The organism is Pauljensenia sp. UMB9872 (assembly GCF_030212665.1).
Classification (GTDB): Bacteria; Actinomycetota; Actinomycetes; order Actinomycetales; family Actinomycetaceae; genus Pauljensenia; species Pauljensenia turicensis_B.
Map to the genome: position 1 here is coordinate 57,672 of NZ_JASOER010000007.1, position 45,694 is coordinate 103,365.

The 45,694-nt window shown below is 57.1% G+C and carries 42 protein-coding genes, 2 tRNA genes and 1 pseudogene; 14 read left to right on the forward strand and 31 right to left on the reverse strand.

Annotated features, from left to right (window positions below; all coding sequences use genetic code 11):
• Window positions 1-26 precede the first annotated feature (26 nt).
• Entirely contained in the window at window positions 27-1,049 is a 1,023-nt protein-coding gene (locus tag QP109_RS04115) for a tetratricopeptide repeat-containing protein (RefSeq protein ID WP_285023455.1), read from the reverse strand.
• A 470-nt stretch (window positions 1,050-1,519) separates the two neighbouring features.
• Here QP109_RS04115 and rpsT point away from each other — a divergent pair, with 470 nt between their 5' ends.
• The gene (gene rpsT / locus QP109_RS04120) at window positions 1,520-1,783 is read left to right on the forward strand and encodes a 30S ribosomal protein S20 (RefSeq protein ID WP_006681291.1); all 264 of its coding nucleotides are present in this window, start codon (window positions 1,520-1,522) and stop codon (window positions 1,781-1,783) included.
• 123 nt (window positions 1,784-1,906) lie between these two features.
• Here the strand turns inward: rpsT and holA are convergent, their stop codons facing one another.
• The 3 genes from holA to QP109_RS04135 all read right to left on the reverse strand — a co-directional run bounded on the left by holA (window position 1,907) and on the right by QP109_RS04135 (window position 5,235).
• Window positions 1,907-2,893 carry a DNA polymerase III subunit delta gene (holA, locus tag QP109_RS04125; RefSeq protein WP_101627425.1) on the reverse strand — a complete coding sequence of 329 codons (987 nt, stop codon included), beginning with the start codon at window positions 2,891-2,893 and terminating at the stop codon, window positions 1,907-1,909.
• Window positions 2,894-2,896: 3 nt separating this feature from the next.
• The gene (locus QP109_RS04130; RefSeq protein WP_285023459.1) at window positions 2,897-3,967 is read right to left on the reverse strand and encodes a ComEC/Rec2 family competence protein; all 1,071 of its coding nucleotides are present in this window, start codon (window positions 3,965-3,967) and stop codon (window positions 2,897-2,899) included.
• Window positions 3,968-4,488: 521 nt separating this feature from the next.
• A complete protein-coding gene (locus QP109_RS04135; RefSeq protein WP_285023461.1) occupies window positions 4,489-5,235 on the reverse strand; it encodes a helix-hairpin-helix domain-containing protein in 747 nt (248 codons plus the stop codon).
• 454 nt (window positions 5,236-5,689) lie between these two features.
• Here QP109_RS04135 and proC point away from each other — a divergent pair, with 454 nt between their 5' ends.
• The 4 genes from proC (at window position 5,690) to QP109_RS04160 (ending at window position 12,991) form a co-directional block, all read left to right on the forward strand.
• On the forward strand, window positions 5,690-6,499 hold the full coding sequence (gene proC / locus QP109_RS04145; RefSeq protein WP_285023463.1) for a pyrroline-5-carboxylate reductase: 810 nt from the start codon (window positions 5,690-5,692) through the stop codon (window positions 6,497-6,499).
• Between the two features lie 67 nt (window positions 6,500-6,566).
• Window positions 6,567-7,913 (forward strand): Na+/H+ antiporter family protein, encoded by a 1,347-nt coding sequence (locus tag QP109_RS04150; protein WP_285023465.1) that lies wholly within the window; start codon window positions 6,567-6,569, stop codon window positions 7,911-7,913.
• A gap of 212 nt (window positions 7,914-8,125) precedes the next feature.
• Window positions 8,126-10,849: a valine--tRNA ligase gene (gene valS / locus QP109_RS04155; protein WP_285023521.1), complete on the forward strand. Its 2,724-nt coding sequence runs from the start codon at window positions 8,126-8,128 to the stop codon at window positions 10,847-10,849.
• A 258-nt stretch (window positions 10,850-11,107) separates the two neighbouring features.
• Window positions 11,108-12,991 carry an AMP-dependent synthetase/ligase gene (locus QP109_RS04160; protein ID WP_285023467.1) on the forward strand — a complete coding sequence of 628 codons (1,884 nt, stop codon included), beginning with the start codon at window positions 11,108-11,110 and terminating at the stop codon, window positions 12,989-12,991.
• 90 nt (window positions 12,992-13,081) lie between these two features.
• On the opposite strand, the gene QP109_RS04165 is transcribed toward QP109_RS04160, so the two are convergent.
• The 6 genes from QP109_RS04165 to clpX all read right to left on the reverse strand — a co-directional run bounded on the left by QP109_RS04165 (window position 13,082) and on the right by clpX (window position 18,424).
• Window positions 13,082-14,290, reverse strand: a complete 1,209-nt coding sequence (locus QP109_RS04165) for an ABC transporter permease (RefSeq protein WP_270772675.1) — start codon at window positions 14,288-14,290, stop codon at window positions 13,082-13,084.
• Complete coding sequence (locus tag QP109_RS04170; RefSeq protein WP_270772673.1) at window positions 14,280-14,978, reverse strand: ABC transporter ATP-binding protein; 699 nt, start codon at window positions 14,976-14,978, stop codon at window positions 14,280-14,282. Before QP109_RS04170 ends, QP109_RS04165 begins: the two co-directional genes overlap by 11 nt.
• Window positions 14,975-16,048 carry a peptidoglycan-binding protein gene (locus tag QP109_RS04175; RefSeq protein WP_285023471.1) on the reverse strand — a complete coding sequence of 358 codons (1,074 nt, stop codon included), beginning with the start codon at window positions 16,046-16,048 and terminating at the stop codon, window positions 14,975-14,977. The genes QP109_RS04170 and QP109_RS04175 overlap by 4 nt, the downstream gene beginning before the upstream one ends.
• Entirely contained in the window at window positions 16,045-16,521 is a 477-nt protein-coding gene (locus QP109_RS04180; RefSeq protein WP_270772670.1) for a hypothetical protein, read from the reverse strand. The genes QP109_RS04175 and QP109_RS04180 overlap by 4 nt, the downstream gene beginning before the upstream one ends.
• Window positions 16,522-16,791: 270 nt before the next feature.
• Window positions 16,792-17,151 carry a chorismate mutase gene (locus QP109_RS04185; protein ID WP_285023473.1) on the reverse strand — a complete coding sequence of 120 codons (360 nt, stop codon included), beginning with the start codon at window positions 17,149-17,151 and terminating at the stop codon, window positions 16,792-16,794.
• A gap of 16 nt (window positions 17,152-17,167) precedes the next feature.
• The gene (gene clpX / locus QP109_RS04190; RefSeq protein WP_285023475.1) at window positions 17,168-18,424 is read right to left on the reverse strand and encodes an ATP-dependent Clp protease ATP-binding subunit ClpX; all 1,257 of its coding nucleotides are present in this window, start codon (window positions 18,422-18,424) and stop codon (window positions 17,168-17,170) included.
• Between the two features lie 222 nt (window positions 18,425-18,646).
• Here clpX and QP109_RS04195 point away from each other — a divergent pair, with 222 nt between their 5' ends.
• The gene (locus QP109_RS04195; RefSeq protein WP_285023477.1) at window positions 18,647-19,279 is read left to right on the forward strand and encodes a hypothetical protein; all 633 of its coding nucleotides are present in this window, start codon (window positions 18,647-18,649) and stop codon (window positions 19,277-19,279) included.
• Between the two features lie 332 nt (window positions 19,280-19,611).
• Here the strand turns inward: QP109_RS04195 and QP109_RS04200 are convergent, their stop codons facing one another.
• The 4 genes from QP109_RS04200 to QP109_RS04215 form a co-directional block, all read right to left on the reverse strand.
• Window positions 19,612-20,256 carry an ATP-dependent Clp protease proteolytic subunit gene (locus QP109_RS04200; RefSeq protein ID WP_285023479.1) on the reverse strand — a complete coding sequence of 215 codons (645 nt, stop codon included), beginning with the start codon at window positions 20,254-20,256 and terminating at the stop codon, window positions 19,612-19,614.
• The gene (locus tag QP109_RS04205) at window positions 20,256-20,861 is read right to left on the reverse strand and encodes an ATP-dependent Clp protease proteolytic subunit (RefSeq protein ID WP_040318567.1); all 606 of its coding nucleotides are present in this window, start codon (window positions 20,859-20,861) and stop codon (window positions 20,256-20,258) included. The genes QP109_RS04200 and QP109_RS04205 overlap by 1 nt, the downstream gene beginning before the upstream one ends.
• A gap of 222 nt (window positions 20,862-21,083) precedes the next feature.
• Window positions 21,084-22,397, reverse strand: coding sequence for a trigger factor (tig, locus tag QP109_RS04210; protein ID WP_195225285.1), 1,314 nt, complete (start codon window positions 22,395-22,397; stop codon window positions 21,084-21,086).
• A gap of 463 nt (window positions 22,398-22,860) precedes the next feature.
• On the reverse strand, window positions 22,861-23,256 hold the full coding sequence (locus QP109_RS04215) for an MFS transporter (RefSeq protein ID WP_285023482.1): 396 nt from the start codon (window positions 23,254-23,256) through the stop codon (window positions 22,861-22,863).
• A 349-nt stretch (window positions 23,257-23,605) separates the two neighbouring features.
• Here QP109_RS04215 and QP109_RS04220 point away from each other — a divergent pair, with 349 nt between their 5' ends.
• Window positions 23,606-25,309, forward strand: a complete 1,704-nt coding sequence (locus tag QP109_RS04220) for a hypothetical protein (RefSeq protein WP_285023484.1) — start codon at window positions 23,606-23,608, stop codon at window positions 25,307-25,309.
• A 4-nt stretch (window positions 25,310-25,313) separates the two neighbouring features.
• Window positions 25,314-25,514, forward strand: coding sequence for a hypothetical protein (locus QP109_RS04225; protein WP_285023486.1), 201 nt, complete (start codon window positions 25,314-25,316; stop codon window positions 25,512-25,514).
• Window positions 25,515-25,621: 107 nt separating this feature from the next.
• Here the strand turns inward: QP109_RS04225 and QP109_RS04230 are convergent, their stop codons facing one another.
• The 13 genes from QP109_RS04230 to QP109_RS04290 form a co-directional block, all read right to left on the reverse strand.
• Entirely contained in the window at window positions 25,622-26,092 is a 471-nt protein-coding gene (locus QP109_RS04230; RefSeq protein ID WP_285023488.1) for a recombinase zinc beta ribbon domain-containing protein, read from the reverse strand.
• 36 nt (window positions 26,093-26,128) lie between these two features.
• Entirely contained in the window at window positions 26,129-26,350 is a 222-nt protein-coding gene (locus QP109_RS04235; RefSeq protein WP_285023490.1) for an IS3 family transposase, read from the reverse strand.
• A gap of 42 nt (window positions 26,351-26,392) precedes the next feature.
• Window positions 26,393-27,019: an IS3 family transposase gene (locus QP109_RS04240; RefSeq protein WP_350224312.1), complete on the reverse strand. Its 627-nt coding sequence runs from the start codon at window positions 27,017-27,019 to the stop codon at window positions 26,393-26,395.
• A gap of 169 nt (window positions 27,020-27,188) precedes the next feature.
• Window positions 27,189-27,332: a hypothetical protein gene (locus QP109_RS04245; RefSeq protein WP_285023492.1), complete on the reverse strand. Its 144-nt coding sequence runs from the start codon at window positions 27,330-27,332 to the stop codon at window positions 27,189-27,191.
• 346 nt (window positions 27,333-27,678) lie between these two features.
• Window positions 27,679-28,149 carry a hypothetical protein gene (locus tag QP109_RS04250; protein ID WP_285023494.1) on the reverse strand — a complete coding sequence of 157 codons (471 nt, stop codon included), beginning with the start codon at window positions 28,147-28,149 and terminating at the stop codon, window positions 27,679-27,681.
• Window positions 28,150-28,159: 10 nt separating this feature from the next.
• Window positions 28,160-29,662 carry a YcaO-like family protein gene (locus QP109_RS04255; RefSeq protein ID WP_285023497.1) on the reverse strand — a complete coding sequence of 501 codons (1,503 nt, stop codon included), beginning with the start codon at window positions 29,660-29,662 and terminating at the stop codon, window positions 28,160-28,162.
• Entirely contained in the window at window positions 29,662-30,411 is a 750-nt protein-coding gene (locus QP109_RS04260) for an ABC transporter permease (RefSeq protein ID WP_285023499.1), read from the reverse strand. The genes QP109_RS04255 and QP109_RS04260 overlap by 1 nt, the downstream gene beginning before the upstream one ends.
• Complete coding sequence (locus tag QP109_RS04265; RefSeq protein WP_285023502.1) at window positions 30,408-31,289, reverse strand: ABC transporter ATP-binding protein; 882 nt, start codon at window positions 31,287-31,289, stop codon at window positions 30,408-30,410. Before QP109_RS04265 ends, QP109_RS04260 begins: the two co-directional genes overlap by 4 nt.
• The gene (locus tag QP109_RS04270) at window positions 31,267-32,292 is read right to left on the reverse strand and encodes a hypothetical protein (protein ID WP_285023504.1); all 1,026 of its coding nucleotides are present in this window, start codon (window positions 32,290-32,292) and stop codon (window positions 31,267-31,269) included. The genes QP109_RS04265 and QP109_RS04270 overlap by 23 nt, the downstream gene beginning before the upstream one ends.
• A 3-nt stretch (window positions 32,293-32,295) precedes the next feature.
• The gene (locus tag QP109_RS04275) at window positions 32,296-32,991 is read right to left on the reverse strand and encodes a CPBP family intramembrane glutamic endopeptidase (RefSeq protein ID WP_285023506.1); all 696 of its coding nucleotides are present in this window, start codon (window positions 32,989-32,991) and stop codon (window positions 32,296-32,298) included.
• Complete coding sequence (locus QP109_RS04280) at window positions 32,988-33,614, reverse strand: SagB/ThcOx family dehydrogenase (protein ID WP_285023507.1); 627 nt, start codon at window positions 33,612-33,614, stop codon at window positions 32,988-32,990. The genes QP109_RS04275 and QP109_RS04280 overlap by 4 nt, the downstream gene beginning before the upstream one ends.
• 319 nt (window positions 33,615-33,933) lie before the next feature.
• Window positions 33,934-34,749: a nitroreductase family protein gene (locus tag QP109_RS04285; protein WP_285023509.1), complete on the reverse strand. Its 816-nt coding sequence runs from the start codon at window positions 34,747-34,749 to the stop codon at window positions 33,934-33,936.
• A 13-nt stretch (window positions 34,750-34,762) separates the two neighbouring features.
• A complete protein-coding gene (locus QP109_RS04290) occupies window positions 34,763-35,656 on the reverse strand; it encodes a TOMM precursor leader peptide-binding protein (protein ID WP_285023510.1) in 894 nt (297 codons plus the stop codon).
• Between the two features lie 1,382 nt (window positions 35,657-37,038).
• On the opposite strand from QP109_RS04290, the pseudogene QP109_RS04295 reads away from it, so the two are divergent.
• The 5 genes and pseudogenes from QP109_RS04295 to QP109_RS04315 all read left to right on the forward strand — a co-directional run bounded on the left by QP109_RS04295 (window position 37,039) and on the right by QP109_RS04315 (window position 43,114).
• A pseudogene (locus tag QP109_RS04295) lies at window positions 37,039-38,155 on the forward strand (IS1249 family transposase).
• A 301-nt stretch (window positions 38,156-38,456) separates the two neighbouring features.
• Window positions 38,457-40,121 (forward strand): L-lactate permease, encoded by a 1,665-nt coding sequence (locus tag QP109_RS04300; RefSeq protein WP_285023511.1) that lies wholly within the window; start codon window positions 38,457-38,459, stop codon window positions 40,119-40,121.
• Window positions 40,122-40,136: 15 nt separating this feature from the next.
• The gene (locus tag QP109_RS04305) at window positions 40,137-40,925 is read left to right on the forward strand and encodes a (Fe-S)-binding protein (protein ID WP_285023512.1); all 789 of its coding nucleotides are present in this window, start codon (window positions 40,137-40,139) and stop codon (window positions 40,923-40,925) included.
• Window positions 40,926-42,491, forward strand: coding sequence for a LutB/LldF family L-lactate oxidation iron-sulfur protein (locus QP109_RS04310; protein ID WP_285023513.1), 1,566 nt, complete (start codon window positions 40,926-40,928; stop codon window positions 42,489-42,491).
• The gene (locus QP109_RS04315) at window positions 42,488-43,114 is read left to right on the forward strand and encodes a LutC/YkgG family protein (protein WP_285023514.1); all 627 of its coding nucleotides are present in this window, start codon (window positions 42,488-42,490) and stop codon (window positions 43,112-43,114) included. Before QP109_RS04310 ends, QP109_RS04315 begins: the two co-directional genes overlap by 4 nt.
• 134 nt (window positions 43,115-43,248) lie before the next feature.
• On the opposite strand, the gene QP109_RS04320 is transcribed toward QP109_RS04315, so the two are convergent.
• The 4 genes from QP109_RS04320 to QP109_RS04335 form a co-directional block, all read right to left on the reverse strand.
• On the reverse strand, window positions 43,249-43,461 hold the full coding sequence (locus QP109_RS04320) for a helix-turn-helix transcriptional regulator (RefSeq protein ID WP_285023516.1): 213 nt from the start codon (window positions 43,459-43,461) through the stop codon (window positions 43,249-43,251).
• The gene (locus QP109_RS04325; RefSeq protein ID WP_165778169.1) at window positions 43,458-43,622 is read right to left on the reverse strand and encodes a hypothetical protein; all 165 of its coding nucleotides are present in this window, start codon (window positions 43,620-43,622) and stop codon (window positions 43,458-43,460) included. The genes QP109_RS04320 and QP109_RS04325 overlap by 4 nt, the downstream gene beginning before the upstream one ends.
• 321 nt (window positions 43,623-43,943) lie before the next feature.
• Window positions 43,944-44,843: a tyrosine-type recombinase/integrase gene (locus QP109_RS04330; RefSeq protein ID WP_285023517.1), complete on the reverse strand. Its 900-nt coding sequence runs from the start codon at window positions 44,841-44,843 to the stop codon at window positions 43,944-43,946.
• 431 nt (window positions 44,844-45,274) lie between these two features.
• A tRNA-Gly gene (locus QP109_RS04335) sits at window positions 45,275-45,345 on the reverse strand.
• 130 nt (window positions 45,346-45,475) lie between these two features.
• On the opposite strand from QP109_RS04335, the gene QP109_RS04340 reads away from it, so the two are divergent.
• Window positions 45,476-45,549, forward strand: a tRNA-Pro gene (locus QP109_RS04340).
• Window positions 45,550-45,694: the final 145 nt, after the last annotated feature.

The window sequence follows — 45,694 nt, forward strand, 5'->3', positions numbered from 1 at the left end:
CCCTATAAAAGAACTGCGCTGCATCCCTACTCTTCACCTTCCATCGCTCCGATCTGACGATAGCTTTCACTAATCTGGCGGAAGCTTTCGATCTCTTCTCCTTCCAATTCTTCGGGGGGATCATTGACGAGCATCTCTGAAAGTTCGATAACCGCCTGCGAATCATCCATATCAATCGACGCAGCAAGAAGAACACAATGAATCTCAAGTGTCAGCGGATTATGCGCCCCAAGGACCTCTAGGCAGTCAGCGAACGTCTGCTTCCACTCTTTCATCGCCTGTTTTCTGCGCCCCAGCAAGAATTTTGTTCGAGCAATTTCCCCGCGTAGGCGAAGAGTTCTTCCGTCTTGAAGCCCCCACTTCTTCTTTGAGATCCCATGCAGGCTTCGATAAATTTTTAGTGCAGAGTCGTACTTATCAGCCAGCACCAAGGCTTCAGCCAAGTTGTCTTGCGCACTCATCGCCAGCGAGTCGTCTTCGGCCAAGCACGTACCCATATCGCGCACAACGCGCCGATAAATTGAAACGGCCTTTGTAAAGTCGCCCCTAGCTTTAGCGGGCATCGCGGAATTTGTTCGCACCGCCCACGCGAGCTCGCTGTGGTTCCCCAGGACATGCTCAACATCGCGAATCAGAATCCGGTAGTTCTTATCGATATTGTGGTATTTTCCCAGCGTCGCCTGCCAGTAAAGCTCAGAATTACGGGCAACCAACACATCCTCATCCAACGGTCCCAGGTTGTTCAGTCCGATTTCGGTAGCGATACGTGCCAGGCGAAGACAGTCGGTTGCTTGGTCATTGAGCGCATACCAATCAACAAGTGCGCGAGCAATCGTCAATCGCTCACGCACATCAACTGATTCGTCCTTGACCAGCTCCTCAATCTTTGCGATCACCTCGCCCGAGTCTGATCGGAGAGCCTCTTCCATACGCTCGCGCACACGCATGTGCGAAAAACCCGTGCCACTCCCACCCCAGTCAGGGGCATGCGAATCGGCGGGATTCCCTGCCTCGTCGATAGGAGTGGCAGACGTGAACTGAAGTGCCATGATCGCGTTCCTCCTTGTACGCATTGGTAATTGATGCACCCACTGTCTGCCTTCGATGAAAAGTGCGCCATCTTCCCAGTGGCAAATTGTGGATAACTCAGGGGATATGCACTGTGTGGATAACTTCGCACCGTCGTACGAGCACTTCACGAAAGTCCGACTCACGATCGAAGAAGTCCCATTCTTCGTATGCTTCGTCTACCACTCGCGACAGTGGCATTGACGAGGTTGAGATTTCTGAGGCTTTGAAGCACACGCATAAGCGCGTTTAGTGAGCGCATTCACGCCCACTTTCCGCTAAGAAAATAGCGCTCAGCGTATCGCGCTGGTAACGTTGTTAGTCGGACTCCCGGCCTGGTCGGGCAGGGGGTCTGGTCCGAGCCGTTTGCGGATGTCCCCACGTCCCAGTCCCGGTTCTGACACAGCCCTCACCGACCCTGTAATCACTTCAAGCAAGGAGTTTTCCGACTGTGGCGAACATTAAGTCTCAGATCAAGCGGATCCGCACCAACGAGAAGCGTCGTCTTCGTAACCAGTCTGTGAAGTCCGAGCTCAAGACGCTCGTTCGCAAGACCCGCGAAGCCGTTGAGGCAGGAGACAAGGAACTCGCAATCGAGTCCCTCAAGACTGCTTCCCGCAAGCTGGATAAGGCCGTTTCCAAGGGCGTTATCCACAAGAACCAGGCTGCTAACCGCAAGTCCAAGCTCGCAAAGCGAGTTTCTTCGCTCGGCTGATCGCTAATTCTTCACCTTTGGGGTCGCATCCACGTGAGATGCGACCCCAAAGTGTTTTATACGGCGTGTTCATCAGGCAACGGACGGACGTGCTGGGTAACCCGTTCACCCGCGAGCTTTAGTTTAACGCCTTCGATGCAACCGGCAGATCGTCGTAATGGCCTTTTCAACTGCGTAGCGCGGGTCGCGGGACAAGCCTTTTGTTTCACTGTCTGCAAGTCCAACCGCTTGGATAGCACCTGCGAGCGAACGATCGTTCCACCCCCGCAACTGGCTACGCACGATATTCACCTGCCACGGTTGCATTCCCACGTTGACTCCGCGTCCGCTTGATGAGGCAGATACTTTCGCCATCTGTCGGATCTTGATTGCCAGGGCGGCGACAAGCTGTTGAGGTTCAACACCCGTAGCGAACGCGTGCCGTACAAGGGTGAGGGCTCGCGATGTTTCACCAGCGATGGCCGCATCGGCTACTTCGAATCCGCTGGCTTCAATGCGTCCCGCGTGGTAGCGACGCACGTCCTCTAGCGTGATTGTGCCTTCGCAGTCAGAGAGAAGCTGGGCAACTGCGGCCGCCATTTCGCGCAGGTCGGAGCCAAGCGCGTCAACGATCGCTTGCATCGCATCACGATCCATCTGACGGTGAGCACGGCGAACATCAGAGCGGATCAGCTCAAGCTTGTCCCGGTCAGATTTAATGATTTCGGCGGGGATAACGGGGAATTTAGCTTTTGCGATAGCGTCGGTGACCTTTTTTCCCTTCGCGTTTCCGCCGGGGTGAACCAGAAGAAGCCACACATCGAAGGCAGGGGCCGCAATATAGGTCAAGAGGTCGTTGGCAAGAGCGTCACTCATCGTTTCAAGGTCACGAATGATCACCAGTCGACTTTCACCAAACAGTGATGGCGAGGCAATCATGTCCAGTTGACCCGCCTGATAGGTGGCAGCGTTCAGGTCTGTGCGTTCAAGGTTTGGATCTGCCGAACGCGCCTGCGAGCGCAGAGAATCAAGAGCGCGATCGATCAGCAGCCCTTCTTTGCCCTTAATCAGGACAATAGGAGCCAATTCAATAGCAACCGGAGCTGACGGTTTAGTTCCCCGACTACCCATTGATTACCTCTCTTTCTTCGCACGCCCTATAAGTCTGACACGTTCCATGTACACATGCGTTTGCACTCTACGTAGTAGGGGGATAACGAGCGCACGCTTCCAGTAGAGCACCAGTGTCGCGCTCACAATGCTAGCGACGATCACATCACGCGACGAAAGCTGATGACTAGCCCCTGGAAGGTGTGCAAAGAAGAAAGCAACGTTCGTAATCCACCGCGTGAAGAACGCTGATCCTTGCGCACACGCGTGAGCGAGCCAAGGAGAAACTCCAAGCAGGCAGGTTGCCGCGATCGCCAGCAATGTCGCCGGCGCAACCGCTACCGACGCCATAACATTCGCCGGTATGCCGTATACCGGGACGCGTGGGTTGGCAAGAAGCAGGATGGGGAAAGTCATCACATAGCAACTAACTGGGATTGCCAAGTAGTCAATCGCGAAGCCAATTGTTTTGCCGATGAGTGTGTCCGAACGGATTTTTCTGCGCCGATAATCGAGGAGGCGCCGAGCGATCACAACAATTCCAAAGGTCGCCGCTACGGAGAGTGAAAAACCGAAGTTACTTGCGACCCACGGGTTGAACAGGATTGATCCGATGGTGACTGCGCTTAACGTCGTCACCCCCTGCTTTCCCCTACCGCTAAACTCTGCCCCAATCCCCAACGCCGAGGTGAGTACCGCTCGCATTACTGCAGGCGTTGCCCCAACTATTGCAACCACAATGGTCAGAACTGCTGCGATTCCGAACAGACGAAAACGTGTGCGGCCTCGTAGGACGAAGGCGACAACTCCCATGATGATCGCCAAATGCGAGCCGGAGACTGCAGTTAAATGCGACAGTGAGGTCCGGCGAAAAGCTTCCTTCAGTTCTTTCGTCATAGCAGAGTCATTACCGATTGCCATTCCCGGAACCAAAGCTTGCGCTTGAGGTTCCAAGTCAGCAACCAAATCGACGAGGCCGGTGCGAATTCTTCGCACCGTAGCTCGCCACCCTTGTGGCCTAGCAACACATTTCAGTTTCGAGGTGTGAATGATTCCTGCCCAAGGAAGATGCGCGCTGAACTCAGTGTCGATCACTCCCCTAGTTTCAACTGTGTCCCCACGATAGAGAGAGGGCCAGTGGCTTCCTGTTAGTCGCACTTTGATAGGGCTAGTTGGTCGCATCGATTGTTTGCCTGCGTGTGTCACGCGAAGGGAAACGATCTGCGAATTTGACGAAAACTGCCCTGAGACTTCAGATGGATCATCTTCTAGTTCGCCACGTATCGTGATCAGCGATCCAGTTTGAGCCGCTTGGAAGACCTCGGTGCGCCGTGCACTGTTGTGAGCGACCGCTCCCACACACACGGCCACAACAGTGGCAAAACTAACCAGTGCTAGCAGGGCTCGCAAGGAACCAAATGGGATTAGGTTGTGACGCCCTTGACGTGGCTGAACCGCATTCAACGATGCCAGCATCCACACGCACCCCAGGCTTGTCGCGCCAGCAACGCCAGTTATGGCCGCGCTGCTGTCCGTTTTCGTTCCGAAGAGGGCACCGCACCAGACTGCCACCGCCACGGGGGCAAGACGCCAATCATGCATTGGAGGTGGCGGTTTCATTGACACGCCCCAGAACGGATCTTCTCTAGTAGTGCTGGTCCTATCCCCGGCACCGCATCAACGTCATCCACCGATTGGAACGGACCAGATTGGTCTCGGAACTCTTTGATTCGCCGGGCAAGTGCCGGACCAACGCCATCTAACTGCTCGAGAGCACCAACATCGGCCGTATTCAGGTCAATACATGAGCTCCCAGTTGTTGATGCGGTCGGCGACGAGGAATCAGAAGGTGTGTGTGCGACCTCACCCAGCCGAGGAATCACAATATGTTCCCCGTCCACCAGTGGGCGCGCTAAATTTACTTGTTCAACATCGGCATCTTCTGCCACTCCGCCCGCTTCTTCGAGTGCGTCAGCAACCCGTTTGCCCATTTCTAGGGTCACTAGAGACGGGGAATTGACCGCTCCCGTCACATAAACGGTGACCTGTTCTATGCTCTGTTGAGGTGCCGGAAGCGACGTGGATTGGCCGGCGGATGACGCTACCTGAATCGACTGTGCAGACTCAGTGCTGGCGTAGTCTCCACTGTCATTCATCTGTTTCGCCGACGATGCCGTGGTTGTTTTCCACACGCCGATCCCCGCAACAAGAAGAACAACGACTCCCAGTAGCATCATCGATTGAACCGACGGGAGCAGACGCACCTTCCACTCGGGACGCGGCTCATCGAGCGGATCCTCATCTTCAGGCTCAAATACTGCCTCGGTCAGACGAGCGACATTCAGACGATTCGTGACATTCATGCGCACACACTAAGAAGCAATACCTCCTCACGCACCTACGTAATGAGAAAACTGTGGATAACTCATCCGGCTATCAACAGGTTGGCGTGAGTCACGCCAACCGGCCTCGTTCCCCCTTGAGGATGAAAGGCAGAACGTCGAGTTCAGGCATTCCCCGAAGCCCCTTTGGCATTGGACGAAGTTCTGACACATCGTGGTACCGGACAAGCAGGTGTCACGGTTCTCAATGAATCAGGTCGCCCAACTCCGGTTGCGCCGACATCCATGTGGGCACCGCTTGCGTCATGGGACCGGCACGCGCTGACTTTGAGAAGGGCCCCAAATCGGACAGGCGCGCACGCTACGCCCTATCCCAACTAGGCTAAGGGATTAAGGAACACAGCAGTGGCGAGCAATTCGCTTTATCCACTGCGGGATGCTTCTTCATCAAGCAGAGCCTGAAAGAGGAATCGACATGCGCATCGGATTTATTGGAGCCGGTTCAATGGTCGCCGCAATTGCACGCGGTGCGGTTGCGGCCGGAATGAACGGAGCTGATTTCCTTTTCACTGACGCGAATGGTGTCCATGCTCCGGCGCTTGCCCGCGAAGTTGGTGGGCAGGTTGCTTCATCCAATGGGTCGCTCGCTCATCAGGTTGACCTGCTTGTCCTTGGGGTGAAACCTCATATTCAGACTGAAGTGATCGAACAGATCGCTCATATCGTTCGCGAGCGTCCAGATATGGCCGTTGTTTCTTTGGCTGCCGGTCGCACCCTTGATTCAATGCTCCGCGATTTCGGCGCAGCGGTTCCCTTGATCCGCGTGATGCCGAATGTCAACGCACAGGTTGGCCAGTCAATGAGCGCAATCTGCTCTCAGGATGCAACCGAGGCTCAGCTTGGAGCAACCGAACGCCTGCTCGGCGCTGTCGGGCGTACCGTGCGAATCAGCGAGAAAGAATTCCCTGCGTTCATGGCGTTGGCAAGTTGCTCGCCCGCGTGGGTTTTCCAGATTATTGAGACGCTTGCCCGAGCCGGCGTGAAACATGGACTGACGAAGTCTTCTGCCACCTTAATTGCCGCCCAGGCTGTTGCTGGCTCAGCGGATCTGCTTCTTGCAAGCCAAGAACGCGGTGTGAATGCTGCCCAGCTTATTGATTCGGTCTGTTCCCCTAGTGGCACCACGATTGCAGGTCTGCTGGCCGCTGAAAACGCCGGTCTGTCCCCCGCACTTGTTACAGCTGTCGACGCTGCTATTGCACGCGATCAGGAAGTGTCTTCCTGATCTTTGTCTGTCCTGCGCGTAATCACTTCCAGTTGCGCGAACCCGACCAAGAAAATCCCATCTCCCAATGAATGCTGTTGTCATTTCAGTCATCATCATGCTCGCGCTTTCGATTGCGCGCGTGCATGTCGTTATCTCCCTGTTCATTGCTGCTCTGGTTGCGGGTCTGACCGCACATATGGGCATTGAAGGCACGATGGTTGCCTTCCAGGATGGCCTCGCTGGTGGCGCGAAGATCGCGCTTTCCTATGCTTTGCTTGGTGCCTTCGCCATGGCGGTTGCGCATTCCGGCCTGCCTCAATTGCTTGCCGACTGGCTTGTTTCGAAGATGAAGAGCGCTGACCCTTCTCGAGGTGAACGCGTTCGTTCCGTGACGAAATGGAGCATCGTTGCGGGTGTTGTTGCCATGGGCATCATGAGTCAGAACCTGATCCCGATTCACATTGCGTTTATCCCGCTTCTGATCCCGCCAATTCTTGGCGTGATGAACACGTTGAAGATGGATCGTCGTCTTGTTGCATCGGCGATCACGTTCGGTATTATCACCACCTACATGTTCCTGCCGATTGGTTTCGGTCGTATTTACCTGCATGACATTCTGTTTGCGAACATTGAAAAAGCTGGGATGAACCTCACTGGTGTGAACCCGGTTGTCGCAATGGGTATCCCCGCTCTTTCGATGCTTGTTGGTTTGATCATCGCGTTCTTCTCCTATGGGAAGTCACGTGAGTACAAGCCCACTACTAGCGAATACACGCGCAAGATCGAAACAATTGAGCCTCGTAAGGTGTGGGCTGCGCTGTTTGCAATCATCGTCTGCTTTGTTATTCAGACCGGGTTGACGCTGGTTGATTCTGCTGCTGACCCATTGCTTGTGGGGGCGCTTGTTGGCCTCTGCATTCTGCTGTTTATGCGCGTTGTTCCGTGGCAGAAAGCTGATGACGTTTTCTCTGGTGGCATGAAGATGATGTCCCTGATTGGTCTAATCATGATCACCGCTCAGGGATACGCTTCAGTGCTGAACGAATCCGGCGCAATCGAACCGTTGGTCCAGCAGACTGCTGATCTTTTCGCCGGTTCCAAGGTCATCGCGGCGTTCGCGATGTTGCTTGTTGGTTTGATCATCACGATGGGCATTGGTTCGTCGTTCTCGACCCTGCCGATTATTTCTGCGATCTACGTTCCGCTCTGTGCGACGCTCGGTTTTTCCCCTGTTGCGACGGTCGCTTTGATCGGTACCGCGGGCGCTTTGGGTGATGCTGGTTCGCCTGCCTCTGACTCAACCCTTGGCCCCACAACCGGTCTGAATGTTGATGGTCAGCACGATCACATGCGTGACACTGTGATCCCGACGTTCCTGCACTTCAACATTCCGTTGCTCATCGGCGGTTGGATCGCTGCTGTTGTTCTCTGATTGAGGATTTCTCACTCGCGTGGCTGGCTACGAAGGAGACTTCGTAGCCAGCCTTTTTGTGTTTCATTGACGAGGTTCCTACCCGGGCCTCGTTGATTGATCGCCAGGGGGTGGAAAGGTCGCGAATACCCGATGTGCACGTTTGGTTTTCCCCTTGAAATCCCACTACTCTAGTGGGGTACATGTCCACGACTCGGATGGAGAATATTGATATGGGCGAGCGTCTTTCGACCCCGACTTCTGTTGTAGCCCCGACGGTTCCTGACCGTGTTGGCGCTGAAGGTTTGGAACACAAGTGGGGTGAGAGCTGGGAGAACGCAGGTACCTACGATTTCGATCGTACGGCAACGCGCGAGCAGGTGTACTCGATTGACACTCCGCCGCCCACGGTTTCGGGTTCTCTTCACGTTGGACACGTGTTCTCCTACACCCACACTGACGTTATTGCGCGTTACCAGCGCATGATGGGTAAGTCCGTTTTCTACCCGATGGGGTGGGATGACAACGGTCTGCCGACTGAGCGTCGCGTGCAGAACTACTTTGGTGTTCGCGTTGATCCGACGCTCCCCTACGATCCTGACTTTGTTCCCCCACATGAGGGTGGCGAAGGTAAGTCGATCAAGGCTCGTGATCAAAAGCCGATTTCGCGTAAGAATTTCGTTGAGCTCTGCGAACGTCTGACGGTTGAAGATGAGGCTCAGTTCGAGGCGCTGTGGCGCTACCTTGGTCTGTCCGTGGATTGGAAGCAGCATTACCAGACGATCGGTAAGCGCGCCCGCAAGGTTGCTCAGGCTGCGTTCCTGCGCAACTTGGCTCGCGGTGAGGCCTATCAGAGCGAGGCTCCCGGTCTTTGGGACATTACGTTCCAGACCGCTGTTGCTCAGGCTGAGCTTGAGTCGCGTGAGTACCCGGGCTTCTACCACCGTCTGGCGTTCCACCTGACGGATGCTGATGCTGCCGCGAAGGCTGTCGCTGCCGGTGCTCCCGTGGAGAACGGCGTGGACGTCTGCATCGAGACGACGCGTCCGGAGTTGCTCGGCGCGTGTGTTGCCCTTATTGCTCACCCGGATGATGAGCGTTACAAGCCGTTGTTCGGCACGACCGTTGCCTCCCCCATCTTCGGTGTTGAGGTTCCTGTTCTTCCTCATCCGCAGGCCGAGATGGATAAGGGTGCTGGTATCGCCATGTGCTGTACCTTCGGTGACACCACGGATATCGACTGGTGGCGTGACCTCGACCTTCCTCTGCGCGCGATCCTGCGCAAGGATGGCCGTATCATCGCTGAAACGCCCAAGTGGATCACGTCCGCTGAAGGTATCGCAGCATTCGAGGCAATCGCCGGTAAGACGACGTTCTCCGCACGCGAGACCCTGGTTGCGATGCTCGCTAAGTCCGGCGAGATGCACGGTGAGCCGACGAAGACGATGCGTCAGACGAACTTCTTCGAGAAGGGTGATAAGCCACTCGAAATCGTGACCTCGCGCCAGTGGTACATCCGTAACGGGGGCAAGCCGTGGACGAACCCGGCGTCGGGTAAGGATCTGAACGAAGAGCTGGTTGGTCGAGGTCGCGAGCTGGCATTCCACCCCGATTTCATGCGTGTACGCTACGAAAACTGGGTGACTGGCCTGAACAATGATTGGTTGGTTTCCCGCCAGCGTTTCTTCGGTGTTCCGTTCCCGCTGTGGTACAAGGTGAACGAGGCCGGCGAGGTCGATTACAACCAGATCATTACGCCGGCCGAAGACGAACTGCCCGTCGATCCTTCGTCTGATGTTCCGGCTGGATACACGGAAGCCCAGCGTGACGTTGCCGGCGGTTTCGTGGGAGAACTGGACATCATGGACACGTGGGCAACGTCCTCACTGTCCCCGCAGCTGGCATGTGGTTGGCTCGAGGACGAGGATCTGTTCAGCCGTACGTACCCGATGGATCTGCGCCCTCAGGGTCAGGACATCATTCGTACCTGGCTGTTTTCGACCGTTGTTCGCGCAAACCTCGAGTTCGCTGAACTTCCGTGGAAGCACGCTGGTATCTCGGGCTGGATCCTTGATCCTGACCATAAAAAGATGTCAAAATCCAAGGGCAACGTGGTCACCCCGATGGGTCTGCTTGAAAAGTACGGTTCGGACGCGGTTCGCTACTGGGCGACGTCCGCTCGACTGGGCTTGGATGCGATCTTCGATGAAGCGCAGATGAAGATCGGTCGTCGTCTGGCAATCAAGGTTCTGAACGCTTCGAAGTTTGCTCTGACCATGGGTGGTGAGGGCGCGGCGATTGATCTGGATCCGGCGCTGGTGACGGTGCCACTGGATCGTTCGGTGCTAGCGACACTCGCCTCCGTCATCGACGAGGCCTCGGCTGCCCTAGCGTCCTACGAGCACTCTCGCGCGCTCGAGGTCACGGAGTCGTTCTTCTGGACGTTCTGCGACGACTACCTGGAGCTGGTCAAAGAGCGCGCTTACAACCGTGATGGCGCGTGGGACGAGGCCTCGGCCGCGTCCGCCCGCGCGGCTCTGGCGATCGTTATCGACAACGTCGTGCGTCTGCTCGCCCCCTATCTGCCGTACGTGACGGAAGAGGTGTGGAGCTGGTACCGCGAGGGTAGCGTGCACACCGCTCCGTGGCCGGTCGTAGCTGACCTGGCTGGCATCGAGGGCGATCCCTCGGTGCTCGAGGCCGCGTCCTCCGCTCTGATCGCCCTGCGTCGCGTGAAGTCTGAGGCGAAGGTGTCGCCACGTACGCCGTTCCTGGCGGTGACGGTGCGTGCCCCGCAGGCTCAGGTCGAGGCTCTGGAGTCCGTGAAGAGTGACCTGGAAGCCGCGTCAAAGGCCGTGGACGCCCTGACCGTGACCGCCTCCGATGACGCTGAGGCCACCGAGGCCGTCGTCGAGTCCTTCGAGCTGGGCGAGGCTCCTGCCAAGCGCAAGGGCTGAGCGTTAGGCTGCTGGGGGTTGCCCGTGGGAAACCACGGGCGACCCCTCGTTTTACGCAGCATTGAAAGACAGGGCTAATGCCCGAAAGACACAGGTCTCAACATCACAAATCCACGACTCCACCACCCAAGGCAAAGACACGCACCCCTAAAGACGGTCCCCCTCCCCCACTCTACGGGCGCGTAGGATAGGGAAAACAGTAGTAGCGTCGCTGGCTCCGTCCCGCAACGCACACCGCCCAGCGACCAGGGAGCAGATATGAGAGCCGAAGAAACCCCTGCCTCGTCCAACGACGACAAGACGACGCAGGCGCAGACGACCACCAAGGCCCTCGAGTGGCACGCCCCCGTCCTGGTGCGCATCGACGATCACACGACGATCCCCCACCTGCTGAAAGAGCGCGTGCAGCGTGGCGCCACCCGCCCCCTCATCCTGCGCAAGATCGGTATCGGCGACACGTGGCGTTCCATCACGGCGCGCGACTTCTACGATGAGGTGCACGCGCTCGCCGCCGGCCTCATCACGCGGGGCCTCGAACCCGGCGACCGCGTCGCGATTATGAGCTGCACCCGCTACGAGTGGACGCTCCTCGACTTCGCGTGCTGGGCAGCCGGCCTCGTCCCCGTGCCCATCTACGAGACCAGCTCCATCGACCAGGTCGCCCACGTCCTCGTCGACGCGGACGTCAACCTCATCATCACCGAAACCGTGTCCATGGCAGAGATCGTGCGCGCGGCAGCAGAGCGAGAAAACCGGGACAACACCCACGTGCTCTCCCTGGACTCCGAGGCCATCGAGACCCTCATCGCGGAGGGCTCGGCCACCCCGCGCGAGCGCGTCCTCGCCCGCTCAGAGGCCCTCACCAAGGACGACATCGCAACCATCGTTTACACGTCGGGCACGACGGGCACGCCCAAGGGCACAGTCCTGTCCCATGAGAACTTCACGAACCTATGCCTGAACGCCCACTCGTGGATGCCGGAGATCGCCGCCGGCAAAGACTCGCGCCTACTCCTCTTCCTACCGTTGGCCCACGTGTTCGCCCGCTTCCTGCAGGTCTTCCAGATCAGTGGCAACGGCGTGCTTGGCCACGCCTCCAACATCAAGAACCTGCTAAACGACCTGGCATCTTTCAAGCCGAGCTATCTCCTCGTCGTCCCGCGCGTCTTGGAAAAGATCTACAACTCGGCGGACACGAAGGCTTCCGGCCCCAAGCGCAAGATCTTCCGCTGGGCCGCCAAGATCGCGATCGCCTACTCGCGTGCCCTCGACACCGAGGAAGGCCCCAGCGCCTCCCTCAAAGCCCAGCACGCGATGGCGGATAAGCTCGTCTACCAGCAGATCATCCGCCTGGTGGGCGGCAACGCAGACTACATCGTCTCGGGCGGCGCGCCCCTGGCCACTTGGCTCGCCCACTTCTATCGCGGCGTCGGCATCCCCGTTCTGGAGGGCTACGGCCTGACAGAGACGGTCGGCCCGGTCTCGGTCAACACGCCTCGTCTGTCCAAGATCGGCACCGTGGGCCCGGCCCTGCCACCCATGTCCTTCAAGATCAGCGACGAGGGCGAGATCCTACTCAAGGGCTCAAGCGTCTTCCAGTGCTACCACAACGACCCCGAGGCGACAGCCGCCTGCTTCACCGAAGACGGCTGGTTCCGCACGGGCGACCTGGGGTCCCTAGACCGCGACGGCTACGTGTCCATCACGGGCCGCGCGAAAGAGATCATCGTGACAGCGGGCGGCAAGAACGTCGCCCCGGCTGCCCTCGAAAACCCGATGCGCTCCCACCCGCTCATCTCCCAGGTCCTGGTGGTGGGCGACCAGAGGCCCTTCATTGCCGCGCTCATCACGTTGGACGCGGAGATGCTGCCCGATTGGCTCGCCACGCACTCGCTGCCCCCGATGAGCGTGGCGGAGGCAGCCACGAACGTCGAGGTCCTGGCCTCCCTGGAGAAGGCAGTAGCCTCGGCGAATAAGCACGTCTCGCGCGCCGAATCGATCCGCAAGATCAAGGTCCTCACGACCGACTTCACGGAGGCAAACGGCCTGCTCACGCCCTCGCTCAAGGTCAAGCGCCTGGAGGCCACGCGCCGTCTTGCCTCCGTCATCGACGAGATCTACGGCGGTCCCATGCAGGACTGACGCGCCTATGAACAAGGCCGTGGCCGGCTCGCGCTTCCCCGCTCGGTGTCGGGGTTTGCGAGCCGGCCACGGCTTTCTTGTGTGGGCGTCCTACTGCGAGGCGAGCGCCGCTGTGGGTGGCGTGCGGGCCGCTCGGATCGCGGGGTAGAGCCCGGCGACGGCGCCGATAAGGAGAGTGGAGCCGAGGCCTGCGGCGATCACCCACCAGTGCAGGGTGGGCGGCCAACCGTACGCGTAACACATGCCCCAGGTGACGCCGGCGCCGATGAGGCATCCGGCGAGTCCTCCGAGGAAGGACAGTAGCAGGGCTTCGGCCAGGAACTGCACGGTGATGTGCCCCCTCCTGGCGCCAAGCGAGCGGCGCAGGCCAATCTCCTTGCGACGTTCCAGGACGGAAATGATCATCGTGTTGGCCACACCGATGCCACCGACGAGCAGGGCGATCGAGCCGACGCCGGCGAGCAGGGTCGTGAGCGTCTGGTCGGCCGCGTTTTGGGCTGCCAGTGCATCGGAGGGGCGTGAGACCTTCAGGCCGGTGGCGCCCTGCGGGGCGAGCGTGGGTCCGAGGAGCTCGCGGACATTCTCCACCTGCTCCTCTAAGGAGCGCTCATAGATCGTCGTGGGGGTCTTACCCGCGTCGAAGTACGTACCCGCGGCGGCAACACCGATGAGGGCGGCGTTATCAAGTTCCTCGGCCAGGGGTGCTGGATCCATGATGCCCAAGACGGTGAACGACATGCCACCCAACCACACCTGGGTGCCCGGCTCGACGACGCCGAGCAACTGCGCGGCTTTCGAGCCCAGGACGACGCCCGGGTACTTCGCGGTGGCATCGTTGAGCCATGTCCCCTTCTTCATGGTCCCGGATACGACCTTCAGGAGGTTCGTGTCGGCCGCCATCGTGATGATGCCGCCGGTCGCATTCGGGTCGGACAGGCGCGAACGGTACACGGAGACGCCGCTTAGCGTCGACGTCGAGGCCGCGTCGGTGACGCCCGGGATCATGAGAGTGCGGCCCACGGCGTCCTCGGGCAGGATGAGGTCCGTTCCCGACAGATCCGCGCCACTGCGCGCCGTCAACATGTTGGTGCCCAGTGCTCGTAGCTGTTCTTGCAAGCGGGCCTGCGAGGATGCGGAGACGCCGACGACGCCGACCATGGCCGCGATGCCGATCGCGATGCCCAGGGCCGAGAGCACGGCGCGCATGGGGCGAGCACGCAGGCCCGTCAGGCCTAGGCGCGCGACGTCCGAAAAGCGCAGGGCGGAACGGCCGGTTCCTGAGTTCTTCTCACTCATCAAGGCCACCTCCCGGGTGTGCAGAGTCGGAGACGATCTCACCATCGCGGATGGCGATCTGCCTGGGCAGCGAGGCCGCCAGGTCGTTGTCGTGGGTGATCACAATGATGGTAGTGCCGGCTTCGTTGAGCTCGCGCAGGAGGGCGACGATGGACGCGCCCGAGCGCGAGTCGAGGTTGCCGGTGGGCTCGTCGGCCAGCAGTAGGGCCGGGTGCCCGATGATGGCACGAGCGATCGCGACGCGCTGGCGTTCACCGCCCGACATCTGGTGGGGCTTGTGATCCATGCGGTGTCCGAGGCCCACGCGGGTCAGAGCCTCACGTGCAGCCTCGCGGCGCTTGGCACGGGGCACGCCCCGGTAGAGCAGTCCGTCTGCAACGTTGTCGAGGGCGCAGACGCCGGCCGTCAGGTGGAACTGCTGGAACACGAAACCGATCAGCGACGATCGCACTCCCGACAGCTCCGTGTCACGCAGGGAGGACACGTCCGTGCCGTTGATGCACACGCTACCCGAGGTGGGTCGGTCGAGCGTTCCGATGAGGTTGAGCAGAGTGGATTTTCCAGAGCCGGACGGCCCGACGATGGCGACGAACTCTCCCTCGTCGACAGCCAGGGATACTCCGTTACAGGCGTGCACGGGCGGGCTGCCGAAGGACCGGTGCACGTCGGTCAGTTGCAGGATGTGGCTCATCGGTTGGGCACCACCACGCGCTGGCCTTCGGCGATCTCGTCGCCGCTCACTTCGACGCGGTCTCCCGCGAACAGGCCGACGGTGACAGGGACCCGACGAATCTTGCCCGACTCATCCACGACCTCGACGCCGAACTGGTCGGCACTTAGGGCCACGAGCGCACTGAGGGGCACGGACAGCACGTCTGTGCGAGTCTCGGAGGTCAAGCCCAGGGAGACCGAGGCCTCCTGGAGCCCTTCGAGGGCGGAGGTGTCATCAGGGGTGACGGTGATCGGAATGATTCGTTCCTTGGTCGTCTCTTCGGCTTCCTCCTCGCCGGCTTTTTCGCGCGGGGGTTCGACCGAGGTAATCGTCCCGGTCGTCGTGGTGGCGGAGCCGGGCAGGCGCACGGTCACTGAGTTTCCGACGACGCCGAGGGCCTGGTCGGAGAGCTTCAGGTTCGCAGAGATGACCTGACGCGAGGACGAGGCCGTGAACAGGTCCGTCTCCATCGTCGCGTTGTCGCCGACGCGAGCCTTCAGCGCACCAATACGCAGGTCCTCAGGTGCAAAGAGGACGGTGCCCAGCGGCAACGAGCCGGTCCGGGGCAGGTTGAGGGCCTTTTGCCACTTCTGGATCGCCACGATCGTGTTCCAGTCGAAGTGGGCATCGGGGGTGGCCTCGAAATAGCCGAGCTCGGACAGCGCGGTCTCCAGCTGGGTGACGTCCTCGCCGTTGCCCATGCCCTCCTCAAACGTGCGCCAGGCGGGGATAGAGCCGTGGAGCAGGTACGTGTTGTTGCCGGCGACCGTGTACACGTGCGATCCCTGGGTGAGGGACGTGCCGGGCGTGGGCAAGGAGGTGACAACGCCTTCGAAGGCGCTCTTGAGTGTGTAGGAGTCAGCGTAGTGGAGGTTTCCCTGGACAGTGGTCTCCCCCACCAGGTCTCCCTTCGTGATGGTCTCCGTCGCACCGTCAAAGGACTGAGGGGCTTGGGCGTCTGTGTTGGTGCCCGAGCAGGCGGACAGGCTCAGCGCGCCGATCGCTAGGATCGCGAGTGCTGCGGGGCGTAGGGTGCGCGAACGCTTCACTTGGCGGCCCCTGACTGCTGGAAGCACTTGTTGAGCACATCCTCGGGGATGTCCTTGACGCTGATGCCTTCGCCGGCCTGCGGGTCCTTGACGTCGTATCCGGCCTCACGCAGGCACTGCGCTGCCTTGACCATTGACTCGCGCGCTGCGGGGTCGTTCGCGATGTTGTCCTCGCCGGTCAGGCCGGAGACCTTCATCATGCACTCGTTGAGGGCAGAGTCGAAGGCGGTGGAGTGATCGTTGAGCTGATCGGGCGTCAGGCCTGTGTCGGGCACGTCGAAGCCCTTGTCACGCATGCACTGAGCAAACAGCAGATTGGGGTCGTTGCTGGCCGCGTTGGTGGCCGTTGCGCTCTGGCTCTCGGTGCTGGACGCGGACGAGGTGGACGAACCGGTCGATCCGCATGCGCTGAGGACCGTCGCCATGGTGACGGCGATGACGGCAAGGGCGCGCGTCTGCGTGCGATTCTTCATCAAAAAACTCCTTGAGGACTGCTTATCAGCAATGGTTCTCACTGCCTGAATAGATTACAGTCCACAACCCTGAAAGCTACCTGAAAACTATCGGGGAGCCCGCGCAGAATTTCATCAAACAACCCTGAGAGGGTTAAACGAGGCGGGGGCGTTCGCACATTCCCCGCCTCTGACCCGATTCGCCTCCGCGCAGATGGGTGTCGGCGGTGACGATTCGTGGGGTCGAAATTCTCTAGCACCGCAATGGTCTGAGGGATGCCGGCGCGCGTTTTAGAGGCGCGACCCCTCGTCGTACTCGGCCTTGATGTCTTCGTGGTGGCGAATAACTTCCTTCACCATGAAGGCAAGGAACTTTTCCGCAAAGTCGGGATCGAGGCCGGATTCTTCAGCGAGCGATCGCAGGCGCGCAACCTGTCGTGCTTCACGTGCCGGGTCAGCCGGCGGAAGATCATGGAGAGCTTTGATGTGTCCGACTCGCTGGGTACAGCGGAAACGCTCAGCAAGAATATGGACGAGCGCAGCATCGATGTTGTCGATGGTTCCACGCGCGTCAGCCAGCTCGGCAGGGATGCCTGTTCCGATCAGAGTGTCTCCGGACGTGTGGGCGCTGATCTGCGTTTCTTCTACCATTGGTTTCCCGTCTGGTTCAGGCGGTGCGGATCTGATGAGCGCGCTCGGCGTAGAGCTCAGGCTCCCCTTCGCCAAGAACGTACTCGCGCGTAATCACAACGCGCCCCACGTCGTCACGACTGGGCAGCTCAAACATCAGGTCAGACAGTGTGTTCTCCATGATCGACGACAGGCCACGGGCACCGGTCTTACGCTCGTTTGCCAAGGCTGCAACCTCGAGCAGCGCCTCGTGTGTGAACTCCAGATCAATGCCATCAAGCTCGAAAAGATGCTGGTACTGGTGGACTAGGGAGTTCGTCGGCTCGGTCAGGACGCGGACGAGGTCTTCTTCGGTCAGTTCTTGCGTGGACGTCAGGATCGGCAGACGACCAATGAATTCTGGAATCATGCCGAACTTGTGCAGATCTTCCGGGGTGATCGCCTTGTACAGGTCACCCATTTCGGCAGCAGACTTCAGGTCTGAACCAAAACCGGTGGAACGCTGACCCAAGCGAGCCTTCACGATCTCTTCAATGCCTGCGAAAGCACCCGCTGCAATGAACAGGATGCCCGACGTGTCGATCTCAAGGAACTGCTGGTTCGGATGCTTGCGTCCGCCCTGCGGTGGCACCGAAGCAACCGTGCCTTCAATAATCTTCAGCAGAGCCTGCTGAACACCTTCGCCGGAAACATCGCGTGTGATCGAGGCGTTCTCGCCCTTACGGCCAATCTTGTCGATTTCGTCGACGTAGATGATGCCTCGTTCAGCCTTTTTAATGTCACCATCCGCAGTCTGGATCAGACGGAGAAGAATATTCTCGACGTCCTCACCAACGTAGCCGGCTTCCGTCAGCGCAGTCGCATCAACGATCGCGAAAGGAACGTCAAGCATACGCGCCAGCGAACGCGCCAAGTGAGTCTTACCCGTACCCGTGGGGCCAAGCAACAGAATGTTCGACTTGGTCCCCTGCATGTCTTCCGCATGTCCAGCGTCACGCGACTTCACACGCTTGTAGTGGTTGTAGACCGCGACAGACAGCGCACGCTTCGCACGATCCTGGCCGATCACCCACGAATTCAGGAAGTCGTTGATCTCAATCGGCTTCGGCAGGGGCAGTTCCGAGGTTTCTTCAGGAGCCTTGCCCAATTCCTCAGCGATGATTTCGTTGCAGAGGTCGATGCACTCGTCGCAGATGTAGACACCGGACCCGCCGATGAGCTTGCGCACCTGCTTCTGGCTCTTTCCACAGAACGAGCACTTGAGCAGTTCAGCTCCGTCGGTCAGTCGAGCCACGGTTCCTCCGCTTCATTGTGAGCGCCGACTGGCGCTTTCCTTGCGGTTCAGCCTATAGCAGGCAGACGCCGTGCGCCATCTGGCGCGCGGCGTCATTCGAGCATCCTCCGCGGCGCCTCGACGGTTCCGATCGAATTCCTGAAATTCCAATGAGCCAGGCATTGCGATGCGCATGGCAGTTTCCCTAGACTGTGAGTTGTCACACCGTATGGGAGCTAGCAGATGTGGAGCGCACCCGTGTACAAGAAGCTGATCCTCATTACCGAATCTCTAGTTGTCACCTGCACTCTCTTCCTCGTCACAAGCCTCATGGCACCCTCATCCCTCGCAGCCTCTCCGCAACCGCAGACACCACTATTGTCAATCGCGAGCATCGAAGACTTCGAACTTGCCGATCCCGTCAACCCCCTCACGATGAAATCGCTTGGAAACGGTCACGCCACCATCGAAGTTGACGGTCAGAGCGTGACAGCCGCGTTCGATGCCTCATCAGGTCTGTTCCGGGTGACCTACTCCGACGGCGACGAGGTCCTCCTCCCCCCGCCGCCGGGATTCTCACCGACATCGATCGAGCCTATTTCCACGGCTCAATTGGTATCCCTGAAGGACACGGCGACACCATCACCGCTCATCCTTCCGAACGACGACGCCCCCCACCCACCGATGTTCGCCGCATCGAATTCGACCTTGTTGTGCTCGTACGCAATCTGGGTGGTGACTCTCGTTCATCACGCAGGTTGGTCGGCTGCTCTGGCTACGGCGCTCGCCGCCGGTGCGGCCGGTGCCGCAGTCGTGGCCTTCATCTATGCGTACGGCTTCGACGCCCTCATGGTGTGGGTCAGCACGAAGTGCTAGACGATCGAGAGCCGAAATCCGCTCAGGAGCCTAAGCTGCACACCTGGCAGCGCAGGCGGATTGCGCGCCGTTTCGGGCTCGCCGTCAGTCTCACCGTCTTCGCGGTCTCCTTCCTCGTCTGGCTCTTCGGTCCCGATGAGGGGAGGGTGCATGTCCTCAGCCGTTCCCTCGCCGTGGTGTCGAGCGCCGTCGTCGTCGCAGAGCTCCTCGGCTTCCGCATCATCGCGCGATACGGAGTCGATGTCCGCGACGACGCCGTCTGAAGCCCTCCCTCTGAGCGGTGAAGACGGCACCTCGTCACGCGCGTGACGAGGTGCCGTCTTCACCGCTTTTCAAGCGCCCTTCCGGGAGGCGAGGACCTGGTCGATCAGGCCGTATTCTTTCGCCTGGGGAGCGGTCAGGATCTTGTCGCGCTCGATGTCACGGCGGACCTGCTCAACCGGGGTGCCCGAGTGATGCGCGAGCGTATCTTCCAGCCACGCGCGCATACGGTCGATCTCGTCAGCAACGATCTGGATATCGGATGCCTGCCCCTGCATGCCTTCCATGGCCGGCTGGTGGATCAGAACACGAGCATTCGGCAGTGCCAGGCGCTTGCCCGGTGAACCGGCCGCCAGCAGAACGGCTGCAGCCGATGCGGCCTGACCAAGGCACACGGTCTGGATCTGTGGCTTAATGTACTGCATCGTGTCGTAGATTGCGGTCAGCGCGGTGAAGGAACCACCGGGGCTGTTGATGTACATGGTGATCAGCGAATCTGGATCCTGGCTTTCCAGAACCAGAAGCTGCGCCATCACGTCATCAGCAGACGCGTCATCAACCTGCACGCCGAGGAACACAATGCGATCCTCGAACAGCTTGGCGTAGGGGTCCTGGCGCTTAAAACCGTAAGCGGTGCGCTCTTCGAAATTCGGCAGAACATAGCGAGCCTGTGGCATCTGACGGGCGATACCTTCAAAGTACGGGGTGGTGCTCATCAGTTTTCTCCATCCTGGCCGAGCGTGCTAATTTCCTGCGGGTTCACGATGACCTTGTCAACGAAGCCGTATTCCAGGGCCTCGTACGCCGAGAACCAATTGTCACGGTCCGCGTCCAGTTCGATCTGCTCAACGGACTTGCCGGTACGCTCAGCGGTGATCTCGGCGAGTTCCTTCTTCATCTTCAGAATCAGGTCCGCGTTAATACGAATCTCAGTGGCGCTACCACCGGCACCGCCCAGAGGCTGGTGGAGCAGGACGCGAGTATGCGGGGTGATGAAGCGCTTGCCCGGCGCGCCTGCGGTCAGCAGGAACTGACCCATCGAAGCAGCCAAGCCCATTGCGACAGTGACAACATCAGGCTTGACGTACTGCATAGTGTCGTAAATTGCCATGCCTGCGGTCACCGACCCACCCGGGCTGTTGATGTACAGGTAGATGTCGCGGTCCGGATCTTCGGCGGCAAGCAGAAGCATCTGGGCGCAGATCGCGTTGGCGTTTTCATCACGGACCTCGCCGTTCAGCCAAATGATGCGTTCTGCAAGAAGTCGCTGGTACACGGAGTCGGACAGACCCATCGGCGATTGCACGCCGCCGCCTGCCATTACAGCCTGGTCGCTCACGAGGATTCTCCTTGGTCGAATAGATCCGCTTTCAGATCCCACTGGGTATAACTTATCGGTTTCACGCGGACAAGGCTCAGCCAATCCCCCTCTGTTCGCTGTAGGCGCAGTGCTCATAGCAGTATGAGGCCTCCCACATGCAATGTGGCCGGTACCCGAAAGTACCGGCCACACTCACTAGCGCGTTGCTAGCGCATGCTTGAATCAGGCTTCAGTGGGCTCTTCTGCCTCTTCAGCTTCTGCTTCTTCCTCTGCAACGTCGCCGAAGAACTCAGATAGGTCAACGACCGTGCCTTCGGTGTCCTTGACGGTGACCTGACGCAGGGCCTCGATCATAGCCTTGGAACGGCCGAGGTCTGCGACAACTGCTGCCATCTGCTGCGAGGAGGAGAACAGCTGGTTGATGTCGATGCCGAGGTTCTGCGACATCTGGATCGCGTAGTCGATGAGTTCTTGCTGGGAAACCTGAACATCGAACTTCTTCGCGATTGCCTCGGAGAGGAGTTCGGAACGCAGTTCGCGCTCGACGGCCGCGCGTGCTTCCTTCTTTTCTTTCGGCTTAGCACCTTCGGAGACGCGGCGCGAAACCTCGTGCTCGATGACCTCTTCAGGAAGAAGGATCTCAACCTTTTCGAGGAGGTCGGTAATCAGGTTGTCGCGAGCCTGTAGCGCCTGCTGCGAGGTCTTTGACTGGCCGGCCTGCGTGCGCAGGTCTTCCATGAGCTCGTCGATGGTGTCGAATTCGGAAACCATCTGAGCGAAGTCGTCGTCTGCCTTCGGCAGTTCGCGCGCCTTCATGGACTTCACGGTGATGGTGACGTCTGCTTCTTCACCTTCGTGGTCGCCACCCTTGAGGGTGGACGTGAAGGAAACCTCGTCGCCAGCCTTGGTGCCACGCAGAGCCTTGTCCTGACCGTCAAGCATGTTACCCGAGCCGATTTCGTAGGACACGTCTGCGACCGAGTCGACCTCTTCACCGTTGATGGTGGCAACCATGTCGATGGTTGCGTAATCGCCGGTCTTGGCCTTGCGGTTGATGGTCTTCAGGGTTGCGAAGCGAGAGCGGAGCTCGTCGAGTTCCTTCTGGACGTCTTCGTCGGTAACCTCGGTGGTGTCGACGGTGACAACGGTCTTCTCGTCAAATTCGGGGAGCTCGAAGTCCGGCACAACCGGGACCTCAGCGGTGAAAACCAGCTGCCCACCCTGTTCGCCGGTGGTGTTCGGGATCTCAGTGACCTCGACCTGCGGTTGCTGCATCGGGCGAAGCGAATGCTCTGCGACTGCATCCGAGTAGTGACCCGGCAGGACCTCGTTGACGACCTGCTCAATGACGGCTGCGCGACCGAAACGCTGGTCGATGATGCGAGGTGGCACGTGGCCCTTACGGAAACCGGGGATAGAGACCTGCTGGGAGATGTCCTTGTAGGCCTTGTTCATCTCATCGGACAGTTCCTCGTAGGGAACCTCAACGGTCAGGCGAACCTTGGTGGGTTCGAGAGTCTCAACGGTGCTCTTCACGTGCGTGCACTCCAAAACGTTTTCAAATTTGCGGGAGCACCCAATTCGGGCGCATGACAACTCGCCTAGTTTACGACAGACCCGCGTCAATGTCCCTATCGAGACCACGTTTATGGCTTAAATGCGCGCAACTCCACTAATCGGGGGCGACTCCACCTTCGAAGTTTCCAAAGAGTTATCCATAGACAGTCATTCGTCAATCGCGGAAGCTCAAGGATCCCTAGGCTCTCAAATACATAACCCCGACAATGTAGCTTTCTTCAGTGAAAGTTCTGGGGTCTTCATCTCAAGCCTATAGGAATTATCGCGAGGAGTTTCCGCTGGGGTGCGCCACGTGATGTACGAGGCGCTGCACGGTCGCACAGCCTGACAAAAAGGAGTGCGAGGCGACACTTTCCCGCTCCCAGCAACCAAATTCCAACGAAGCACACTAACACCCCAATTCAGGACACAAACACAACCGTCAAACTGTCCAATAACGGGGGCCAGTCCAGAAAGCCGCCCCCAACGCTTGGACCGCGCGCGACGAGATCAGAACCCTCGCGGTTTCGGATTGGGCAGCTAAGAGACTTCCCGCTACGAACACGACGATACCGATCAGGAATACCTTTTTACGTCCCCATCTATCAGCCAAGTTGCCCGTCGAAAGCAGAAGCGCTGCGAGCAGGACTGCATAGAGACTATTTACCCATTGCGCGTCGGCGATATTCAGCTGCAAGTCCCCAATAATGACGGGGAGAGCAACTCCGACGACTGTGCCGTCAAGGACAATGAGCCCCAAACCAATGGAGAGAACTGCTAGAGCCATCCAGTCACGGCGCGTGGGGGCTACTTCAGAATTCTGGTTTACTGCGCTCATACTTCAACGACCTTTGACGTGGATCAACGAACGAATGCCATACAGACAATTATTATGACACTCTGTCAGATACTTTGCTGAGCGAAACTTACCCGAGAGGAGGCGAACCATCTAAGAGCCGCAATCTCACAGCGTTTAGGACGAGCTTTATCTGACCAAAGAAGCGGGACCCCACCCACAGCACCCCGTCACAAACGACGCCTCCTCAAACACCTCAACCCGCACATCCCACACACTTTTGACACCTACTACGAAACTTTGCGAGCAGAATTGATATTAAGATGGCACAACTTACGCGCTGGCTGCGTAGGGGTAGTTTTTAAACATTGAAGTTTAGAGAGGCAGTAAAGTGTCCAGTGACAAAACGGCGCAGACCGATGACGAAATGCTCCAGAAAGTTATCGACAATGCTTACCGCACGCATTTACGATACGCGACAGCGACTGCCAAGACTATCTGGCACGATTATGTGATTGCTCTGCACAAAAGAGAATCCCAGCAAGTCGAGATTTTAAGGAAAGCAATAGAAGAGTGCGCGCATGGTACCCTCCAAGAACTCTGTATTGCTTTGGAAGAAATTGACCCTCGAGCCTCCTTAGAACTCCTATTTGGCGAGTGCAATGATCGATTAAACGAATATAGAGCCCCAAAGGGAGGTGAGACTTTTTCTCTCGCCCGAGGTGCGTGGTTGATTGGAGTTTTCGGCAACGGAAAGAAGGTTACCCAATACGAAGCGCTCAAGGTGTTCAATAAGTATGTGCGTTGGGTTGCGACACATCTCATGGAGTTGCACATATCTTCCACCGCATTTGAGGATGATGATGAACGGGTTCTTCGCAATGCTGCTAAGCAGCTCGAAATAAATCGCCTCGTAGAGCCTGAAACACGTATGATGTGGATCACGGACGAGATTACAAAAGAAATAGGCAAGTGGGCAGAGGTAAATGCTGACAGCTGCAAAATTTCTGAAAGTATTAATTCAAAAATAGCTGAGCAAATCAATATGAATACGGTAAGTGCAACCGATTCTTTGAAGGAAGCTATTGCTAATAGGAAAAACTATATACCAGAAGCATTCAGCGACATGCTTCTAAATGCTGTGCCGGACGAGCTCTTGCGGGAACTAACAGCAAATCACCAATCAATATCACCTGCCAATATTCAAAATACATTAAATAGCGACCTACCGACGTTCTCTCCTCTTGTCGAGCTTGATGGTAAATATCGAGTACTCGGAAGATCCGCTTGGTTAACGCAACGCGAAGATGCTCTGTTGCAGCTGTGCATGCAGGCAAGCTCCCAGCATTCACAAGGGAAGGTTCTCGAGGATGTCACGACTGCTCTACTTCAAAAATGGGGCCCTTCCAGTATTGATTGGCGTTCCTCTGTGGATTTGATAAACCCAAAGAGTTCTAAGAATCCCGACGATATTGACGTACTTGGTTCTTCAACACAGGCAGTCTTCATTGGCGAATGTAAAGCCAATCGACTATCTGTCAACAATTCAAGCGTTGTAGCAAATTTTGACACCGTAGTTTTAACCAAAGCCGCCTCGCAGCTTGCTACCAGAATAACGCACTGGAAGAGCGGCTGGCGCCCCTCTGACTCTGACAAGGCTTTTGCCGATAAAGTAGCTGGTTTTATTACGACTTTCTCTAGCTACGGTGGGTTGCTTTGGAACGCCGCTGAGGTTGCAGATGGAAACTCGTCAGTAAACTTCGGAATTTTTCCACTGTACTCACTAGTCCTTGCGGTTAGTGCCCTCAAAACTTCAGATCAATTCTGGAAATACCTCGAATTTCGAGTGAATTCCATGTCGCATGGTGTGAAAAATTTTGACGAGCTTGAATATATGTTAGGTTTCCTAAGTGATAGAGGCAATAAGGTAAACAGAGGACAAGACGGTGCATCAATTCTCTTTCGCCAATATGAATTAAATGATCGTGGTGCGTGGATAAACCCACGAATGTATAGACATAAGCAAAATTGGAAAGATGAGTTTGTGATTGAGCTGTGGAAGTATACAGAGCCTGTCACCCCGCCTGTAAAATAAACCTTTGTCTGTCGCTGAATACATAGGTTATCGTGCCGTCAGTTCCGACTTCGGCGTGGTCGAGGAGAGTATGCCAGCGGAAGGGGATGTGCTCGATCCTGTTCCTGTCGCCGAGCTGGGCGAGCTGGTGCTGATAGTACCCGTAGGCTTTGTGACGGGTCTGCTTGTCCATGATCTAGCCTGCGATGTTTTTGTGCTCGGCTAATAGTCTTTCGTGCTGTTCGGTCAAGGCGTTGAACCGTGTCTGATATTCGTCCTGCTCGAGTGGCTGGCGCGCGTTCACGGTGATGAGGTCTTCAATCGCCATGACGATCACGTCGATTTGCCCTGCGAGTGCTTGTTCTTGTGTTTCAAGGCGCTGGTGTCGAATCGTTCACGTACAAGCAGATCAATATCAGTATGGGCAGTGCTGTGCGCAGCGAGATTCTCAAGTGCTTGGGTGAAGGTCGCTTTGATTTGTTGATCAGTCAGGTGTGGTGTCGCGCATTTCGTTTTGCCTGCGTATTTGTGGTTGCATCGCCAGATTCGCTTCTCGTATTTTGAGCCTGCGTGCCAGGTTTTTGACCCGTACCAGGAACCGCACTGGCCACACATGATTTTCCCGGAGAACTCACGAGTCCGGGAGCTAGAACAGCGACCTTGTTTGACATCAGCGAGTTCAGCTTGGACGAAGTCCCATACTTCTACTGGCACGATCGGCTCATGATTGCTTATCACATAATATTGGGGTATTTCGCCTTCGTCCTTGGCTTTCTTCTTAGTGAGGAAATCAACGGTGTACATCTTTGTACTGAACCCCAATTCTTGGACAGTGTGATTCTATCCGATGGTGGTTAGTGCGTGTTGCCGGTATTCGTTTGGGGTCATCCCTGCGAGCCGTTCTTGCATACGCCCAGTGTTGTACCACTGTATGTACTCGTCAATCGCTGCGCGTAGCTCGCTGATGGAAACGAATGAGTCATTGTTGAACATTTCTTCTTTCAAGTGAGAAAAGAAGTTCTCCATCACGGAGTTATCGCAACAATTGCCCTTACGGCTCATGGATTGAACGCACTGATGCTCAACTAGCTGACTGATCCATGACTAATGCTGATAGTGATAACCCTGATCAGTATGAACAAGAACACCTCCAGGATCACCCGCTACACGAAAAGCCTTTTTCAGGCTCAACGCGGACACTTTCGTTGTAGGAGACACCGAAAGAGTGTGAGCAAGAATCGAATGATCACACAAATCCATCACCGGAGACACATACAGCTTCTGCCCCGAGATCTGGAACTGGGTAATATCGGAGACCCATTGTTGATTCGGCTTTTCCGTGGCAAACCGCCGATCTAAATGATTATCAGCCCGACGTGACGTTGTACCGCGGTAAGAGTTGTAACACTTACGCTTCCTCGTTTTAGAGCGTAAACCGAGCTGCCTCATCAACTTAGCAACAAGCTTGCGCGACACACACCACCCATCGCGCAGCAGCTGAAGCCGCACACGGCGATAACCATAACGCTGATGGCTTTTATCGAAAATCTTCCGAATCGCCTGTTTCAACTTCACATGCCGGTCCTGAGCCTGCATCTGCCCCAGCTGATAATAGAATGTCGATCGCGCCAGATTGGCTACCTGTAACAGTACCGGCAACGGGTATTCAGATCTGAGAGTGGCAACCACACGAGTTTTCAGCCTTGCCCCTGCTCCCTCAGATCTCGTAATTTTTTCAAATACGCTACCTCTGCTTTAACCTCGTATTCTCCTCAATCAACGCAGCATCCGCAACCGTCGCGCTCCTCTCGGGATCAGGGCTAGCGATCAACGTTTTCGGCTTCCTGCCACGCCTTTTCGGGCGTAAGCCCTCATCGCCAGCTAAACGCCACACCCGCACCTAGGAATACACGAGATCAGACGAAGAAAAATTGAACTCTGCCGCCAGCTGCGTCGCGGTCTCGCCAGCAAGAAAGCGAGCAACAATCGAGCGCTTGAACTCCCACGAGTAGACAGCTTTCGTATCACGTGCCGCAAGCGCCATTCTCCCATGCAGAACCCACCTGTCATAAAGAAGACTCACCGGCCGAAACGGCAACCCAAGTTTTCTCGCTGCGGCTCGAGAGCCATACCCCGCCTCAAACGAATCAACAGCCGCCACACGCTGCTCCACCGACAACGAACTATCAGGACGCATAACACCCCCCAACCCTAAAACTGAACAAATAACCGTCCAACTTTCAGGGTTCAGTACATTCATTTAGGGTATTAACCCGGATTCGGATCAACTACAATCCCGTTCGGTTGTTGACTGCTCCGTGAGCGGAACTAGTTTGGTCTTTGCCGGAAGTAGCGAAGGAGCGATTCGCGTCGCCAGTTCCACGGATCGACTAATGGTGCAGTAGTATCATGATCACGATGCCCAGCACGAGTGCCACGGCTCCCATGAGTAGGCAACGAGACTGCCTAGCGCGCTGATCCGGAGCCTTGACGAACACTGAGGCAACCAGCACGAGCAGCAGCGTCAGTCCGCCAAGCATCCAGACGAGGACTTGCAGCGGCATCGTAGGCGCGTCAAGCCCCAGTATGACTGTCGAGTATCCGGTGTATAACACCGCGATAAGCAGTCCGGTGCGCGAATGCGTCACTGCGGCGGCAACAGTGAACAATGCGCCGGCCACGTGCATGAGTAGCACTGTGAAGGGCCACGATAAGCCTCCCGTTTGCCACAGATGTGGCGCTAAACCAATGAGGCTACCTGCCCGTAAAGCGCTCACAACTACTGCGGCGATGGTAAATGCAGCGGGCACGCCCATGCCACGGGGTAGTCCTGCGCTGTGATTCGTAGCGGCGTCAGTCATAGAGTTCTCCTTACGGATAGGGCAATGGGTCGGTGAGCAAGTCAGCTTGGTCGAGCGGTGTATCGCGGTAGCCGGCAACTACCGGGCATGTGAGGTATCTAGGGTGGCCGAGCGCAGGCGACTGCGGCGGATACGGCTGGGAGAGCTCGGGTATGAAGGCCTTCCAGACCTTGGTTTGCCTGAAGTCCGGTGGCGTGAAATCGAACATGATGGGGTCAATTCCTCGAGCCTGCATGGCAGCGTGGATCCTACGGTATGGGTTCGGGTCGGCTTCATCACAGCGGCGGTATAGCTCGCTGAGGGTGACCTCACCACCCCCGTTGAAGTACCAGTCGGCCCGCTTCTGGTTGCGTGGATGGCCGTAGTAAGTGATGGCCTGCACGAAGCGGGCAAACTCGTAGGGCTCCGCTTCGGCGTGGATACCGAAGAGGCGCTGGAAGGCGGTTTCGAACTGCCAGTTGTCAGCTAGCTGGCAGATGCGCAGCGATCGCTCTGACTGGCAGTATTCACCAAGTGCCGACCTCATGGCGTCGTCTGGGCTAGCCCCTACACCGCCGCCGGCGTTGTAACGTAGCTCAGGCAGCCAATTGTCGAACTCAATTGCTGTGAGCACTGGAAACTCGAAAAAGTCGAGGTTTTGCAGGTAGAAGTCTGGCTTGCCGATACCGCGATCAAGCTGGGCGAGAGCGCGCCGAATGCGCGGGTTTCGCGGATTAACATCAATGATGACCTTGTCGAGCGGAACGCGCGCATGCCAGCGCAGGTTGACGGCATCACGTTCGATCAGTTCGTCGAGCGCGTGGTAGATGGCCAGGTCAGTCGTGATATGGCTAGCTAGCCCGCCCGACGGGGCAAGACCGATGAGCGGCTCGTCGTCTGGCCGATAGTAAATGAACAACACCAGCTGTGCGGGGACCCAACAGGTTTCTCCTGAATATAACCGGGTACCCGGGATCCACCCCATCTCGGTGTTGTCGTCCCACCTATCAAAGCCGAAGTGCGGATCGGCGTGCTGGGCATCCGAGAAGATGGGCAGATCTTCGGGCCCGAGACAGTGGTTGCCACGGTCTTCCATTGCTCGCCGCGATCCGGTCTGTAGTCGATCGGCCCACGAGAGGAAGGCGAACGACCCCAAGACTCGTTCGATACCCTCGCCCATGCTAGACACATAGGTCTCGTGAAGGTCCAGGCCTTTACCTCCTCCATACACCTGGCTGGCGTAGGACGAGTTAAGCCCAGCAACTCCGAGCAGGCGGCTTGTGATGTGGTCGAAGTCGAAGTACTGCCCGTGTCCGACGTGGAGACCAGCACCCGGCGCAGGCCGGAAGTATGTGGTCAGCAGCCGCACGAAGCCGCTGGGGCTGTAGAGCTGCTCGACTTCGTCAAGCGCGACGGCCTCGGCGTGGTTGAGGCGGGGTTTGATGACGGGGCGCCGGCTGTTAAACGACCAGGAGGCGAGGCCGTCACTGTCGGGTGAGCTGGCGATTGTAGGAGGCTGATATGTAGTGGTCATCAGTTGTTTCCTTCCCAGTCGAAGATCCGAAGGCAGATGAGATTGACGATGACGGTCGACGCAACCAGGATCCCGAGTGCCAGCCAGTCGACCTGATGATTGATGTATGAGTTCATGAGGGATTCGTTGAGAATGGTGAGTGGGTTGAAATCCGACGCACGTTGTAGCCAACCGGGGAACGAATCTCTCGGCAGAGCGGCCCCACTGGCGAAGAAGGCGAGGAAAAACACTGCCGCCGAGATTACCTGGATGCTGCGCAACGGCAGCGGTAAACCGCCCAAGAAGATCCCGTAACTCATGGTGACGTAGAGTGCTAGTAAACTCACGGCGATGAAGACAGGCCAGTTCGCATCCTGTGGCGGCCCGTAGACCGCGAAAGTGATGATTGCCAGCAAAACAATAGCCAGTGTCACGACGATGAGTGCGGTGACAAATTGGGCTGCGAAATAGCCCCAGACGGGCAAGGGCGATAGCCGGTAACGCTTCAGCACTCCCTGCCCACGGTTCTCAGCGATATGAATAGACATGCCCATGAGGCCAACATTGGCGGCAGTAACCCCGACCATGACTGCCATATAGCTGTCGATGAATCTGCCACCACCGGGCAGCGGTGTACTGCCGCCAATAGACCCCACAAAGAGCAGCAGGATTAGCGGAAACGCCAAAGAGAAGAAAAGTGCAAAGGGTTCGCGCAAAAACAATCGGGTCTCCACTACTGTCAGCGCGTACGTGGAACGTAAATCTCTCACCTGGTCACCTCCTGTTGTGCCGCCCTGGTCACGACATCGCCCAACCCCACGGGTCTGAGCGAGGCGGTCTCGCCGCCTGGCAGCGTGGACATTGCCTGTTGGAGGGCAACCCTGTCGCCGAACACCAGCCATGTGTCCTCAGGCCCATGCTGGACGTCCCCGACCTCCTGCCATGGCCCAGCGTCCGTGCCTGAGGTAAGCACTGCGCAGGCGGCCACGTTCAGGCTGGCAATCAGTTCACTTACTGTGCCGGTGGCGGCGATCTGGCCGTGGGCCATCACGACGACACGGTCCGCGAGTTCGGCTGCGTGGTCAACCTCGTGCAGCGTCATGAGCACCGCGAGGCCCTCATTGCGATGTCGCCGCAGTACCTGCACCAGGGCTCGCTGGGCTTCGGGGTCAAGCCCGGCCGTGGGCTCATCAAGCAAGACGAGCTCTGGCTGCCCGATGAATGCGAGGCAAAGATTGACGCGGCGTTTCTGCCCGCCGCTCAGCGCGTCGAATCGCTTGTCGAGCAGCGGAGCAACGTCCATGGCCTCCATCAAATCTTGGGGCGCGTCGGGCACTGCGTAGATATGGGAGTACAGCCACAGAGCTTCCCTCACCTTGATGCGACTCGGTAGTTGTTCTTCTTGAAGCTGCACTCCGAGTCTGTCTGGCACGCGCGCCATGTAGGAGTGTTCGCGTCCGAGGATCCTGATGTGCCCAGAGTCGGGTCGGCGTAGTCCTTCGATACACTCCAGCAGGGTAGTTTTGCCCGATCCGTTATGTCCGAGCAGCGCAACGATTTCTCCCGCACTGACCTCGAGGCTGACGCCGTCGACGGCACGCACCAGGCCATAGGATTTTGTGACATTAGTGGCTGTGAGAACTGACATGATCCTCCTTGAGTAAGCGTGCAGGAGTCAGATGGGTAGCGTGGCAGGCGTCCTCAGGCACCCCTGCCTGACGCCAGATCCGCAGCTCCTCAACGAGCGCAAAATATGGGTGCAGACCGAGCCCTGGAGCACCTGACCCCAGCAAGAGCTGACCTCCGCCCGCTGCATAGGCCGCGAGAACGTCGTGGAGGAGTCGCCAGCCGTCCGTGAGATGCGAGCGTTCCGCCGCCGACAAGACACGCAATCCGAGATACCGCATTGCCTCTCGACGTCCCATAGCTAAGGCACCTGGTTGCCGTAGCGCCATAATGCGTGAATGGTGCGGTAGCACGCTCGTCAGCTCGGTCATGCCCTCTGCTGTGACCAGCGCCGAGATGTCGGAGCTGTATCGAACCGCAGCCAGAAGCGGAACGATGGGACGTCCCCACCTCAGCAGAGTCGCTGCGATTCTCTCAGGCGCAGGATGGCAGCGTCCGAGAGCTACCAGCGCCTCCTGCGGCACGCGCGGCAGCGAATCTAGAACACCGTCTGCTGAGGCTATCGCTGTGACACTCGGTAACAGTCCTTCTAGGGTGGTGTCGAGTGCAGCACTGGCATCCGAGTCGAGAAAAGTAACCGCGTCTGGCCCTACCTCGAGAGCCACCCTAAGACCGACGCTGGCTGCGACAGCTGTGAGACGCCGGACGTCAACAGCAGGCGTCGATGCTCCGCAGCATAACCAGTCCATTCCGCACTTGGCGAGCCCTTCAATCACGCGTGCAAGAACACTGGACGGCACGGTCGCGCGCAGACCGTGAGGAGCGGCATCCACCCAGGGCCCTCCCCACTGAAAATCCAGACCCATCTCGCGCGCATGCGCAGCGTATTCTACGGCGACTCCCAGTCGCCGATCAACCTGGACACCGTCGGCCAGGTTTGCGATTCTGGCCACCAAATCGTGGATAGTTCCTTCTATCGGACTGGAGAGGTAGCCTGCGCCGGAGCCGTGAGCGTCGTGCCACATGTGTCACCACGCCTTCTGCGCACGAACCTTGCGGTATCGTCGCCACACTAGATACTGGAAGAGTAGATGCGCCGTGATGGATACGAGAATTGAGCCCGCGAGCAGCACGAGCGCGCCCCAGAGTAAGCCTGCGAAGATCTTTCCGATGATCGCATTGATTCCGAACGCCACGTGATGAAGGCCGAAAACGACCGCCGACGCAAGGATGGCAAGCAGTGGCCCCCTATCGGAGAGAACAGCGTGTAACACCGCGCCTCGAAACAGGAGTTCTTCGGTGAGCGCGGTACCCGCCGCGACGATCCACCAGGTCAGAGGCCTGTCGAGCAGGGCCCCGACAGCAGGTTCGGCATCCCGGAGAAAAATTCCGATCCCGAGCGAAGGGCGGCTACCCTCGCCCGCTGAGGACAGCGCCAGCTCAATGAAATAAGGGATGACAGCAGCCGCGGGGGAGAGCAAGAGAGCCACGGGCAGTCCCCAACCCGGACTCGCCCACAGGGCGAACCAAGGTAACAGTCCCAGCCACCACGCCACCACTGCACCCATCGCGGTGAACATCAGATAAATAATGGCGACGCGGTCAACAACCCACACTCCAAGGGCGGCTATCCTCTTAGCGAGTTGATCGATGACAACCATGGTTATGCCGAACGCCGGCAGAATGCCGACCGTTACGACAAGAGCCAGTGCGCTAACACTCATGTGTGCCTGCCCGGCTTATTTCCTATAGTAACGAGCAGTTGGATAAAGTGGTCCTTGCCATCGAGACGGAGCAGCCTGTTAGTAGTGTCGTCCTGGAATGCGGCGACGGCATTGACTGCAAGCCCCAAAGCTGTTGCTGCGAGATAAAGCTGCCCGCATACGACGCCAGCGTCGATACCCATGTACCTGTAGCCGCGTGTACCGTATTTCCAGGCAACTCGCTCGTAATTTCCGACGATAGCGATGACACTTTGCGCATGCATGAGCCAGTTGGTAGCAAAACTGGCCTCAACGATGGGCGCCCGGAAGTCGCCCGCTTCGGCCAGCACGAGGCTGTGGTCGAGTGGATCGTATTCATAGCGCCCCCGCTCAAGCCCCGCCACGTTGTGCGCGAGAACTTGCACGTCAAAGTCCTGCAGGCCACCAGCTGATGGAAAAACCCGTCGTGGGATGTCACGGCGCTGGTAAGCGCGATCGGCTCCCTTACTAGCGAAGGTCATATTGAGCGCGGCCGCCAGTTGTTCGAGCGGGAGTGGCTCGAAATCGTAGACGGGGGTAGAGCGGCGTAAGCGCGTGAGCTCGTGGAAGTCCGTAGCATAAGCGGGAACTTCAGTTGGCAGCACAACACGAGAGTCGCCGTCGCGACCCACGCGTAGGTCAGGAGCCCGCAGAGTCTTCGATAGGTCTGCGCCATCTACGTTAGCCTCTGCCCGCAGGCATCTATGGACGAGATGAGCGACGCGTACCTGCTCTTCGTTGCGCAGCTCTAGACCCTCAGCAAAGACACGCTGCATGGCGCGGGAAAACTGGTCAGTGCACTCACCCCTGTCATGGGCTGACTCGAGGACTGCCGAGATCTCGGCGAGAATAGGCTGCGTCTCACAGTTGGGGAGGTCGTGGAGCTTATCTTGGCTAGTTTGCTGGTCGGGGGTGGGATCAATACTAGTCATTTTGAACTCTGTTCTCGTCGTGGTCGGGGTTGAGCGCTACTAATGCGGCGGCGAATCGTTCGACACCGTCAAGGTCAAGCGTGCGATCGACGGTCGTGTCGATGAAGTCAACCGTCACGCTCGGCCGCATTCTGTGGGTAGCCATAAGGTTGCCAACGTTGCCGACGAGCATACCGACCTCCATCAGGGCGTTGCGGTAGCCGCGCGGCCCGTGCGTGACCTGCAGGCGCTGAGGCGAGGCGACGATGGCAATATACGACAATGCAGCGGCGAATGCGTCACGAGCATCGGGGACGACGGCGTCGACAAGGTCAGTTCGCTGCTGGTCGCTGAAGGTACGGGTCTTGACTAGGCATCGCTGTCCAGACGGAAGTAAGTGGGCCCACCCCTCCGTAAGCACGATTATGTCAGCCGCGAATAACAGACCACTCGAGCTGCCAGCATCCGCGAGCGCTAATAGGGCCGGGCCTAGAGGTGCCGGTACGTCGCGCAACGGCACCATCGGGCCAGTGTCCGAACCTGTGGTGGAGAACACGCGGCCCGATGAGTGAAACCATTTACGCAATGCTTGCTGTTCCGTGACATCCGGAAGCTCATCAAAGGCTCCGCGACGCCACCGTGCGTTAATCTGGAAGAGTTCAGCCGGATCACCCTCGCAATCCGCGAGACGGTTCTGGTACAGATCCCGGCGAGTGGGAGCGCACAGGGTAAGGCCGCGTCCGGGGAGCACGGTCTGTTCAAGGCCGTGCTCGAACGCAGGCTCGACATCGGAAGTCTGGGGCTGGTGCTCGGTACGCACAGATGTCATTTCTGCCGTCCTCCTACAAGAAAGTGTGCTGAAGGTCGGGGCGATGACGACTACACTGAGGGCAACGTGGCATCTGCAGCACTCGATGCGAAGCCACCTCAAAGCGTTGGGTTTCGATACGCACGACACGCTCGGCAAGACGGGAAACCTCGTGAGCTTGTACATCAGCAACACACAATGCAGCCCACGCCGCAGCCATGGCAGCAATATGCGGGGCAGTGTCTGAACTGAAGCCCGTACGCGCCAAGTCGTCTTTGAATACCAAGAACTCATCGCGCAGGTGCCGGGCGCCCTCGTCCTGTACCTCAAAGCAGGCGTAACAGGCGGTCTCGCCCGGGTAGACGAGTGGTCCGACCTGAACGTCTGGACCGTCAGCATAGACATAAAGCACCGGAACGCCAATCTCGTACGATAAGGTGTTTACATCATTATTAAGACGCGGTCGCAACATGTCAGTGCTGACAACTACTAAACCAACATCTGGCATGGCCGCCTCAATCTCCTCAAGATCAGAAGATGCATTAAGTCGGGAGACAACAGTGGCGTTCATGGCCTCAAGCGTGGTGTAGAGGGCTGAACCAATGCGACCATCACTGATGAGAAGAACGTGGAGCTCCCGTTGCTGCATCGGTCGTACGAACACTCCCTCGTCTAACAGCCGATTGACAATAGCCTGTACGTCATCATTTGATGTGTTAAGGCGAGCGGCGAGCGACTCGACGTCGGTGGGCTTAATACTGGACTGGACAACATGTGTTAGCAGATGTCGCCCTTGTTCGTCGCGAATGACTTTTGAGAAAGCTGCTCGACTGCCCGCGCGGACGAAGATTTCGTCGTCGCCCTGGGGTAATAGATGGAGTCCAGATTGTAGATGAAACTGATTAGATGTCTGCTGAGTGTCGCTCACGTTACTCTCCAGTATGGATATGCGGATGAAAGTCGCCCGGAGATTTGGCGTTTCAGACACGGCGCACCGACGGGAATGTTGGAAGTGCCAACAATCAATACGCCGTGTCTAGGTCATGGATCTGTTCAAGCATTGGCTCAATGCCAACGGGTAGCATCACGGTCACGATGTCATAGCGACAGGCCTGGCTCAGCCAAAGACTGACGCCGAGTTGCAACACCAGCACCAGCAGCACCAACCGCCCGGCGCGACTGTCGCATCTGAAGCGAAGTACTTCTCTTCCACTTTGTCCAAAACTTGCAGCATCTGACTCACCCCCTTCCAACGTTAGGAAACCCTTACTTAGGAAACCCTTACAGATATAAAATAAAATAAAATATTGCAGGTTTAAAGTAAAGGCTTTGTTGTAAAAATGGCGAGATTTTTTGGCACCGTCCCGCCACTACATCACCGATGAGTGGTTCGTGGAGATTATCGATCTCTTCTTATTTGACTCTGTACGCTGATGCCTTGAACGTGTGCGCAATTCTGGTCGGCACTGGCATCAGGGGACCGGAGAGCAGAACGCCTGTCGTTTCACCATCGTGGGTGACGGACGCCTCCTTCCGGGAGTCAACCTAAACCCACGATCGGCAGACCTGCGAGGGCGGGTTGCTATTGACGAGTTTCGGCTTAAGGCGGTGCGCTATAAGTCGCGTTCTCGGGAGCGAATCGGAGCTAAACCCGCCGTTTACCCACATGAAGGACACGCTTGACACGTATAGCTCGAGGTGTAGTCGGTTATCATCTCTAAGTTAGAGACGATGGGAGCCTAGATTGCGTCATACAACCGCGACAGCTAGGACACAACCGATTTAACGTTGCGCGAGGAAACGAAGTAGCCGGTATGCAGGCCATGTGATGAACGAGTGCGTAACCTGCATGCGGAAGGTACTTAATGAGCCAACCATAAAATGTGTCGGAGGTCGTTTCCTCAACCTCTTGCCTCACAAGTGATAACAATCTTTCGTAAGCTAACCAGCGAAATTAAGTACAATATTCCCGAAGCTTTCTCCTTGCCAGAGTCCATTCCCCCCCCCAAGCGAAACCCGCTAACGGAACTTAACAATCGCACCCCCTGCACGGCAGAACGCGGTAGGAATCAAGCAAGGAAACCATCTAGCAGCGGGAAGAAACGAGGCGAGAGACCGAGCGACCTGGATTATACGACATAATGTGTGGCATTTTTGGTGGCTTTTCGTTGTTTTGGTGCGGGAAAGTCTGTGTTGAGGTTGGTGTGGGGCAAGTTGGGGGTTGGATAAAATGTGTGGCATTGAGGCTTGTTTTTCGTTGCTGTGGAGCGGGAAAGTCGGGTTTTAAGTTGATGTGTTTGCTTGGGAGATATGAAAGCTCCCGTTTGCCCTGTGTGCGCCCAGTCAATGAATCGCAATGGAAGAACGTCTGCTGGACGAGTTAGGTGGAGGTGTCGGGGGTGTAATTCCTCGATGGTGCAACGTATCGACTCGGGAGCTAAAGACTTATCGGTGTTCCTTAACTGGCTGTTGTCAGGGACAACCCTCAAAGAGTTTCCCGGTGAGGGCAGATCCTTCCAGAGGCGTTGCCAGGCGTTGTGGAGCTATTGGGCTTTGCCACCCATCATTGACCAGGTCCATGACGTCATCTATGTTGATGGCATCCATCTAGGGCGTAAAGCTGTTGTTCTGATTGCTCGAAGTGATGAGTATGTGTTGGGCTGGTATGTGGCAAGAGCGGAGAAAGCAAGCGCGTGGGAAGCGTTAATGAGCCGTATCGCCCCGCCCTTGTTGGTGGTCACTGATGGGGGAAGCGGGTTTGAGAAGGCGCGCAAGAACATCTGGCCTACTACCGTGGTGCAGCGGTGCGCCTTCGACGCTTTTGTCAATATCCGAAGTGTCACCACCGCTCGCCCGCGACTACAGGCCAGTCAAGAGCTCTACGCTTTAGGTAAGAGCCTGATTCGGACGAAAACCGCGCCTGAGGCCTCAGAGTGGCTCGCAGCCTACATTGGGTGGACTCAACGGTGGGAGGACTTCCTTGCCCAACGCACGCTCACTCCAGATGGGGGCTGGGTTCCCACACATGCTCGGCTGGTAAGCCCGTCGCACTCTTAACCGTCTGATCAGCACGGGCACTCTGTTTGCTTTCCTTGACCCCAGTTGGGATCGGCCCATGCCTGCAATGACCAACCGCATTGAGGGGGCGACAAATGCCCCTCTTCGTCAGATGCTGCCCGATCACCGCGGTCTGAGCCTTACTAGGCGGATCAAAACAATTTTCTGGTGGTGCTACATGCACACTGAGCACCCACTACCACCAGCTCAAATCCTCAAAACAATGCCAACAGATGCTGACATTGAAACCGCCTATCAAACTATCCACCCCGCAGAGATCAAAACAACGAGCCTGCCCCAATGGGCAGACGCCATCACCTGGCAAGACCTCCACCACAACACCAGCCTATACACCAACCCCTGGGACTAAACAAACCAGGACCCCAAATGCCACACATTTTGTCGTATAACCCTGATTGCCCGACCTTTTTCTTCTCCCTTGGCGATGTCGGCAAAGGCAACCGCACTAGCCGGTTAGAAAGAGGCACCTTTAGCGAAATCTTGCTTTTGGAAACGCCAGCGATTTGAAAATCACCGGACGATTTTGATATCTAATGTTGCTTTCATTGCCATTTAGCGCATTTCTGGCAGTCCTATGGGCTTATTTCTGAGAAAACTCCAATGTCAGATAGGTTAAGACGCAACATTGGTCAACAACGAGGTTCCATTCCATGCTTATATCACTGACGGAAACTTTCATCCCGTCTATAACTGCGATCGGTGGTTCGCTGACCATAACTGCCCTGGTCAGCCTCCTCCCACTTGTCTTCTTCTTTGTTGCGCTAGGAGCTTTTTCATTACCTACCCACTGGTGCGCCGCTGGTGCGCTAATAATCGCTCTATTGGTAAGTATTCTTGGGTTCAACATGCCTCTTTCCATGGCGGGCATGTCAGCTGTCGAGGGCGCAGCATTTGGCCTCATACCAATCATTTACATAGTTGTGATGGCAGTGTGGCTGTATAACCTGACGGATCGCTCGGGGCGCGCAAAGGATGTGCAGGCAGTCTTTTCTGCCGTTGGTAAGGGAGACATGCGCATCCAAGGCTTGCTTATCGGATACGCCTTTTGTGGCCTGCTCGAGGGGCTGGCGGGATTCGGCGTTCCGGTGGCGATCGCGTGCACGATGATGTGGGCACTGGGGCTGCATCCCATCCGCGCGGCAATTGCGGTGATGGTGGGCAACGCCCTCAACGTCGGTTTTGGGGCCATGGCTATTCCGGTGACAACGGTTGCCAAGCTGGGCGGCGACGACGCCGCCTTGGTAGGTGCAACGATGGGGCGTATTACCCCTATTCTCCTTAGCGTCGTTCCATTCTTAATGCTATTCATCTTGGATGGCTGGCGCGGAATTAAAGAAGGGTGGCTGGCCGCTCTGGTCGCCTGGGTCGGTATGGGAACGGGCGTGTATCTGACGTCCAACTTCCTCTCCTACGAGTTAGCTGCCGTTGTAGGCTCTCTACTTTCATTCGCGCTTCTGACACTACTGCTTCGCTTCTGGACGCTGGCAACGCCCGAAGAGTTCCGCTCGCCGCAGCCGACTGAATCTCTGTCTGGTTCACGAGTCGCACTGGGCTTGCTGCCGTACTGGCTGGTGGTAATCGTTTTTGCGGTGGCAAAGCTGTGGAAGTTAGGCGTGGACATTCCAGCGACGCTCAGTGCAACCGACATCAAGTTCACATGGCCTGGCTTGTCCGGCGTGCTAGGAATGGACGGTCAACCCAATGCGTCTGTAACGTTCACCCTCCCGTGGCTTTCCTCGCCGGGCACCATGTTGCTACTTACCGGAGTCGTGGTGGCATTCGTGTACTCGCGCAGGACATCGGGCGGACGGTTTAACCTGCCATTCAAACAGGGGATGAGGACGTTGCTATCAACGGTCTACAACTTGCGCATCGCTATATTGACCATCTGCCTGGTGATGGCTTTGGCTTACGTAATGAATTTCTCGGGCCAGACCGTAGCGATCGGCGCATGGCTTGCAGCCACAGGAGCTGCTTTCGCGTTCCTATCCCCGTTCCTCGGTGGTATCGGCACGGCTGTCACCGGCTCGGCCACCTCGGCTGGCGCGCTGTTTGGTAATTTGCAGGCAACCGCCGCGCAAACCGCTGATCTTCCCGCTCGTCTTCTCCTAGGCGTAAACGAGGTAGGCGGAGGCATCGGCAAGATTGTTTCACCACAAAACCTTGCCATCGCTGCCGGTGCTGTGAAGTCGGAGGGCTCCGAGTCTGAGATTTTGAGAAAAGCCGCTCCTTACTCTCTAACTCTGCTGGTACTCCTAGGTCTTATTGCTGTTCTCGCTTCCAATGGAATCCTCGGATTCCTTATCGCAAGTTAAAGAAAGGAATCCTTAATGAAAGTCGCGATCTTCGCAACCTGCATTAATGACGCGATGTTCCCGCAGGCCGCGCAGGCAACAGTTCATTTGCTGAGGCGTCTTGGGCATCAAGTGGTCTTCCCAAAGAATCAGGCGTGCTGTGGACAGATGCATATAAATACCGGCTACTATCCGGAGGCATTGCCGCTTATTGAAAACCACGTTCGCACGTTTGCGCCCGTTCTTGACGGCACGTGGGATGCGATCGTTGTTCCATCTTCGTCTTGCACAGGTTCCATCCGTCACCAACAGGCAATGGTGGCGCGCGAGCTTGGCCATGAAGATTTGGCACGCAAGGCTGAACAGATTGCTGAACGCACCTACGATCTGACTGAGTTCCTCGTAGACGTGCTCGGCACCACTGATGTGGGCGCATACTTCCCGCACCGCGTCACCTATCATTCAACGTGCCACTCGCTGCGGATTACCAAGGTGGGGGATCGCCCGCTCCAGCTACTCAAGGCCGTTGAGGGCATTGAGTACATTCCGCTACCTGAAGCCGATGTCTGTTGCGGCTTTGGCGGAACTTTCTCGGTCAAGAACCCAGAGGTTTCGTCCGCAATGCTCGCTGACAAAATGAGCAACATTAAGTCCACCGGCGCGGAGATTCTTGTTGCTGGAGACTATTCCTGCTTGATGAATATCGCCGGCGGGCTTTCTCGAACTCGTTCAGGTATTCGCGCCATGCATCTTGCGGAAGTCCTCGCCGGTAGCCAGAAGGATCCGTGGATTGCTCCCGCGACGAACACGAAGGTAGGTGCCTAGATGTTTGACAAGATCGAAGAACTTGGGTCGAAGTTGGGTTTGAACCCGGCTGAGTGGTCTAAGAATGATATTGAAGAGCAGGAACTCGGTTGGGTACCGGGACACCCTCTGCCGCAGGATCCGTTGCGCTGGGGTAAGAGCTTTACCGAGGGGTCCAAGGAGACGCTACGTAATACGCAAATGCGTCGCAATCTTGGTTATGCAACTGGAAAGATCCGCGCCAAGCGAAATGTGCGTGTTTCGGAGATGCCTGATTGGGAGGACTTGCGCGAGTCGGCCTCTAATATCAAGCGCAACGTGGCGGCAAACTGGACGGATCTGCTCGAACAGTTCGAAAAGAACGTAACGGCCCACGGGGGTATCGTGCACTGGGCCCGTGACGCTGCTGAAGCGAATCAGATTGTGTACGACATCGTTAAGTCGAAGCAGGTCGATGAGGTTGTCAAGGTGAAGTCCATGGCGACTCAGGAGATTAACCTGAATGAATACCTGGGCGAAAGAGGTATTCAGGCGTGGGAGACAGACCTGGCAGAAATGATCGTGCAACTGTCTGAAGACATGCCGTCTCACGTCGTTGTGCCTGCTATTCACCGCAACCGTGCCGAAGTGAAAGCCATCTTCGAAAAGCGGATGGAGAACGTGCCAGACAACCTGACGCACGAGCCTCGCGTGCTTGCAATGGCCGCGCGTGCGCATCTGCGCAAGAAGTTCCTCTCGGCCAAGGTTGCAATTTCGGGTGCGAATATTGGTGTTGCCGAGACCGGCACCGTTGCAATTTATGAATCCGAGGGCAACGGCCGCATGTGCCTGACCTTGCCGGAGACACTGGTGACAGTGATGGGTATTGAGAAGCTGGTTCCCACCTACCAAGACATTGAGGTGATCTCCCAGTTGCTTCCGCGTTCGGCTACCGGTGAGCGCATGAATCCGTACACCTCCTTCTGGACGGGTGTAACAGAAGGTGATGGTCCCCAAGAGTTCCACATTATTTTGATGGATAACGGCCGCACTAATGTGCTTCAAGACGAGGTTGGCCGTGAAGCTCTTAAATGCATTCGTTGCGCGGCGTGCATGAATATTTGCCCCGTGTACCGAGTCACCGGTGGACACGCTTATAACTCTGTTTATCCCGGTCCGATTGGTGCCATCTTGACGCCGCAGCTGCTCAATGCGAAGGACCGCAGGGATCCGGCTGCAACTTTGCCGTTTGCCTCATCACTGTGCGGCGCGTGCTTCGATGTGTGTCCGGTGAAGATCAATATCCCAGACATTTTGGTGCATTTGCGACACAAGTACACCGAAGCTAACCGCGGTGGAATACCTGACAGGTGGGATGTGGCAATGAAGGTGAGCTCTAAGGTCATGTCTTCAGGTAAGGGCATGCAGATGGGTGGAAAGGCCGCTAACGCTGGTCGCGTTGTGGCCGGATCCGATCGCAAGATTGGGTTCCTCCCGTTCCCGGTTGTGAAGGATTGGACTCGTACCCGTGACGTGCCTGCCCCGCCAGCACAGTCATTTAGAGACTGGTGGGAGGCCGAAGGCAAGAATGAAGGAAAAGGCAAGTGAGCGCAAAAAGTGAGATCTTTAGCCGTATCCGCGCCGCAGGCAGCATTGATGCTCCGCAAATCCCGCGCGATTACCGTTTCGGTAGTGATGCCCCACGTTCCGAGGTGGTTGATGAGATGGTTGATGCCCTCGTCGACTACACGGCGCAGGTTGAGCGCGTAAAGGCAGATGGCATTGAGGATGCCATTGCACAGTTCCTTGCCGATGCGAACAGCGTTGTGGTTCCTGCTGGTTTGCCCGAAGAGTGGGTGGAGGCAGCTGGTCGAGATGGTCGTGAAGTGAGGGTAGATGATCCAGCCCTTACAAATGACGAGCTGGATAAGACTGATGCGGTGGTGACCGCCTCCCGAGTGGCGGTGGCTAACTCGGGAACGATCATTTTGGACGCCGCCGCAGATCAGGGACGCCGCGCTATTACCCTCGTGCCGGATACGCACGTGATCGTGCTTCGCGCTGATGCGATTAAAGCCACGCTGCCCGAGGCTGTAGCTGTGCTGGCCAAGAATCCGACGCGCCCTACCACGTGGATCGCTGGCCCCTCGGCTACCTCGGATATTGAGCTCGTGCGCGTGGATGGCGTGCACGGGCCCCGCAATCTTCGGATTGTGCTGGTAGAGGACTAGCCTAAAGCACCAACGCTCCCCGAAAGTTAGGTTCTTCCAGGGCCTGGCTTTCGGGGAGCGCGCTTGTATCTCGCGGGCACGGCCTGCCCGGGTATTATTGGTGGTGCCTGACGGGTGTTTTTGCGTATCTGCCGTCAAATGGTTGGCTTTGACCAGTTGCCACGCCCCGGACGGCGAGCGTTCCACTCGTCGATTGTTTCGGGTAGCCACCCGAATGTGGGGCGTGGCCCTGATCCGATGATGACATCGGGCTCAGGGATTTTGTAGCGCGCTAGGGTGCCTGTTTTGACGCCGATACGTTGAGCGAACTCCGAGCGAGACAGGTAGACGGGTGTCTGGTCTGTCATTTCTTGTTCCTTCTCATGATGAATGCAATCAGGTAGATGACCCATGCGACGACAAGCAACGTGCCTGCGATTGCTGCGTAGACCGTATAGTCTTCAACGGCAAGCCAGACGATGATGCATGCGAGAGCGAGCGAGATCAGGATGTCCTTGATGTTGTTCATGTTGTGTGGTGGAATTTTTCGTAGGGTCGGTGGCCCGGAGTTGCTAGTGACATCTCCGGACCATCGGTCTCATTTGCGTTTGTTCCTCGATGCTTTGAATCACCTTGGCGCTTGCCTTGATGATTTCAGCGATCCCGAAGAGGATTGCCGCAATTCCTACGAAATCCATTTCCTTCACCTCCTTCCACCCCCCCCATTACACATGCCTATATATGTATGTGTCAAGTGTAGTCCACTTACTTATCCAGCTTTTCCACCATCACGAGCCAACGAGGCCAACAACAATGAAGCCAAAACATCACCTAGATCGCAAAGATATTTCTAGAACTTGAAAGCCTCCCCCGGCTTCCGCGTATTCTCGCGATCACGCTCAATCATTACATGCTGATACCGCGCGACCACCTCAGGGCTTCTATGTCGACCTCGTGCCATTATTTCCGCTTGCGTCGCCCCAGCCTGCGCATAGAGCGTCAAACCCGTATGCCTGAAGTCATGGAACCTAAACCCAGCCATTCCAGGAACGCATTCGCGCGCCGTACGCCAATACGCATCGAACGTACTGAACGCGATCGGAGAACGCTCCAGATGATTCAAAGTAAACAAGGGTGCATCCGGGTCATCCGGAACGTATAGGCTCAAATGCTCCTGCCCCTGCTTCGCAAACGGGTCAGGGACGGCAACCGTTCCACTACTCCCTGCTTTCGGCTTCGTATACTCAGAGCCTGCAACACCTTTACGATTCCACTGGCGTTGTACAGTCAATAACGCTTGTCCTTCTTTATTGAGGTTAATGAAATCTCGACGCTGAAGCCCTAGAACCTCACCTTTACGTAAAGCACATATTGATGCGAGATACACGGTGAGGCGCATACGCTCAGGCATACATTCCGCGAGTTGCTTCACCTGCTCAGGCGTTGCGAGATGACTCGAATCAATCGGCTCATAATTTCGAGCTCGGGGTATCTTCACCGTGAATGGCACTTGATCGAGTCCGCCAATGCCTTCTAGTGCGCCGTATCGGAGAAGGCTTCGCATGACGCGCGCGATATTGTTTCGCGCTCCCGGCTTACCGACAGCTAATAATACGTTCACATCCTGCTGATTAATGCTCAGAATGTCCCTGAATCCTATTTGCGACGTGATGTGCTTTTCCAGAATGTTCTGGTAGGTAACGATCGTTGAATGCATCCTACCAATGGCTCGCAGATGATCGAGCCACATCTCCCCTAGGCGCGCGATGTAATAATTTCTTTCGCACGTTCGGCTTCCTCACCTTCCTTCCGACGCTTACGACGTTCAACAGGTGTGATATACACCCCACGAATCATCTCTGACTTCGCAATCGCCATAGCGTTTTTGGCGTCTTTCAGATTGGAATACGAACCAATCAGATAGCGTTTGCCCTCAAACTGAAGCGAACGCGGTATTTTCCGCGGTATTCCTCGATTCCACGCGGTAAATGTGGCATTTCAACTTCATTGTTTGTGCCTGGTATCAATTTCAGTGGCTCGTGGTATCAGGCAGGCTTCATGCCAGAATGATACCAATTTCAGGCATCTAAACGGCTTTCGCTCTCACCCGCACCACCCCGCCACAAACGGCGTGATAGCAACGAAAAACCCCAATTCTCAACGAGAACCGGGGTTTATCAGAGCGGATGACGGGAATCGAACCCGCGTGATCTGCTTGGAAGGCAGAGGCTCTACCATTGAGCTACATCCGCAGACGCATCAAAGCGCGCATGGTCGATAGTAGCGGGTTTTCACGTCGATTGCGAAATTTAACCCTCTAGGCCTTATGATCTTCCATGTAGCATTTCGCTTCGGCGCCCTCAAACGCCGTTGCGTGTGTTTCGGGGTGTGGCGCAGCTTGGTAGCGCGCCTGCTTTGGGAGCAGGATGTCGCAGGTTCAAATCCTGTCACCCCGACAGTCAAAAAAGAGGCCGTGACCCGCATAAAGGTCACGGCCTCTTTCACTTCAATGCTCATGAAGCAAGGGTTAAGTAGCAGAAAGTGTGTCCGGTCGGCGTGTCGCCGTCGGGCGTATTTTTATTTGAGGGGTCCTTTCCTGAT

What these genes read in the sequence shown, in the direction of transcription:
- QP109_RS04245 (WP_285023492.1), bottom strand. Translation starts at nt 27,332, where the DNA reads ATGGCGCTTGCGGCACGTGATACGAAAGCTGTCTACTCGTGGGAGTTC.
- QP109_RS04115 (WP_285023455.1), bottom strand. Translation starts at nt 1,049, where the DNA reads ATGGCACTTCAGTTCACGTCTGCCACTCCTATCGACGAGGCAGGGAAT.
- QP109_RS04180 (WP_270772670.1), bottom strand. Translation starts at nt 16,521, where the DNA reads ATGAAGAATCGCACGCAGACGCGCGCCCTTGCCGTCATCGCCGTCACC.
- QP109_RS04230 (WP_285023488.1), bottom strand. Translation starts at nt 26,092, where the DNA reads ATGTACACCGTTGATTTCCTCACTAAGAAGAAAGCCAAGGACGAAGGC.
- proC (WP_285023463.1), top strand. Translation starts at nt 5,690, where the DNA reads ATGCGCATCGGATTTATTGGAGCCGGTTCAATGGTCGCCGCAATTGCA.
- QP109_RS04275 (WP_285023506.1), bottom strand. Translation starts at nt 32,991, where the DNA reads ATGAGTGTTAGCGCACTGGCTCTTGTCGTAACGGTCGGCATTCTGCCG.
- QP109_RS04205 (WP_040318567.1), bottom strand. Translation starts at nt 20,861, where the DNA reads ATGGCAGGCGGCGGCGTGCAATCGCCGATGGGTCTGTCCGACTCCGTG.
- QP109_RS04305 (WP_285023512.1), top strand. Translation starts at nt 40,137, where the DNA reads ATGAAAGTCGCGATCTTCGCAACCTGCATTAATGACGCGATGTTCCCG.
- holA (WP_101627425.1), bottom strand. Translation starts at nt 2,893, where the DNA reads ATGGGTAGTCGGGGAACTAAACCGTCAGCTCCGGTTGCTATTGAATTG.
- QP109_RS04265 (WP_285023502.1), bottom strand. Translation starts at nt 31,289, where the DNA reads ATGTCAGTTCTCACAGCCACTAATGTCACAAAATCCTATGGCCTGGTG.
- QP109_RS04300 (WP_285023511.1), top strand. Translation starts at nt 38,457, where the DNA reads ATGCTTATATCACTGACGGAAACTTTCATCCCGTCTATAACTGCGATC.
- QP109_RS04185 (WP_285023473.1), bottom strand. Translation starts at nt 17,151, where the DNA reads ATGGTAGAAGAAACGCAGATCAGCGCCCACACGTCCGGAGACACTCTG.
- QP109_RS04195 (WP_285023477.1), top strand. Translation starts at nt 18,647, where the DNA reads ATGTGGAGCGCACCCGTGTACAAGAAGCTGATCCTCATTACCGAATCT.
- QP109_RS04320 (WP_285023516.1), bottom strand. Translation starts at nt 43,461, where the DNA reads ATGACAGACCAGACACCCGTCTACCTGTCTCGCTCGGAGTTCGCTCAA.
- QP109_RS04310 (WP_285023513.1), top strand. Translation starts at nt 40,926, where the DNA reads ATGTTTGACAAGATCGAAGAACTTGGGTCGAAGTTGGGTTTGAACCCG.
- QP109_RS04200 (WP_285023479.1), bottom strand. Translation starts at nt 20,256, where the DNA reads ATGAGCACCACCCCGTACTTTGAAGGTATCGCCCGTCAGATGCCACAG.
- QP109_RS04215 (WP_285023482.1), bottom strand. Translation starts at nt 23,256, where the DNA reads ATGAGCGCAGTAAACCAGAATTCTGAAGTAGCCCCCACGCGCCGTGAC.
- QP109_RS04150 (WP_285023465.1), top strand. Translation starts at nt 6,567, where the DNA reads ATGAATGCTGTTGTCATTTCAGTCATCATCATGCTCGCGCTTTCGATT.
- QP109_RS04255 (WP_285023497.1), bottom strand. Translation starts at nt 29,662, where the DNA reads ATGACCACTACATATCAGCCTCCTACAATCGCCAGCTCACCCGACAGT.
- QP109_RS04250 (WP_285023494.1), bottom strand. Translation starts at nt 28,149, where the DNA reads ATGACTGACGCCGCTACGAATCACAGCGCAGGACTACCCCGTGGCATG.
- QP109_RS04170 (WP_270772673.1), bottom strand. Translation starts at nt 14,978, where the DNA reads ATGAGCCACATCCTGCAACTGACCGACGTGCACCGGTCCTTCGGCAGC.
- QP109_RS04325 (WP_165778169.1), bottom strand. Translation starts at nt 43,622, where the DNA reads ATGAACAACATCAAGGACATCCTGATCTCGCTCGCTCTCGCATGCATC.
- valS (WP_285023521.1), top strand. Translation starts at nt 8,126, where the DNA reads ATGGGCGAGCGTCTTTCGACCCCGACTTCTGTTGTAGCCCCGACGGTT.
- QP109_RS04235 (WP_285023490.1), bottom strand. Translation starts at nt 26,350, where the DNA reads ATGAGCCGTAAGGGCAATTGTTGCGATAACTCCGTGATGGAGAACTTC.
- QP109_RS04270 (WP_285023504.1), bottom strand. Translation starts at nt 32,292, where the DNA reads ATGTGGCACGACGCTCACGGCTCCGGCGCAGGCTACCTCTCCAGTCCG.
- QP109_RS04285 (WP_285023509.1), bottom strand. Translation starts at nt 34,749, where the DNA reads ATGACATCTGTGCGTACCGAGCACCAGCCCCAGACTTCCGATGTCGAG.
- QP109_RS04330 (WP_285023517.1), bottom strand. Translation starts at nt 44,843, where the DNA reads ATGTGGCTCGATCATCTGCGAGCCATTGGTAGGATGCATTCAACGATC.
- QP109_RS04160 (WP_285023467.1), top strand. Translation starts at nt 11,108, where the DNA reads ATGAGAGCCGAAGAAACCCCTGCCTCGTCCAACGACGACAAGACGACG.
- QP109_RS04135 (WP_285023461.1), bottom strand. Translation starts at nt 5,235, where the DNA reads ATGAATGTCACGAATCGTCTGAATGTCGCTCGTCTGACCGAGGCAGTA.